50 protein-coding genes and 1 tRNA gene (2 of these 51 cut by a window edge) are annotated in these 57,671 nt (G+C 68.9%); 14 read left to right on the top strand and 37 right to left on the bottom strand.

The window, feature by feature from the left end:
- Positions 1-662: the 5' portion of a glycosyltransferase gene (locus MAE01_RS00525; protein WP_147037602.1), read on the bottom strand. It extends 412 nt beyond the left edge of the window; only the first 662 of its 1,074 coding nucleotides appear in the window; its start codon is at positions 660-662; its stop codon lies beyond the left edge, outside the window.
- A gap of 64 nt (positions 663-726) precedes the next feature.
- On the opposite strand from MAE01_RS00525, the gene MAE01_RS00520 reads away from it, so the two are divergent.
- Both MAE01_RS00520 and MAE01_RS00515 read left to right on the top strand, forming a co-directional pair.
- Entirely contained in the window at positions 727-2,472 is a 1,746-nt protein-coding gene (locus tag MAE01_RS00520; RefSeq protein WP_147037601.1) for a DUF4012 domain-containing protein, read from the top strand.
- Between the two features lie 148 nt (positions 2,473-2,620).
- On the top strand, positions 2,621-3,133 hold the full coding sequence (locus MAE01_RS00515) for a hypothetical protein (protein ID WP_147037600.1): 513 nt from the start codon (positions 2,621-2,623) through the stop codon (positions 3,131-3,133).
- Between the two features lie 26 nt (positions 3,134-3,159).
- On the opposite strand, the gene MAE01_RS00510 is transcribed toward MAE01_RS00515, so the two are convergent.
- From MAE01_RS00510 to MAE01_RS00485, 6 genes are all read right to left on the bottom strand, one after another.
- Positions 3,160-4,620, bottom strand: coding sequence for an LCP family protein (locus tag MAE01_RS00510; RefSeq protein ID WP_229718293.1), 1,461 nt, complete (start codon positions 4,618-4,620; stop codon positions 3,160-3,162).
- Positions 4,617-5,084 (bottom strand): 5-(carboxyamino)imidazole ribonucleotide mutase, encoded by a 468-nt coding sequence (purE, locus tag MAE01_RS00505; protein ID WP_147037896.1) that lies wholly within the window; start codon positions 5,082-5,084, stop codon positions 4,617-4,619. The genes MAE01_RS00510 and purE overlap by 4 nt, the downstream gene beginning before the upstream one ends.
- A 124-nt stretch (positions 5,085-5,208) precedes the next feature.
- A complete protein-coding gene (locus MAE01_RS00500; RefSeq protein ID WP_147037599.1) occupies positions 5,209-6,333 on the bottom strand; it encodes a 5-(carboxyamino)imidazole ribonucleotide synthase in 1,125 nt (374 codons plus the stop codon).
- 79 nt (positions 6,334-6,412) lie between these two features.
- Positions 6,413-6,967, bottom strand: a complete 555-nt coding sequence (locus tag MAE01_RS00495) for a PH domain-containing protein (protein ID WP_147037598.1) — start codon at positions 6,965-6,967, stop codon at positions 6,413-6,415.
- 67 nt (positions 6,968-7,034) lie between these two features.
- On the bottom strand, positions 7,035-7,799 hold the full coding sequence (locus MAE01_RS00490; protein ID WP_147037597.1) for a biotin--[acetyl-CoA-carboxylase] ligase: 765 nt from the start codon (positions 7,797-7,799) through the stop codon (positions 7,035-7,037).
- A gap of 46 nt (positions 7,800-7,845) precedes the next feature.
- Entirely contained in the window at positions 7,846-9,129 is a 1,284-nt protein-coding gene (locus MAE01_RS00485) for a CDP-glycerol glycerophosphotransferase family protein (RefSeq protein WP_147037596.1), read from the bottom strand.
- A 49-nt stretch (positions 9,130-9,178) separates the two neighbouring features.
- Here MAE01_RS00485 and MAE01_RS00480 point away from each other — a divergent pair, with 49 nt between their 5' ends.
- Positions 9,179-10,252 (top strand): glycosyltransferase family 2 protein, encoded by a 1,074-nt coding sequence (locus tag MAE01_RS00480; protein WP_503826053.1) that lies wholly within the window; start codon positions 9,179-9,181, stop codon positions 10,250-10,252.
- 66 nt (positions 10,253-10,318) lie between these two features.
- On the opposite strand, the gene MAE01_RS00475 is transcribed toward MAE01_RS00480, so the two are convergent.
- From MAE01_RS00475 to MAE01_RS00465, 3 genes are read right to left on the bottom strand one after another with little or no spacing between them, the layout of a single operon-like run.
- The gene (locus tag MAE01_RS00475) at positions 10,319-11,761 is read right to left on the bottom strand and encodes a CDP-glycerol glycerophosphotransferase family protein (RefSeq protein ID WP_147037594.1); all 1,443 of its coding nucleotides are present in this window, start codon (positions 11,759-11,761) and stop codon (positions 10,319-10,321) included.
- Complete coding sequence (locus MAE01_RS00470) at positions 11,758-13,011, bottom strand: CDP-glycerol glycerophosphotransferase family protein (protein WP_147037593.1); 1,254 nt, start codon at positions 13,009-13,011, stop codon at positions 11,758-11,760. The genes MAE01_RS00475 and MAE01_RS00470 overlap by 4 nt, the downstream gene beginning before the upstream one ends.
- Before the next feature lie 48 nt (positions 13,012-13,059).
- Positions 13,060-14,577: a S1C family serine protease gene (locus MAE01_RS00465; protein WP_147037592.1), complete on the bottom strand. Its 1,518-nt coding sequence runs from the start codon at positions 14,575-14,577 to the stop codon at positions 13,060-13,062.
- A gap of 97 nt (positions 14,578-14,674) precedes the next feature.
- Here MAE01_RS00465 and MAE01_RS00460 point away from each other — a divergent pair, with 97 nt between their 5' ends.
- Positions 14,675-15,877 (top strand): aminotransferase class I/II-fold pyridoxal phosphate-dependent enzyme, encoded by a 1,203-nt coding sequence (locus tag MAE01_RS00460; RefSeq protein ID WP_147037591.1) that lies wholly within the window; start codon positions 14,675-14,677, stop codon positions 15,875-15,877.
- Between the two features lie 153 nt (positions 15,878-16,030).
- Here the strand turns inward: MAE01_RS00460 and MAE01_RS00455 are convergent, their stop codons facing one another.
- Positions 16,031-16,831: a carbon-nitrogen hydrolase family protein gene (locus tag MAE01_RS00455; RefSeq protein WP_371861750.1), complete on the bottom strand. Its 801-nt coding sequence runs from the start codon at positions 16,829-16,831 to the stop codon at positions 16,031-16,033.
- A gap of 62 nt (positions 16,832-16,893) precedes the next feature.
- Between MAE01_RS00455 and MAE01_RS00450 the strand changes: the two genes are divergently transcribed.
- Positions 16,894-16,967: transfer RNA gene (locus MAE01_RS00450), tRNA-Met, on the top strand.
- Positions 16,968-17,043: 76 nt separating this feature from the next.
- Here the strand turns inward: MAE01_RS00450 and MAE01_RS00445 are convergent.
- From MAE01_RS00445 to MAE01_RS00430, 4 genes are all read right to left on the bottom strand, one after another.
- A complete protein-coding gene (locus MAE01_RS00445; protein WP_147037589.1) occupies positions 17,044-18,708 on the bottom strand; it encodes an alpha-amylase family protein in 1,665 nt (554 codons plus the stop codon).
- Complete coding sequence (locus MAE01_RS00440; protein ID WP_147037588.1) at positions 18,705-19,670, bottom strand: TIGR03885 family FMN-dependent LLM class oxidoreductase; 966 nt, start codon at positions 19,668-19,670, stop codon at positions 18,705-18,707. Before MAE01_RS00440 ends, MAE01_RS00445 begins: the two co-directional genes overlap by 4 nt.
- A 163-nt stretch (positions 19,671-19,833) precedes the next feature.
- Complete coding sequence (locus MAE01_RS00435; RefSeq protein ID WP_147037587.1) at positions 19,834-22,764, bottom strand: UPF0182 family membrane protein; 2,931 nt, start codon at positions 22,762-22,764, stop codon at positions 19,834-19,836.
- 56 nt (positions 22,765-22,820) lie between these two features.
- Positions 22,821-23,906 (bottom strand): YlbL family protein, encoded by a 1,086-nt coding sequence (locus MAE01_RS00430; protein WP_229718292.1) that lies wholly within the window; start codon positions 23,904-23,906, stop codon positions 22,821-22,823.
- 115 nt (positions 23,907-24,021) lie between these two features.
- Here MAE01_RS00430 and MAE01_RS00425 point away from each other — a divergent pair, with 115 nt between their 5' ends.
- On the top strand, positions 24,022-25,449 hold the full coding sequence (locus MAE01_RS00425) for a zinc-dependent metalloprotease (protein WP_147037585.1): 1,428 nt from the start codon (positions 24,022-24,024) through the stop codon (positions 25,447-25,449).
- An 858-nt stretch (positions 25,450-26,307) separates the two neighbouring features.
- Here MAE01_RS00425 and MAE01_RS00420 read toward each other — a convergent pair.
- Positions 26,308-28,047, bottom strand: a complete 1,740-nt coding sequence (locus MAE01_RS00420; protein WP_147037584.1) for an ATP-dependent helicase — start codon at positions 28,045-28,047, stop codon at positions 26,308-26,310.
- On the bottom strand, positions 28,026-28,910 hold the full coding sequence (gene nudC / locus MAE01_RS00415; RefSeq protein ID WP_147037583.1) for an NAD(+) diphosphatase: 885 nt from the start codon (positions 28,908-28,910) through the stop codon (positions 28,026-28,028). Before nudC ends, MAE01_RS00420 begins: the two co-directional genes overlap by 22 nt.
- Positions 28,911-28,975: 65 nt before the next feature.
- Here nudC and MAE01_RS00410 point away from each other — a divergent pair, with 65 nt between their 5' ends.
- Positions 28,976-30,274, top strand: a complete 1,299-nt coding sequence (locus tag MAE01_RS00410) for a phosphotransferase (RefSeq protein ID WP_147037582.1) — start codon at positions 28,976-28,978, stop codon at positions 30,272-30,274.
- Here the strand turns inward: MAE01_RS00410 and MAE01_RS00405 are convergent.
- On the bottom strand, positions 30,220-33,669 hold the full coding sequence (locus tag MAE01_RS00405; RefSeq protein WP_186806073.1) for an ATP-dependent helicase: 3,450 nt from the start codon (positions 33,667-33,669) through the stop codon (positions 30,220-30,222). The genes MAE01_RS00410 and MAE01_RS00405 overlap by 55 nt on opposite strands.
- Positions 33,666-36,908, bottom strand: coding sequence for an ATP-dependent helicase (locus MAE01_RS00400; protein ID WP_147037581.1), 3,243 nt, complete (start codon positions 36,906-36,908; stop codon positions 33,666-33,668). The genes MAE01_RS00405 and MAE01_RS00400 overlap by 4 nt, the downstream gene beginning before the upstream one ends.
- Before the next feature lie 154 nt (positions 36,909-37,062).
- On the opposite strand from MAE01_RS00400, the gene MAE01_RS00395 reads away from it, so the two are divergent.
- Positions 37,063-37,287 carry a DUF3107 domain-containing protein gene (locus tag MAE01_RS00395; RefSeq protein ID WP_147037580.1) on the top strand — a complete coding sequence of 75 codons (225 nt, stop codon included), beginning with the start codon at positions 37,063-37,065 and terminating at the stop codon, positions 37,285-37,287.
- Positions 37,288-37,291: 4 nt separating this feature from the next.
- Positions 37,292-37,579 carry a hypothetical protein gene (locus MAE01_RS00390; RefSeq protein WP_147037579.1) on the top strand — a complete coding sequence of 96 codons (288 nt, stop codon included), beginning with the start codon at positions 37,292-37,294 and terminating at the stop codon, positions 37,577-37,579.
- 7 nt (positions 37,580-37,586) lie between these two features.
- Here MAE01_RS00390 and MAE01_RS00385 read toward each other — a convergent pair whose 3' ends face one another.
- Positions 37,587-38,297 carry a ferritin-like fold-containing protein gene (locus MAE01_RS00385; protein ID WP_147037578.1) on the bottom strand — a complete coding sequence of 237 codons (711 nt, stop codon included), beginning with the start codon at positions 38,295-38,297 and terminating at the stop codon, positions 37,587-37,589.
- Between the two features lie 170 nt (positions 38,298-38,467).
- On the opposite strand from MAE01_RS00385, the gene MAE01_RS00380 reads away from it, so the two are divergent.
- A complete protein-coding gene (locus MAE01_RS00380) occupies positions 38,468-39,988 on the top strand; it encodes a DEAD/DEAH box helicase (RefSeq protein WP_147037577.1) in 1,521 nt (506 codons plus the stop codon).
- A gap of 19 nt (positions 39,989-40,007) precedes the next feature.
- Here the strand turns inward: MAE01_RS00380 and MAE01_RS00375 are convergent, their stop codons facing one another.
- Positions 40,008-40,877, bottom strand: a complete 870-nt coding sequence (locus MAE01_RS00375) for a PHP domain-containing protein (protein WP_147037576.1) — start codon at positions 40,875-40,877, stop codon at positions 40,008-40,010.
- A gap of 85 nt (positions 40,878-40,962) precedes the next feature.
- Between MAE01_RS00375 and MAE01_RS00370 the strand changes: the two genes are divergently transcribed.
- A complete protein-coding gene (locus MAE01_RS00370) occupies positions 40,963-41,979 on the top strand; it encodes an endonuclease/exonuclease/phosphatase family protein (RefSeq protein WP_147037575.1) in 1,017 nt (338 codons plus the stop codon).
- 6 nt (positions 41,980-41,985) lie between these two features.
- On the opposite strand, the gene pheT is transcribed toward MAE01_RS00370, so the two are convergent.
- The 7 genes from pheT to MAE01_RS00335 all read right to left on the bottom strand — a co-directional run bounded on the left by pheT (position 41,986) and on the right by MAE01_RS00335 (position 49,768).
- A complete protein-coding gene (gene pheT / locus MAE01_RS00365; protein WP_147037574.1) occupies positions 41,986-44,490 on the bottom strand; it encodes a phenylalanine--tRNA ligase subunit beta in 2,505 nt (834 codons plus the stop codon).
- Positions 44,490-45,530 (bottom strand): phenylalanine--tRNA ligase subunit alpha, encoded by a 1,041-nt coding sequence (pheS, locus tag MAE01_RS00360; protein WP_147037573.1) that lies wholly within the window; start codon positions 45,528-45,530, stop codon positions 44,490-44,492. The genes pheT and pheS overlap by 1 nt, the downstream gene beginning before the upstream one ends.
- A gap of 42 nt (positions 45,531-45,572) precedes the next feature.
- Positions 45,573-46,466, bottom strand: coding sequence for an amino acid ABC transporter permease (locus MAE01_RS00355; RefSeq protein WP_147037572.1), 894 nt, complete (start codon positions 46,464-46,466; stop codon positions 45,573-45,575).
- Positions 46,463-47,119 (bottom strand): amino acid ABC transporter permease, encoded by a 657-nt coding sequence (locus MAE01_RS00350; protein WP_147037571.1) that lies wholly within the window; start codon positions 47,117-47,119, stop codon positions 46,463-46,465. Before MAE01_RS00350 ends, MAE01_RS00355 begins: the two co-directional genes overlap by 4 nt.
- Before the next feature lie 66 nt (positions 47,120-47,185).
- Complete coding sequence (locus MAE01_RS00345) at positions 47,186-48,088, bottom strand: glutamate ABC transporter substrate-binding protein (protein ID WP_147037570.1); 903 nt, start codon at positions 48,086-48,088, stop codon at positions 47,186-47,188.
- A 36-nt stretch (positions 48,089-48,124) separates the two neighbouring features.
- The gene (locus MAE01_RS00340; protein WP_147037569.1) at positions 48,125-48,874 is read right to left on the bottom strand and encodes an amino acid ABC transporter ATP-binding protein; all 750 of its coding nucleotides are present in this window, start codon (positions 48,872-48,874) and stop codon (positions 48,125-48,127) included.
- Between the two features lie 81 nt (positions 48,875-48,955).
- Positions 48,956-49,768: a TrmH family RNA methyltransferase gene (locus MAE01_RS00335; protein WP_147037568.1), complete on the bottom strand. Its 813-nt coding sequence runs from the start codon at positions 49,766-49,768 to the stop codon at positions 48,956-48,958.
- A gap of 107 nt (positions 49,769-49,875) precedes the next feature.
- Between MAE01_RS00335 and MAE01_RS00330 the strand changes: the two genes are divergently transcribed.
- A complete protein-coding gene (locus tag MAE01_RS00330; RefSeq protein ID WP_229718312.1) occupies positions 49,876-50,286 on the top strand; it encodes a ribosomal maturation YjgA family protein in 411 nt (136 codons plus the stop codon).
- A gap of 54 nt (positions 50,287-50,340) precedes the next feature.
- Here MAE01_RS00330 and rplT read toward each other — a convergent pair whose 3' ends face one another.
- From rplT to infC, 3 genes are all read right to left on the bottom strand, one after another.
- The gene (rplT, locus tag MAE01_RS00325) at positions 50,341-50,727 is read right to left on the bottom strand and encodes a 50S ribosomal protein L20 (RefSeq protein WP_147037566.1); all 387 of its coding nucleotides are present in this window, start codon (positions 50,725-50,727) and stop codon (positions 50,341-50,343) included.
- Between the two features lie 32 nt (positions 50,728-50,759).
- Positions 50,760-50,957 carry a 50S ribosomal protein L35 gene (gene rpmI / locus MAE01_RS00320; RefSeq protein WP_147037565.1) on the bottom strand — a complete coding sequence of 66 codons (198 nt, stop codon included), beginning with the start codon at positions 50,955-50,957 and terminating at the stop codon, positions 50,760-50,762.
- 71 nt (positions 50,958-51,028) lie between these two features.
- The gene (gene infC, locus MAE01_RS00315) at positions 51,029-51,688 is read right to left on the bottom strand and encodes a translation initiation factor IF-3 (RefSeq protein ID WP_229718289.1); all 660 of its coding nucleotides are present in this window, start codon (positions 51,686-51,688) and stop codon (positions 51,029-51,031) included.
- Positions 51,689-51,906: 218 nt separating this feature from the next.
- On the opposite strand from infC, the gene MAE01_RS00310 reads away from it, so the two are divergent.
- A complete protein-coding gene (locus tag MAE01_RS00310; RefSeq protein ID WP_371861755.1) occupies positions 51,907-52,293 on the top strand; it encodes a DUF1844 domain-containing protein in 387 nt (128 codons plus the stop codon).
- Between the two features lie 167 nt (positions 52,294-52,460).
- Here the strand turns inward: MAE01_RS00310 and MAE01_RS00305 are convergent, their stop codons facing one another.
- From MAE01_RS00305 to MAE01_RS00280, 6 genes are all read right to left on the bottom strand, one after another.
- Positions 52,461-53,276, bottom strand: coding sequence for an SseB family protein (locus tag MAE01_RS00305; protein WP_147037563.1), 816 nt, complete (start codon positions 53,274-53,276; stop codon positions 52,461-52,463).
- The gene (gene priA, locus MAE01_RS00300) at positions 53,260-54,006 is read right to left on the bottom strand and encodes a bifunctional 1-(5-phosphoribosyl)-5-((5-phosphoribosylamino)methylideneamino)imidazole-4-carboxamide isomerase/phosphoribosylanthranilate isomerase PriA (RefSeq protein WP_147037562.1); all 747 of its coding nucleotides are present in this window, start codon (positions 54,004-54,006) and stop codon (positions 53,260-53,262) included. Before priA ends, MAE01_RS00305 begins: the two co-directional genes overlap by 17 nt.
- A gap of 89 nt (positions 54,007-54,095) precedes the next feature.
- On the bottom strand, positions 54,096-54,725 hold the full coding sequence (gene hisH, locus MAE01_RS00295) for an imidazole glycerol phosphate synthase subunit HisH (protein ID WP_147037561.1): 630 nt from the start codon (positions 54,723-54,725) through the stop codon (positions 54,096-54,098).
- Entirely contained in the window at positions 54,722-55,327 is a 606-nt protein-coding gene (gene hisB / locus MAE01_RS00290) for an imidazoleglycerol-phosphate dehydratase HisB (RefSeq protein WP_147037560.1), read from the bottom strand. The genes hisH and hisB overlap by 4 nt, the downstream gene beginning before the upstream one ends.
- The gene (locus MAE01_RS00285) at positions 55,324-56,418 is read right to left on the bottom strand and encodes a histidinol-phosphate transaminase (protein WP_186806072.1); all 1,095 of its coding nucleotides are present in this window, start codon (positions 56,416-56,418) and stop codon (positions 55,324-55,326) included. The genes hisB and MAE01_RS00285 overlap by 4 nt, the downstream gene beginning before the upstream one ends.
- Positions 56,419-56,431: 13 nt before the next feature.
- Positions 56,432-56,791, bottom strand: coding sequence for a LysM peptidoglycan-binding domain-containing protein (locus MAE01_RS00280; protein WP_147037558.1), 360 nt, complete (start codon positions 56,789-56,791; stop codon positions 56,432-56,434).
- 265 nt (positions 56,792-57,056) lie between these two features.
- Between MAE01_RS00280 and lexA the strand changes: the two genes are divergently transcribed.
- On the top strand, positions 57,057-57,671 hold the 5' portion of the coding sequence (lexA, locus tag MAE01_RS00275) for a transcriptional repressor LexA (protein ID WP_147037557.1). The gene runs 72 nt beyond the window's last position; only the first 615 of its 687 coding nucleotides appear in the window; the start codon lies at positions 57,057-57,059; its stop codon lies off the right edge, out of view.

The raw sequence follows: 57,671 nt of genomic DNA, 5'->3' as shown, positions 1-57,671 counted from the left end.
ACCGCATCGACGTCGGCGGCTGAGGCCGCCCGGAATCCGTGCTCGAGCCGCTCCTGCGACCCGGACAGCACGATATAGCGGTCCGGCAGTGAAAGCGTGCGGCGGCGCCCCACGCCGTCGACTGGAGCGACGAAACCGCTGGGAGGCGCCCCGGCGATCACCCGCACCCGGTCACCGAGCTTGGCGAACTCGGCGATCCGCTCGGCCATCGCGTGAGTGGGCACGATCACGGCATCCGCATGCTTCGCCGCACGGCGCAGCATGCCTCGCTGCCATGCCACTGTCGACTTCGGCAGAGTCTGCGGAGCCTCCCAGGCGTTCAGATCCCACACAGTGACGGCGATCTGGTGATTGTCGTGGAGCCTGTCGTGCTTGACGAGCGGCGCCATCAGCGACGGCGCGTGAATTAGCCCCGCACCGACTCCAGGCGCGAGCCCGATCTGCCACGATGCCGCAAGCTCCCGGCGCCCGAGAGGCAGCTTGCGCACCTCGTCGATGCCCTCGATGTCGACGTCAGCGCCTGACGGCACGATCGCGTCCACAGTGCAGTCCCTCGGAGCCGTCGCGATCAGCCCCGCCGTCAGGTCGCGTGCAGCTCTGGCCTGATCCGCGTCGACGACCGTCGAGGCCTGGTCGAGGACGACGCGCAGCTGGGCTCCCATATCGAAAGGATAACCTCGCACATCGGGAAACCCGTGATAGCCCCACCCGTGCTTGAATGCAGCTGTGAGCGACGGACGCCTGCCGGTTCGACGACGCTGGATCGGGTGGACGATCGCAGCGGTGACGACGCTGCTCCTGTTCGCGGTCGGATGGGTCGTGGTCCGCGGCGTCGCCGCCGCATCCGAGCTTCAGAACGTCAAGTCCTCGTCGTCGCAGCTGCGCTCGGCGATCGCCGACGGCGACATCGAGCGCGCCGAGCGCATCGCACCGCGAATCGCCGGCCATACCGGTCAGGCGCGTGACCTCACCTCCGATGTCGTCTGGCGCGGCTTCGAGTTCATCCCCTGGCTGGGCGCCAACTTCACGGCGATGCGCGAGATCGCCGAGATCGCCGACGATGTCGCGTCGGATGCCGTCATCCCGGTGCTGGACGTGGCACGCAGCATCGATCTCGGCGGTCTCGGCCTGAGCGGCTCCCGCATCGACCTCACCCCGTTCGCGGCGGTGCAGGTTCCGCTCGCCGATGCGGACGAGGTCCTCAGCGCCGCCGATACCCGGGCACTGCAGATCGACGCCGACGCCGCCCTCCCCCCGCTCGCGGATGCCGTCCGCGAGATGCGCGACGTCGTCACCGAGGCGGCGACCATCGTCGGCGCCCTGCACGGCGCATCCGTCCTGCTCCCGCCCATGCTCGGCGCAGACGGGCCACGCACCTACGTCGTCGCCATGCAGAACAACGCCGAGCTGCGCTCCGAGGGCGGCATCATCGGCTCCCTCGCCCTTATCCGGGCTGACGGAGGACACATCAGCGTGGTGCGTCAGGCGTCGACTGCCGATCTCCCGCGCCTCGACGAACCGCTCGCCGTCACCGATTCGAGCGCGGCGCTCTTCGGCGAGGGCCCCGGCCGCCACATCCAGAACGTCACCAGCATCCCCGATTTCACCGAGGCCGCTCCCCTGATCGCCCAGCGCTGGGAGCAGCAGTTCAGCCAGCCGGTCGACGGTGTCGTCGCCGTCGACACAGTCGTGGCGGCCCACCTGCTCGGCCCGGCCGGGGCCGTCACGTTCGGGCCGTTCACCGCGGATGCCGACACGATCGTCCCGATCCTGCTGTCGGAGGTCTACGCCACGGTCTCGGATCCCATCGAGCAGGATGCCGTGTTCGCCCAGGCCGCCAACGCACTCTTCTCGGTCGCTCTGTCCGGCAACGACCCGAAGCAGCTGATTTCCTCACTGGCGGCGGCGGCCGGTGAGAACCGCATCCGCATCTGGAGCGCTCATGAGGACGAGCAAGGGCGGCTCGCGGCATCCACGCTCGGCGGAGCCCTTCCCACTGACGGCGCCCGCGGCCCCCACGTCGGCGTGCTCCTGAACGACATCACCGGCGGCAAGATGGACTTCTACGCCGACGCCGACATCAACACCGCCGTGGGCGTGTGCCACGGCACCCCGACCACGCAGGTACGAGTGACGTGGAAGAGCGACGCCCCGCTCGACGCCGAGCAGACACTCTCGACACACGTGACAGGCGGCAGCGGCGGAGACATCCGCACACTGATCGCCATCTACGGGCCGGAGGGCGCCACCATCGAGTCGGTCGACGGAGGCACGAGCGACGAGGGCGTGCAGACCGCGCTGCTCGGCACCAGGAGCGTCGTCCAGCACGAGTTGCTGCTCTCCCCCGGCGACTCCGCCAGCATCGCTGTGACGTTCGTCGGCGAGGGCGCAGGCGACCATCGCACGCACCTGCAGCACACCCCCATGATCGAGGCGCCTGACACGACACGCACCGAGCTCACCTGCGATTAGTGGCGGATCCCGGCGCGGGAGGGTAACCTCAGCTCACTGGGGAATATCGGGCTCTGCCATCCTGCTTTGGGGGCAGGAGGAGTCCGCGCAGTCGAGCGCAGGGGTGTGCTCGAGTGCGATTCCGCGTGCATCTCTCTGGGGGAGAATCATGCTGAAGAAATTGGTCTCATTGACCCTTGCCACCGGCGTGCTCGTGCTCGCCGCGCCCGTCGCCGCGTCGGCCTCACCGCCGAGCGCCGTCGACTCCTACGCGAAGCCGCCCGAAGTCACGATCGACCAGCCGGTGATCGAGACCTGCGAGACATCGACGATCGCATTCCGCACCGGCTACTTCCTGCCGGACGAGGACGTGGCGGTCGAGGTCGCTGGAGCGAACGCCGCACGCGCGACGTACTCCGGCGAGGTCGCCGACGGAGCGGGCGCTCTCGCGCTGTCGTTCCGGCCGCCGGCCGACGGCGAGGGTCGCTACTCGGTCGCGCTCTCCGGCTCACGGTCGTACACGGCTCTGATCACTGTGAAGAAGGCCGACGCGACGACGACCTGCGGCCTCGCGCGCACCGGTGGCGGAGTCGAACCGTGGATGCTCGGCACGGGTGTGCTGACGCTGGCAGCCGGCGGTGTGCTCGTCGCGGCCTCGGTACGTCGTCGCCGGACTCACTGAGACCGGCGAGCGCGCCGGTCGCCGGGCTACGGCGTCGGTGCCGGCGTGGCCGTCGGCGGGTGCAGTGTCTTCTGCGCGAGATCGCGGACGAAGGCGTAGTCGGGCTCGTGCTCGTCGACGCCGTTCTCGGGCACCAGCTCGATCGAGGTGACCGGGAGCTCCTTCGCCTTCAGCATCAGGTCGAAGAATTCCGGCAGCTTGTCCCGCGGCAGGTCCGTGTCGACGAGCACATTGCCGGCGCTTGCGATGTCGTTGAACCTGGTCAGGATGTTCTGCGGCGTGAACTGGTCGAGGATCGCGACCTGCAGTTGGCGCTGGCGCTCCATACGGTCCCAGTCGCTCGTGGTGTACCGCGAGCGGGCGTACCACTGCGCGGTGTCGCCGTTCATGTGCTGCTGTCCCGGCTCGATCCAGCCGATCGCCCACTCGTTGACGTCCGTGCCGCTCCAGCCCTCCGGCGGGCCACCCTTGGGCAGGCGCTCCGTGACGTTGATGTCGACCCCGCCGAGCGCGTCGATCATCGCGGCGAAGCCGTTCATGTCGATGAAGATGTAGTACGGGATCTGGATTCCGAGAATGCCCTCCGCGGCATCCTTGGTCGCCTCGATGCCCGGCGCCGAGCCGTTCGCCGCGGCGTCGGGGTAGAGCTCGGTCCCGTCGTCGTCACGACACACCTCAGCGGCGTAGCGGACATGATTCATCCACCGGTTCCAGCCGCAGGTGGACGATTGATGCCCCTCGAAACCGTCCGGATACAGCGCCTGCATCGGGCTGCCGTCGCTGAACGGGGCATGCGGCAACTCACGCGGGATGCCGAAGATCGTCACCGCCCCCGTCTCCGCGTTCACCGAGACCACCGAGATGCTGTCGAATCGCATCGAGTCGCGTCCGTCACCGCTGTCGGCACCGAGAAGCAGGATGTTGTAGTAGCCGTCGCTCGGTTCGACGCTCGGGCCGCTCTGCCCGAAGATGTCGCCGAGGGCGCCGCGGCCAGACGCAGCCATCGTGGAAGCCTGCACCGCTCCACCGCCGACCAGTGCGAGCACGAGAAGCGATGCGATCGGAATCGCCCACCGCGAGATCGGCGGCACCTTCACGAGCCGGACCAACCGCAGCGTGTCGATGGTCAGCACCAGCCACAGCACCGGATACGCGATCAGAAGGATCTGGACGAGGGTGAGCACTCCCCACGACAGCGGACCGCTGATGAGCCACACCAGCGCCTGCCGTGCGAAAAGAGCGAGAGCGCCGGCCGCGATGAGCAGCAGCCATCCGACCAGCGTCGCACCGAGACCGAATCGCCCCAGCTTCCGGTTGCGTCCGGCGAGGATCTGCGCAGAACCGGGAACCAGCACGTTCATCGCGACCAGCCACCATCCTCGCCTGCCCATGAAAGCGGGATCGGTGGCGTCCGGGTTGCGCAGCGGCCGCGGCTCGATCAGCCGGCGGCCCGCGCCTGCCGTCGCGCGAGGTGCGGCAATGGTCACAGGGAGTCCTTCAGCCGCTCGTTCTTCTCGGCGACCTGAGCCTCAAGCGTCTTCGCGTAGTCCTCGACGCGGTCCGCGATCGCGTCGTCGCCCGTTCCGAGGATGCGCGCCGCGAGGATGCCTGCATTGCGCGCGCCGCCGATCGACACGGTGGCGACCGGGATGCCGGCGGGCATCTGCACGATCGACAGCAGCGAGTCCATGCCGTCGAGGTACGCGAGGGGCACCGGAACACCGATGACGGGGAGCGGCGTCATCGATGCCAGCATCCCTGGCAGGTGCGCTGCGCCGCCGGCGCCGGCGATGATGACCCGGATGCCGCGTGCACGCGCTTCGCGCGCATAGGACATGAGCTTGTCCGGCGTGCGGTGGGCGGAGACCACCTCCACCTCGTGCGGGATGCCGAAGTCGGCGAGCGCCTGGGAGGCGTCGCTCATCACACGCCAGTCGGAGTCGGATCCCATCACGACGCCGACGACGGGCACGCTCGAAGAGTGCAGTGGCTCAGTCACCAACCCAGGGTACGGTCTGGTTCCCGGAGTTCCGCTGAACGGCGCGCTCTGTTCGGGTCTTGAACTGGTCGAACTGTCACGCGAAATGCGCTGCGGCGGCACGCGCCGTGTAGACGACGTCATCGAGGTCATCGCCCGCGGCGTTCACATGCCCGACCTTGCGCCCGGGGCGCGCGTCCTTGCCGTAGGTGTGGATCTTGGCATCCGGATGTTCGGACATGGCCGCCTCGAACCGATCCTCGAACGCGCCATCTGCGGGACCGCCGAGGATGTTCACCATCGCCGCCCAGCGAGCACGCGGCGTCGGATCACCCAGCGGCAGATCGGAGACCGCCCGCAGGTGCTGCTCGAACTGGCCCGTCACGGCACCGTCCTGGCTCCAATGGCCGCTGTTGTGCGGGCGCATCGCCAGTTCGTTGACGAGCACGCGCTCGTCGTCCGTCTCGAAGAGCTCGACGGCCAGCATCCCGGTGACGCCGAGGCCTTCGGCGATCTGACGGCCGATGCCTTCTGCCACCCGCATGAGCCGCTCGGCCGCGCCCGGCGCCGGGGCGAACACCTCGGCGCACACGCCGTCGCGCTGCACGGTCTCCACGACCGGGTAGGCCGTGATCTGTCCGCTCGGCCGGCGCGCGACCTGCTGGGCGAGCTCGCGCCGGAACGACACCAGCTCCTCGACGAGCAGCGACTCGTCCTCCGCCGTCTGCGCGAACCAGTCGGCCGCATCCTCGGCTGCGCGCACGACGCGCACGCCCTTGCCGTCATAACCGCCGCGCGGCGTCTTCACGACGGCCCGCCCGCCGTGGTCGTCGAGGAACGCCTGGAGCTCATCGGCGTTCGCGATCGGTGCCCAATCCGGCTGAGGTACGCCGAGCTCGGCCAGGCGGGCGCGCATGACCAGCTTGTCCTGCGCGTACTGCAGGGCGTCGGGGCCCGGGTGCACCGCGACTCCGTCGGCCACGAGGGCTCGCAGGACGTCCTGCGGCACATGCTCGTGGTCGAACGTGACGACGTCGACGTCCTTCGCGAAGGCGCGGACGGTGTCGAGATCGCGGTAGTCGCCCACCGCCGTCGCAGCCAGCTGGGCCGACATGCCCTCCGATTCGGCAAGTACGCGGATGTCGAGCCCGAGCTCGACCGCCGGAGCGATCATCATCCGAGCCAGCTGTCCGCCGCCGATCACGCCAACGCGCAACGCCATGAGAATCTCCGTTCGTCGCGTCCATTCTTCCGCATCGGTGGGGACGCTTCGACCGGGCGCTGCTCGCCCGTCCTGCAGGTCAGTCGACAGGGTCGGTGTCGCCCATCGTCTGGGCGTCGCGGTGCGCCAGGATCTGGTTGACCTCGATCTGGTCGGCGAGCGCCTCGTTCACGAGCGCGACGTTCGGGATGTTGACCAGCTGCAGAGGCGAATCCATGCCGTTGGAGAGCGTGATCGTCCCCGCGCCCCACATGCGCTGCAGGATGCCGCGGCGCACGCCGATCGTATAGCCGCGCACGTGCGACATCTCGCGCCGCTGACGAGCTCCGAGACCACGGTGAACGATCACGCGGCGCGTGGTCACCGTGTAGGTGCGAGACGCCCAGATGAGGTACGGAACGACCACACCGAGCACCAACAGCACGGCAGCGGCGGCGATCAGCATCCAGTTCTCGTACCCGCCGGGCAGGTTGTCGTAGAAGTACGCCGTCGCCCCGAAGATCGCGATCATCAGCAACGCCGACCAGAACAGCCCGCGCGCGTGGCCGTGGAAGCGCGCGATGAGCAGCTCTTCGGCTGGCGCTCCCGGCGGCGGCATCATGGGCCGGCCGCCGAGCGTCGTGGGCTGAGTCATGCCTCCATTGTGCCCGGCACCGCCGACATCTCCGGTCGTGTGACGGCGTGTCCAGCGGCCGCGAGCGTCAGCTCAGCCGCGCGTGCACCACGTCGCCGGCTGCGACGAGACGCTCCTCGCCGTCGCTGCGCACGCACAGACGCCCGTCGGGCTCGAGGCGAACGGCCTCGCCACGGAGGATGTCGCCGTCCGGGAGCGCGACCTCGACGGTCTTTCCGAGGGTCGTGCACCGTGCGGACACCGCGGCGTGCACGCCGCTGCGATCCGTGTCTCCCCATGACCGCAGAGCGGAGAGCAGGCCGTCGAGCCGGCGGAGGTAGTCGGCGACGAGCCGGTCCGCATCGCACGTCCTCCCCAGCAGCGCGAACGAAGTGGCCGTCGGCACCGGGAGCTGCGCCGCGGTCATCGCGGTGTTCACGCCGGAGCCGAGCACGATCGCAGAGCCGGTGGATTCGGCGAGGATGCCGCAGATCTTGCGGCCGTCGACGAGCACGTCGTTGGGCCATTTCACACCGATCTCATGCCCCGGGAGCTGCACGGTCACGGCATCCGCCATGGCCAGGCCCGCCACGAGCGGGATCCAGCCGATCGCCTCCGGCTGCGATGGCAGCTCGCGCAACAGCACCGAGATCGCCAGGGCCGAGCCGGCCGGCGTCTCCCAGGACCGGTCCAGCCGGCCACGACCGGCGGTCTGGTTCTCGGTCAGCAGCACGGACAGATGCGGCCAGGCGTCGGCGTCGGCCGACAGCAGCCGCATGGCGGCGTTCGTCGACGCCGATTCGGCGAGCACCTCGAACCGGGATGCGACGGCCTCGGCCTGGGGGAAGTCCATGTCGCCAGTCTACGAACCCGTCGCGGCCGGCGTCAGGGCCACCGGATCAGAGCTCGTCGTCCTTGGCCTCTTCATCGTCGTCATCCTCATCGTGTGAGACGGCACCGATCTCACGCTGACGCCACTCGTCCCACTCCCCCATGAGCCGCTCGACGGCCGCGTGGAACTTCGCCGTCGCCACGCCCGGCGTGGTGTCGCCGAAGTAGTGCTGCACCCACATCCGCAGCTTCGCGATGGCCTGCTCGTCGGCGCGCACTCGGTCGACCTCGGAGACGATGTCGGCCGCGGCATCCGCCGTCAACCACTCGCAGTCGGAGAGGTACCCGCCGGTGTCGATCGAGGCGCGCTCATCCATCGGGCGCGTGATCATCAGCGGCTTGCCCGATGCGAGACGGTCGTAGACCATCGCCGAGATGTCGACGATCGCGACATCCGCTGCCGAGAGCTGCCAGCCCAGCTCGGGGCCGTCATCGAAGATGTGCCGCGCGGCGGCATCGGCCTGGTTCGCCTCGGCGATCGCCGCGACGATCCGCCGGTGCGCGGCGCCGTACTCGTCGTCGATGACCCCGCTGCGCGGGTGCGGCCGGTAGATCACCCGGTGCCGCCCGGTCGCCAGCAGCGCCCCTACGAGAGTCTCGCCGTGCGTCGCGATCGATCCGTAGTACGCGCTGGGACGGTCGCCCTCCCAGGTGGGCGCGTACAGCACGACGGTGCGCTCGTCGGGCGTGTACGGCAGGATGCCGGAGTAGTGATCCGCCTGCGGGCGGCCGATCTCGATCGTGCTGTTGTCCACGTCGTAGTCCCACAGCGTCCGGTTCAGCCGGTCACGCGCCGCCTGACCCGCCACGAACGCGTAGTCGTACGCCTTGTACTGGTTCGTGGTCATGTACATCTTGTCGGACTCGCCGTGGTTGATGAACACATGCCAGCGGCGGCCGTAGCGGAACATCTGGAAGTTGCGCGTGTTCTGATTCACGTACAGGACGACGCGGATGTCCTGCCGGGAGATGAAGCGCTCGAGGTCGCGCACTGTGGGCACGAACGCCACCGGCGGAGAGTCCTCTTCGAGCAGCTTCTCGGCACCTCCGGCGTTGCGCGCGAGCACCACGACGGGCCACAGCTTCTGCAACTCGGCGAGCGGCCGGTACCACTGGCGCATCTGGTACATGTTGACGGCCCCGTCGGCGAAGTACACCGCGACCTTGTAGTGGTCTTCCGGGTGCGGAGCCAGCGTCGCGAGGTGTCGACGGACACGCTGCACGGCCTTCCGCGAGCGCAGGGCCTTCCGCAGCAGCCGATAGGCCTTCTTCAGATCGCTGACACCACTCACCTCTCAAGAGTACGCATGGTCGCTCAGCGCACCATGACATGATCGACGGGTGGAAGAGCACGATTCGACAACACCTCGGTCAGGGGTGTCGTTCATCATGCCCGTACTCAACGAGCGCGCTTATCTCGAGCACGCCGTCGCCTCGGTACTGGCGCAGGAGCTGCAGGGTCCGAGCGAGCTCGTGCTCGCCCTGGGCCCGTCGACCGACGGCACGACCGACCTCGCCCAGCGCCTTGCAGCCGAGGACGACCGGATCCGTCTCGTCGCGAACCCGGCAGCGCACATCCCGGTGGGGCTGAATGCCGCGATCCGCGCCAGTCGCTATCCCACGATCGTCCGCGTCGACGCGCATTCCGAGCTCGCCCCAGGGTACGCGCAGCGGGCGCTGGCGACGCTGGAGCGCACCGGCGCCGCGAACGTCGGCGGCGTCATGCGCGCTGACGGCCGCACACCGTTCCAGCGGGCGGTGGCGCGAGCGTACAACTCCCCCATCGGTCTCGGCGGCGGGGCGTACCACGGCACCACGCATGAGGGTGAAGCGGAGTCCGCCTATCTCGGCGTGATGCGGCGGACAGTGCTCGAAGAGGTCGGGCTGTTCGACGAGACGATCAGGCGCGGCGAGGACTGGGAACTCAATCTGCGCATCCGGCAGGCCGGCCACAAGGTGTGGCTCGATCCGCAGCTGTCCGTCACCTACTGGCCGCGCGAGAGCTGGTGGCGGCTGGCGCGGCAGTTCCGGGCGACGGGCGCGTGGCGCGGCGAGCTCGTCCGGCGCTACGGGCGCAGCAACGGCCTGCGGTTCTTCGCACCGCCGGCGCTGGTGCTGAACGTCATCCTCGCCGTGATCGTCGGCGTTCTGCAGGTAGCGCGCGTGCTGGGCGGGCTGGCATCGCTCGTGGCTTCCATCGTCTACCTGCCGCTGATCGCGTACGCGATGCTCGTCGCGGCCATGGCGCTGCGGCCGGGCGACGGACGCACGCCGCGCGAGCGCCTGTGGACGCTCGCGGTGCTGCCGACCATGCACCTGGCCTGGGGATACGGGTTCATCGGCGGGGTGCTGCGAGGCGCGCGCGACACCGTGGACGCCTCGCGTCTCGGGACGCGCAACACACCGCTGCCGTAGGGAATCGTTTCGACTCGCTGACGCTCGCTCAACGCGTTTCGTCTCCGGCGGCTCCGCCGCCTCCGCTCAACGACCCGCAGAAATGTATCCGAGGTCGAGGATGCGGGAGACCACGCGCTCGGCGGCGTGACCGTCGTCGTGGCCGTTGAACTGCCGCTGCCACGCCGCATACCGCTCGGCGAACCGGCCGGGCACCGAGTCGTCGAGCACGGCGGCCACGAGCTCGTCCTGCGAACCCACCAGCGGTCCGGGCGCGCGCTCGGCGAGATCGAAGTAGAACCCGCGCAGCTGCCCCCGGTAGTGCTCGAGGTCGGGGACGAGGAAGAACATCGGCTTGCCGGTGACGCTGAAGTCGAACATCACCGAGGAGTAGTCCGTGATCAGCGCGTCCGCTGCGAGCAGTAGCTGGGTGGTGTCGGGGAATCCCGTGACATCGATCACCCGCGCACCGGTGTGATCCTTGCCCGGCCGAAGGGTGCGCGAGTGCCCGCGCACCAGCACGACGGCATCCGCCTGCTCGGCGAGAAGCTGGGGGTCGACGAAATCGACGATCTCGCTGCGGTCATCGCGCCAGGTCGGTGCATACAGCAGCACGCTCTCCTCCGGGCCGATGCCGAGCGCCTTCCGGGTCGCCGCGCCGTCGCCGGTGAGCAACGCGTCGTTGCGCGGATAGCCGTCGGTCCAGATCGGCTTGCCGAAGAAGGCGTACGCCTTCTTGAGGATGCGCTCGGCGTAGAGGTTCTGGGCGAGCAGCACATCCCACCGGCGGGATTCCTTGACCACGGCCGCCATTCGTCTCGGATCGAATCCGGGGCGATGCAGCGCGAGGCGCTTGAGCGGCGTGCCGTGCCAGGTCTGCACCACCCGCTGGCCCGCCTTGCGCGCGAATCTGCGCCGCAGCCAGTCGTTCACGATCAGCAGACGTGCCGCTCCCCTGGCCCGCCACCACTCCGGGCTGCCCTCGACGACGGCGATCGCTCCGTCCGGAACCGGCACCGACAGGTCGACGACGCTCCAGTACCGCGTGACGCCCGGCGCGCGCGCGGCGAGCTCGCGATCGATCGCCCTGGGGTTGCACCCTGCGCTCTGGCCGTAGAAGCTCTCGAAGAACACGGCGTTCTCATCGCCGCCGGGCTGCGCGACGTAGCGCTCCTCGAGCGCCGACTGCCCCTCGCCGGTCTCGTGGATCGGATCCAGCGGAGGCGCGATATCGACGTGCGCGCCCTTCAGCGAGATCCGAAGTCCTGGCAGCAGCTGCGAGTCCGACGCGACGCCGCTGAGATCCGCGCCGTCGATGTCCAGCTCGTATGCACCGGACGGCAGCGGCAGCTCCGGGCCGCCCCAGCGCGCCAGCCGCAGCGGAAACGTCGCCTTCCAGGTCTTGCCGCCGCCGGTGATCCGCGCGGAGACGCGCGCGCGGGGCCCCGCGAGCGTCGCCTCTGAGGGCTTCGAACCCGTGCCGGCGATGACCAGGCTCTCGGTCTGCTCATCGATGCGGGCGGTCGTCATCCTGCTCCTCTCGGCGCGGGGATCCCCCGCGCGCGTATCTCCCGGTACACGCGCCGGGTGTTCTCCCCGTCACGGTGCGCGTGCATCCGTGCGCTGAGCGTACGGGATTCCGCCGCCCGCGCCGCGAGCGCGGCCTCATCCATCAGGAGGCCGTCCAGCCGATCCAGCAGCCCGCTCCAGTCACGCGCCGGATTCTCTCCGGCGACGTCCTCAAAGCGTCCGTAGAAGCCGCGCGTCCGGGCGTACTCATCGGCGTCCGGCGCGAGATACAGCACCGGCATCCCCAGAAGCCCGACGTCGTACGCCATCGAGGAGTAGTCCGTGATCAGCACGTCGATCCCCGGCAGCGCCGGCGTGACGTCGCCAACGATGTCGGAGCCCAGCATCCTGATGCGTGTGCTCGGCAACGGAGACCGGTACGCGCCTGCGCCGAGCGGATGCGAGCGCACGAACAGCACCGCATCCCGCTGCTCCAGAAGGGCGACGATGCGCACCCACTCCTGCGCGGTCGGCACGGCGGGGTCGTCGTCGCCATCGCGCCAGGTCGGTGCGTAAAGCACCCGGCGAGCGCCTTCCGGCAGCGCGCTGGTCGCCTCCTCCAGCAGAGCGGATGCCGCGGACCGGCGTTCCTCGGCGGTGCCCGCTGACAGCACGTCGACCCGCGGTTCGCCGGTCACGACGACCTTCCCGTCCCCGAGGGCGAAGGCGGATTCCAGCCGGCCGCGAGAGCGCTCGGATGCGGCGGGCATCAACCTGATGCGCTGCGCGGTGGCGCGATACAGCAGTTCGACAAGGCGGCGCAGCAGTCGCGCGCCCGGAACATTCGGCACCTGGGTCGTCGCCGGTGAATCGAGCCCGATGCGCTTGAGCGGGATGCCGTGCCACAGCTGCACGATGAACGCTCCGGAGGCGGCGTAGCGGTTCACGTCACCCTGCCCGTGCGTCACGACCAGTACTCCTGCACGTGCGGTGGCCCACCATCCGCGCAGCGACTGCTTGCGGATCGTGGGGATGCCGAGCGCGGCGGCATCCCCACGCTCACCATCGGAGGCCGCGAGCCAGACGGCGTCGTGTCCCTCGGCCGCGGCCACACGCCACAGCGCGAGTGCGCCGTCGCCGACGCCGGCGCCGCAGCCGAACACCCAGCGGGTGCCGCGCGGTACGAGGAGCGTTCCTATGCGTCCGGCGGCATACAACGGGATCCGCAGCAGTTTCGCCGCGTTGCCGGAGCCGAAGGAGAAGGACGCCACCCCGCGAGCCTATCGCGGGGTGGCGTCCTTCTCTGGGAGGGGTTCAGCTCAGAGATCGAGCTCGCCGAGGGTCACGGACGTCTCGAACGTCTCACCGCCGCGCACGTAGGTGACGGTCGCTTCGCTGCCGGCGGCCACGGCCCGCACCTGCGCCGTGAGGTCGGTCGCCCCGGTGATCGGCAGGCCGTTGAACTGCGTGACGATGTCGCCGCTCTTGAGGCCGCCTTCGGCTGCTGCGCCGCCGCCGGTCGTTTCGACGATCACCGCACCGGCCACCTCAGCGCTCTCGACCGATGTGGCATCCTGCACGGTCGCGCCCAGCAGGCCGTGAGTGGCCGAGCCGTTCTCGATGATCTCGTCCGACACCCGCTTGGCGATGTTCGACGGGATCGAGAAGCCGACGCCGATGGAGCCGGACTCCTCCGAGCTGCCGGCGGTCGCGATCGCGACGTTGATGCCGATGAGCCTGCCTTCGCTGTCGACGAGGGCGCCGCCGGAGTTGCCGGGGTTGATCGCGGCATCCGTCTGGATGACCGAGATCGAGATCGACTGGCTGGCGCTCTGCGGCTCGGTGCCGGGCAGATCGAACTGGAACGGGCTGCCGCCCTGGTCGCCCTGATCCTGCGGTGCGTCCTCGGCTGCCGAGTCCGGCAGCGCGGACGAGGCGATCTGGATGCTGCGGTTCAGCGCACTGACGATGCCAGTGGTGACCGAGTTCGACAGGCCGAGCGGGGCGCCGACGGCCACCGCGGTGGAGCCGACGTTGAGTTCTGACGAGTCGGCGAACTCGATCGGTGTCAGATCCGTCGCACCTTCGAGCTTGATGACGGCCAGGTCGTAGATCGGATCGGTGCCGACGATCTCCGCGTTGTAGATGTGGCCGTCTGAGGTCGTGACGCGGATCGTCGGGTCGCCCTCGGCGCCGCCGAGGGTGACGACGTGCGTGTTCGTGAGCACGTAGCCGTCATCGCTCAGGACGACGCCCGAGCCGCTGCCCGATTCGCTGGATCCGGCGGCCTGGATGGTGACCACGGACGGGAGCACCTCGGTCGCGATGGCCGTGGTCTCGTTGACCGATCCCGGGTTGTTGACGGTGATGGCCGACGGCCCCGTCGCGCTGCTGCCGACCGGCTGCGCCCAGAGGGTGCTGCCGAGGTAGCTGCCGCCGAGGCCGGCAGCGCCGCCGACGAGGGATGCCGCGACGATGAGCGCGGCGACCTTTCCGGCGCCGAACGACTTCTTGTCCTTGGTCTTCGTCGCGATAGGCGTGACGGGCGCGTTCTGCTCGTGGGAGCCCGTCGCGTAGGGGGTGACGGGAACCGTGTGCGCGTGCGGGTCGGCCGGCGTCGGGATGCCGAAGGCGGCCCCGTGCGTGGCGCTGCCGGTCGGTGCCGGGTGCTGCGGCTCGGTCCAGCCGGGCTGCTGCCCGGTCGAAGAGGACTGCTGCGGCGTCGCGGAGGGCGACGTGAACGCGGCGGGCATGTCGTGGCCGGAACCCGAGCCCGGGGCCTGCGGCGCAGGCTGCTCGGGAGACGAGGGCTGGTCGGGGGTGTTGTTGTGGTTCATGTCTGCTCCTTCATCAACGCCATTTCAGAGTGCCGCCTGTAGCTGTGCGTTCGATATGGGCAGGGTGAGTGCTGCCTATGCCCTTAGCCTGGTTTGCATGAGTGCTATTCCCGGCGCCTGGCGGCGCACTGCGGCAGGGGCGGGCCTGCTCTCCTCGGATGGCGTCGTCGCCCCCACCATCTTCGCAGAGATGTCCGCGGCGGCGGCGCGAACCGGCGCGATCAATCTGGGGCAGGGGTTCCCGGACGAGGACGGCCCCGTCGAGGTGCTGGAGGCGGCGCGTGATGCCATCGCGCAGGGTGTGAACCAGTACCCGCCCGGTCGAGGATTCCCGGATCTGCTCGCGGCGATCAGCGAGCATCAGCGCCGGTTCTACGGTCTCGAGGTCGACCCCGAGACCTCGGTCATCGCCACGGCCGGCGCCACCGAGACGCTGACGGCGACGCTGCTGGCGCTGATCGACTCGCCGGACGACGAGGTCGTCGTCTTCGAGCCGTACTACGACTCGTATGCCGCCGCTGTGGCGCTCGCCGGTGCGCGGTTGCGCACCGTCCCGTTGCGTCTGCCGGATTTTCAGCCGGATCTCGAGGTGCTCGCGGCATCCGTCACCGACCGCACCCGCATCATCCTCGTCAACGATCCGCACAACCCGACCGGCGTCGTCTTCGCGCCGGAGGTGCAGGCGGAGATCGTGCGGCTCGCCGACCGGCACGACGCCATCATCGTCACCGACGAGGTGTACGAGCACCTGACGTTCACCGGTCCGCATGTGCCTCTGGCGACGCTGCCGGGTGCCGCTGAGCGGACGCTGACGATCTCATCGGGCGGAAAGACGTTCTCGACGACCGGGTGGAAGATCGGGTGGATCCACGGACCGGCCGATCTGATCACGGCGGTCCTGACGGTGAAGCAGTACCTCACGTACGTGAACGGTTCGGCCTTCCAGCCCGCGATCGCCGTGGGACTGCGGATGCCGGATTCGTTCTTCGCGAATGCCGCCGCCGTCATGGAGCACAAGCACGAGATCCTCGGTGCGGGGCTGCGCTCCGCCGGGTTGGACGTCATCGCCCCGCAGGGCGGATACTTCACCGTCGCCGATGCCACGCCGCTGGGAGGCGCGGATGCCGCCGCCTTCTGCCGTGCGATGCCGGAAAAGGCCGGGGTCGTCGCGATCCCACTGACCGCGTTCGTCAGCCCCGCGAATCGGGGCGACTATGCCGGACTCGTGCGCTTCGCAGCCTGCAAGCGCGTCGAGGTGCTCGAGGAGGCCGCCGCGCGGCTGGCTGCCGCGAGCTTCTGACGCGCATGGCCGGTAGGTGGCCCGTGTTGCCGCTCGCCGGCACTGGAAGCGGCAGAAGGCGACACCTCCCGCGCAACTGGGGGCGTTCCCGGCCAGGGAGGTGGCCCGAGTTGCCGCTCGCGGGCACTGGAAGCGGCAGAAGGCGACACCTCGTCAGCGGGGCGCGACCGCGTAGCGGCGCAGCCGCAGCACGGGGTTGACCTCGCGCACCCTGGCGACGGCATCCGCGCTGAGCTCCGCGACTGCGATGTCCTCCCCTGTCCCGACGCCCGCGATGACCACACCCTGCGGGTCGATGATCTGCGAATGGCCGACGCCGATCGGCGTCGGGTGGTCGGCGGCCACGACGTACACCGTGTTCTCGATCGCACGCGCGGCGAGCAGCGTCGTCCAGTGGTGCTCCTTCAGCGGTCCGCGCACCCACTCGGCAGGCACGACGATGACGTCGGCTCCGGCATCGACGAGCGTGCGGGCGACCTCGGGGAAACGCAGGTCGTAGCAGGTCATCATCGCGACGCGCAGTCCGTCGATGTCGACGGTCTGCGGCTCGTCGAGCGCACCCGCCTCGATCCAGTCGGACTCTGTCTGCCCGAACGCGTCGTACAGGTGCTGCTTCCGGTACACGGCGCGCAGGCCCGTGGCATCGACCGCGGCGAGCGTGTTGCGTACGCGCTCCCCCGCCGTCTCCACGAGGCCCGCGATGATCGTCACGTCGTGAGCGGATGCCGCGTCCTGCAGCGCCTGGACGAACTGGCCATCGAGCGTCTCGGCGTTCTCGGCGAGCGAGGCGTCCATCGGATCGACGAAGTAGCTGGAGTACTCGGGGAAGACCACCAGTCGCGCACCGCGCGCCGCCGCATCAGCGGTGAACTCGGCGATCCGTGCGCGATTGTCCGGGCGCGAGGCCGTGGGACGGAACTGGCAGATGGCGACAGTCGAGGACATGTCCCCCATCCTCCCGCATCCCCGCCCGTGGCGCCCGGCACTCAGAACGCGTGCTAAGCTTTAAGACGTGCCGCGGGGTGGAGCAGTTCGGTAGCTCGCCGGGCTCATAACCCGGAGGTCGTAGGTTCAAATCCTGCCCCCGCAACGAGAATGCGACACAGTGAAGGACCCGAGATCATCATGATCTCGGGTCCTTCACCATTTACGCCGGCCCGCGCCGCTCACATCACGCGACCATCACCGGGCCGCGACACCCGGAGCCAGCGATGGCCATAGGCGAGGACCTCCAGTTCGACCCTGCCGCCGGGACCCAGCGCCATGTGCGACGGCTCGAAGAGATCCACGAGGGTCGTCCCGTCCGGCTCGTCGCCCACCTGAAAAACGGTGGTCACCGGCACCTCGGCGAAATTATGGAGAGCGATGACGCGGCCGACGTCAGCGGAGACCGAGTGCGCGAGAAGTGAATCGGCGGGCTGATCGATCACCTCGAGACTGCCCCAGCCCAGCTCCGGAGAGATCCGGTAACGCGACGTGAGAGCGCGGATGAAGTAGAGCAGCGATTCCTGGTCCTCGAGCTGTGCGGCGACGTTGATGTGAGCAGGTGCATACCCGTCCGACGGTGGCCGGGACACGAGTCTGCTCGGCGAGGCGTCCGAGAATCCACCGTTGCGGTCTGCGGACCACTGCATCGGGGTCCGTACGGCTTCGCGCCCGGAGACATCGCTGTTCTCTCCCATGCCGATCTCCTCACCGTAGAACAGCACGGGAGTCCCTGGCAGAGTGAAGAGCAGGCTGTAGGCCATGCGGATCCGGCGCGGATCGCCGTCGAGCATCGGCGGGAGCCGACGTGTGATCCCTCGCCCGAACACGCGTTGCCGCTCGTCCGGTGCGAACGCGTCGAACACCTCTTGCCGCTCCCTGTCGTCGAGCTTGTCGAGGGTCAGTTCGTCGTGGTTGCGCAGGAAGTTCGCCCACTGCACTTCCGTTCCGAGCGAGGGGCGTGCGCGCAGTGCCGCGATGAGAGGGGCGGGATCCTTGCGGACGAACGAGAGATACAGCGCCTGCATCCCGACGAAGTCGAACTGCATCGTGAGTTCATCACCGCCGACGCCTCCGAAGTACTGCACCTGTTCGTCGTACGGCAGGTTCACTTCGCCGAGCAGGATCGCCTCGCTCGAACGACGCTGCAGGAACCGGCGAATGTCGCGCAGCAGATCGTGCGGTTCAGGGATGCCGGCTCCCTCGGGGATCTCCAGGAGGAACGGCACCGCGTCGACGCGGAAGCCGGAGATGCCCAGCTGCAGCCAGAACCCGATGACCTTTGCAATCTCGTCACGCACGCGGGGGTTGGCGATGTTCAGATCGGGCTGGTGCTCGTAGAAGCTGTGCTGGTACCACTGCCCTGATTTCTCGTCTTTGCCCCAGATGCCATCGGCCTGACCGGGGAAGACCGCGTTCTTCTGGCCCTTCGGAGGCGGATCATCGCGCCAGACGTAGTAGTCCCGGTACGGAGAGTTGACGCTGCGTTTGGCTGCGAGGAACCACGGGTGCCGGTCGGACGTGTGATTGATGACGAGATCGACGATCACCCTCATGCCGCGATCGCGAGCCGTGCGAATCACCTCGACGAGGTCGCCGTGACTGCCCAGACGGGGATCGATGCCGTAGAAGTCGCTGACGTCGTAGCCGTCGTCGCGATCCGGGGTCGGATAGAACGGCATCAGCCACAGACACGTCACGCCCAGTTGCGAGAGGTAGTCGATCCGCTGAGCCAGGCCCTGCAGGTCTCCGACACCGTCGCCGTTCGAATCGAGGAAGGTCTCGACATCGAGGCAGTAGACCACTGCGGTCTTCCACCAGAGGTCGCTGGTGTCGGTGATCTTCACAGTCGCTCCTTCAGCGCGGGAATCAGCTCGGTTGCCGAGGCGTCCAGGAAACGGGATTGGTCGGTGCCCACGTGGTGCAGATACACCCGATCGAACCCGATCTCCACCAGCTCAGCGATGCGGGCAGCCAGTGAGGCGGCGTCGTGGTCGACCAGGACGGCGCCTCGCAGGTTCTCGTCATCGAGTCCGGCCACTGCCGCCTCGAAGTCCTCGGGTTGCTCGAGGTCCCAGGTGACCGGCGGCGAGAGCAGACCGTTGACCCATTGCTCCCGGGCGATGGAGAACGCCGTTTCGTCGTTCTCCGCCAAGCTGATGTGCACCTGAAGAATGCAGGGTCCCGTGCCTCCTGCGGCACGATAGCCGTCGACGACCAGGCGCAATGCTTCTGGCTCCTGAGCGACCGTCGCAAGACCATCTGCCCACGCCGCTGCCCACGCCGCAGTCTCAGCGCTCACCGCGGTTGCGAACAGCGGAGGCGGCTTCGCCGGCAGGGTCCATACGCGGGCGCGGTGCACCCGCACCAGACCGTCTTGGTCGACCTCTTCACCGTTCATCAGGCGGCGGATGACGTCGACGCTCTCCCGCAGTCGCTCGTTTCGGAAGTGTTTTGCGGGCCAGCCGTCGCCCGTCACGTGCTCGTTGATCGCCTCACCACTCCCCATCGCAGCCCAGAAACGCCCGGGGAACATCTCCTCCAACGTGGAGAACGCTTGAGCGATGATCGCGGGGTGATAGCGCTGCCCTGGTGCATTGACCATCCCGATCGAGAATCGGGTGCGCGCGAGAGCAGCGGCGATCCAACTCAACGCGAAGCCCGAATGGCCTTGCGCCCGGGTCCAAGGCGCGAGGTGATCTGAGCACATCGCTCCGTCGAACCCAGCGCGCTCGGCTCCGATGACGGCATCGAGGAGCACGCTCGGTGCGATCTGCTCGTGCGAGGCATGAAAACCGATGAACACCATGCGCCGAGTCTTCCAAGGAACGACGCTCTCCGGGAGAGGTGGACACCGCATCACGGGTCTGGAAAAATGCACCGCCTCGCGCAGCGCCGTGTCACAGAAATGGCGGGCCGCGCGAACGCGAACCCGCCACTTCTGTGACATCTGCCGGCCTGGCCGGCGCCGCTCACTCCCCGGCGGCTGCGGCCTCCAGCTCGAGCAGTTCGGTGACGGCCGCCGTCAGCCGGTCGTCGGCCTCGGCGAACGCGGTGAGGTCGCCGGCCTTCAGAGCTGTCTCGCGGTCAGTCAGCGCCTGCTGCGCTGCAGCCAGCGCCGCCTGGTAAGCGTCGGTCTCAGTGCCGGTACCGGGCTCCTCGGTGCCGGGATCGGTGCCGCCCTCCTCGGGCGGGGTACCGTCGCCCGGGTCGGTGGGCTCCACTTCCTCGTCGCCGCCGCTCGCACCCGAGTCGCCGCCGAAGATCGAGTCGAGCGCCTCGGTGAGAGTGTCCTCGAACGCGACGCTGTCGCCGAAGGTGACGAGCACCTTCTGCAGCAACGGAAGCTGGGTGCCCTCGGACGACTGCACGTACACGGGCTGCACGTAGAGCAGACCCCCACCGACCGGAAGGGTGAGCAGGTTGCCGTACTTCACCTGAGACTCACCCTGCTGGAGCAGGTTGAGCTCTCGCACGACCGCCGGGTCGGAGTTGAACGTGTTCTGCACCTGGCCCGGGCCGGGCACCGTCGTGTCGGCATCGATCTCGAGCAGCCTCAGTTGGCCGTAGCCCTCAGCCTTCTCACCTGCGGTGGCACCGGCATCCGAGTCCACGGCGAGATAGCCCATGAGCACGTTCCGGCTGGTCGTGCCCTGCGCAGACGCCGGAATGAACGTCGAGAACATCGAGAACCGCGGCGAATCCTGACCGGGCATCTGCATCGACAGGTAGTACGGCGGCTGCAGCTGGTTCTCGTTGCGCGGATCGTTGGGCGTCTGCCAACGGTTGTCCTGCTGCGCGAAGGAAGAGGCAGTGTCGACGTGGTACACGCCGAGGATCTCGCGCTGCACCTTGAACAGGTCGGTCGGGTAGCGCACGTGGCTCATCAGATCCGCGGACATGTCGCTGATCGGCTTCAGCGTCGACGGGAAGACGTTCTGCCAGGCCTTGAGGATCGGGTCCTGCTCGTCCCAGGCGTACAGCGTCACCGAGCCGTCGTAGGCGTCGACCGTGGCCTTGACCGAGTTGCGGATGTAGTTGATGTCGTCGATCGCGAAGTTCGGCGAGGCCGTGTTGGAGTCGGCGATCGCGTCGGACAGGCTCACGCTCGTCGAGTACGGGTACGTGGAGCTGGTCGTGTAGCCGTCGACGACCCAGACCATCCGGCCGTCCACGACGGTCGGGTACGGGTCGCTGTCGAGCTCGAGGTACGGCGCAGCCTTCTGCACGCGCTCCTTCGGGTCGCGGTCGTAGAGGATCTGCGAGTCGGAGTTGACCAGATCGGAGAACAGGATCTCCGCCTCCTGGAACTTCAGCGCGTACAGCAGCTTGTTGAAGGTGTTGCCGATGCGCGGTCCGCCGTCGCCGGAGAACGTGGTCTTCGTCTCGCTGGCGCCGTCCTCACCGCGCGGGTAGTCGATCTCGACCGGGTCGGTGCCCTCCGGAGCCCCGACGATCGAGTACAGCGGGGAGCCTTCGCCGAAGTACACGCGGGGCTGGAAGTCCTCGGACTCGCTGAGGAAGCCCGCGGTGGGGATGCCGCGCTCGAGGAACACCGGCTCGCCCTCGCTGGTGCGCTGGTTGCCGGCAGCGACCACGAGCCCGTAGCCGTGCGTGTACACCGCGGTGCGGTTGTTCCAGTTGTTGCTGTCGCCCAGGCGGTTGACGTCGAGTTCACGAACCGCGACGACCGTGTCCTGCGTCGAGCCGTCGATCTCGTAGCGGTCGACGTCGAGCGTGTCCTGGAACTGGTAGTAACCGCGGAACTGTTCGAGCTGCTGCACGGTCGGGCTGATGATGCTCGGGTCGAGGATGCGGATGGATGCCGTGGTCTCGGCGTCGTCGCGGAGCTGGCCGGCGGCCGCGTCGGTCTCCGCCTTGAACGGCGTGACCTCGAGATCGGCGATGTTGTACGCCTCTTTGGTTCCGTCGATGTTGCGCTGATAGAACTCGGCCTGGAAGCTGTTCTGGTTCGGCCGCACCTGGAAGGTGTCGACCACCCACGGGTAGCCGACGCCGACGACGAGGGACGCCACGATCAGCAGCGCGGTCGCCGCCAGAGGGAAGCGCCAGCGGCCGATCACCGCCGTGACGAAGAACAGGATGGCGACCAGTGCCGCGAGGATCGCGAGGATCGCCATGCCGGGGATCGTGGCGTTCACGCCGGTGTAGGCGGCGCCGGTGATGCGATCCTCCTCGGCGACGAGCGTCTTGTAGCGGTCGAGCCAGAGACTCACGGCCTGCACGAGCAGGTAGAGGCCGGCGAGGACGGCGAGCTGGATGCGGGCGGCCTTCGAGATACGCAGCTCGCCCTGACCGATGCGCACCGAGCCGTACAGGTACGACACCAGTGCGGTGACGATGAGGCAGAGCAGGAGGACAGCCGAGACGAACGCGAGCAGGATCGAGTAGAACGGCATCGCGAACAGGTAGAAGCCGGTGTCCATGCCGAACTCCGGGTCGGCGACGCCGGTGGATCCGCCATTGAACCAGAGCCACACGGTCTCCCAGTTCCCCGCGGACGCGAAGCCCGCGAAGATGCCGAAGAAGATCGGCATGCCCCACATCGCCAGGCGGCGCAGCGGCTCGATGACCTCCTGGTACCTGTCGAGCTGAGAGCTCAGCCGCACATAGACCGGACGCAGCCGGTAGGCCAGTTGGATCACGATGAACAGCGGCACAGCCATGCCGAGGAATCCGACGACGAACATCGCCGACGCGGCGAGCCACTGCGTCGTGAGGACGCCGGCGAACCCGAGCTGGTCGAACCAGAGGAAGTCGGTGTACAGCGAGGCGAAGACGAAGAACGCCGCTACGAGCGCGGCGATGATCACCAACGAGATCGTCAGAATTCGTCGAGAGGTGCGAGGCGTGGCCGGGTTCGGCGCCGAGGTCGTGGTCACCTGACCATCCTATGCACGCTCCCTATGTGCGGGCCGCGTGCATGGTGACGCTCAGGTCACGATGCCGCGCATGCGGGCAGCTGCTCGACGTCGCCGCCGTTCGCGATCACCTCGAGGGCATCGAGCGACTCCTCGAGCGTCGCGGTGCTGATCACCTGCAGTCCATCCGGGATGTGGCCGACGACCTCGGCGCAGTTGGAGGACGGCGCGAGGAAGTAATCCGCACCGGCATCGCGAGCGCCGTAGAGCTTCTGGCGGATGCCGCCGATCGGGCCGACCGCCCCGGTGGCGTCGATCGTCCCGGTTCCGGCGATGTCGTTGCCGCCGGTGAGCTCCCCCGGCGTCAGCTCGTCGACGATGCCGAGGGCGAACATCATGCCGGCGCTCGGTCCGCCGACATTGTCGAGCTGGATCGTGACGTCGATCGGGAAGTCGTACTCGGTCGTGAGCGTGATGCCGATCAGCCAGGTGTCGACGCCGCTCACCTCCTCGCGCTCCGGCGTGATCTCGACCTGCTGTTCCTCGCCGTCGCGCAGGACGGTGAGGTCGACGGCGTCCCCCTCTGCATCCTGGATGGCGGCGCGCAGCTCGCTGGCGCTGGTCAGCTCGACGCCGTCGATGGCCTCGACGACATCGCCCTCCTCGAGGAGCCCATCGGCGGGCGACCCCTCCACAGCGGAGACGACCTGAACTTCCGCCCCGGTGTCGAAACCGAGTTCGTGAAGTGCGGCGGCCGTCGCCTCGTGCTGAGAGTCGACCATCAGCATGGCGTTGCGCTCGTCGCGCTCCTCGGTGCTCACTCCCTCGGGGAACACGGAATCGAGCGGGACGACGGCACGCGAGGAATCCATCCAGGCGAGCGCGAGCTCGAACCACGACGGGGTGCGCTCGCGATTGCCGACGACCTGAACCGTGGTCAGGTTGAGGCTCCCGCTGGTCTCGAAGGTCTCCGCGCCGTCGATCTCGATGAGCGGCACCTGCTCGCCGTCGCCGCTCGCGGCGGTGCCGAGCGTGTCATAGACCGGCCCTGGGCGCTGGATCACGTACGGGGTCGGAAGGAAGGTCAGCACCACCAGCGCGACGAGCGCGACGACCAGCGCCCACACTCCGAGCCCGATCCTCACAGGGCGGGATTGAGACACGTTTCCTCCGTCGTTCGCGACCGGCGTACAGCGATCTGCTCGCGTCGGGGGTGCGCGCAGAAACCTGCAACTAGCGTAGATGGCACGGCTAGCGACCTGCTGAGAGGCGACCGACATGGCAGACAACGATCCGAACCCGGAAGACTTCCAGGAGTTCCTGCGACGGATGATGTCCGGCGCGGGTGCCGGCGACTTCGACCTCGATGCGCTGCAGAACGCGCTCGGCGGGGCAGACGGCATCCAGCTCGACCCCGCGATGATGGCCGCGCTCTCCCAACAGCTGCAGAACGTGTTCGGCGGCGACCCTTGGGAGAACACGCTGCGGCAGGCGCTGCACATCGCCAACCGCGAGGGCCAGGGCATCACCGACGGGTCGCGGCACTCGCTCGTCGACGCCTTCGCGCTGGCGAACCTCTGGCTGGGCGAGGCGACCACGATCTCGGAGCTCTCCGACAGTCCGCAGGCGATGACCCGCGGCGAATGGGTCGAGAAGACCCTGCCGGTGTGGAAGGACATCGCCGGCCCCGTCTCGACGAGCATCGCCGACGCGCTCACGAGCGCCCTCGACACCCAGGTGCCAGAGGACATGCGCGATGCGATCCAGGGTGCGGGCAAGCTCATGCGGGGCCTGGGCGCCTCGGTGTTCGCCGCGCAGTTCGGACAGGTGCTCGGCAACCTGTCGCTCGAGGTCGTCTCCGGTGGCGACGTCGGCATCCCCGTGCTCCCGGCAGGAACAGCCGCGGTGATCCCGCAGAACATCACCGCGTTCGGCGAGGGCCTGGAGATCCCCGAGGATCAGATCACCCTCTACCTGGCGACCCGCGAACTCGCTTACGCACGCCTGTACCGGCACGCGAAGTGGCTGCACCTGCAGGTGATGTCGCAGATCACCGACTTCGCCCGCGGCGTGACCGTCGATGTGGACGCGCTCGAGGACGTCGCCAGCCGGCTCGACCCCTCGAACCCCGAAGAGCTGCGCGCGGCGATCGAGGGCGGCGCTCTGCTTCCGGCGCAGACCGACGCCCAGCGCGAATCGCTCGGCCGCCTGGAGAACATCGTCGCCATGATCGACGGCTGGGTGGATGTCGTGACCAGTGAGGCCACCTCGCGACTGCCCGATGGCGTGCGACTGGCCGAGGCAGCCCGCCGTCGCCGTGCCGTCGGCGGACCGGCGGAGGACGCGCTCGGCGCGCTCGTCGGCCTGAAGCTGCGGCCCCGGCGGATGCGCGAGGCCGCCGAGATGTGGCGCAAGGTGACGGATGCCGTCGGCGTGGCCGCCCGTGACTCGCTGTGGGACTATCCCGACCTGCTGCCCACGGCAGCCGACATCGACGACCCGAGCGCTCTCATCGACCGCCTGCAGGCCCGCTCCCGCGGCGAGGAGCCCGTTGCCGACGAGTTCGACGAGGCGCTGGCGCGTCTCCTCGACGGCGACGACTTCGCAGTCGGGAAGGGCGACGAGCCGGGTGACGACGGCGCGAGCCGGGAAGACGGCGAAGAGGACGGCGGCAGCGCTTCCGGCGAGGGCGAGAAGCCGGTCTGAGCCACCCGGGACGACTCGTCCTGCACTTCGGCGAACCCTCCGGAGTTGTCCACTGATCAGCCTTCCGCGTCCCCTGACCCGCGGCGACTGAGCAGAATCGGGGCATGCCTCCGATCACCCCGACCACGCTGACCCGCATCGACCCGGCGTTCCCCATGTTGTGGCGCGACGTCGACACCGTGCAGTTCGGATTGGACGGGCAATTCGGCCTGGACGGCCAGCACCGCCAGGACAGGCCGGATGGAGTCCTGCGGGTGTCGCTGTCGGAACCGTGGGTCGAACCTCTCCTCCAGGCCATGCGCGACGGCTTCCGCCGCAGCGCGTTCGACGTGGTCGCGCACGGCGTCGGCGCCCCGCGCGAAGCCGCCCGCGACCTGCTGCAGCTCCTGGACCCCGTGCTGCGCACGGACCTGCCCCCGCTCCCCGCGATCTGGATCGAGAGCGTCAACATCGCCGACTCGCGCGTAGAGGCGCGCATGGAGCTCGCCCTGCGAGACGAGGGGTTCACGGTCGCGGGAAGGGCGGCTCGCGGCACCGTCGGCGTGGTGCTCGTTCACGGCGCGGCATCCGCTCATCAGCTGGCCCGCTACCTGCACGACGATCTCGCCCACGTGCCGGTCGCCTTCGAGCCCGGTGCCACCACCGTCGGTCCGTTGATCGTGCCGGGGCTCACCCCGTGCCTGTCATGCCGCGACGAGCACGAGAGGCGACGGGATCCGGCGTGGCCGAGCATGCACGCACAGCTGATTGGCGCAGACGGCGGGCGCATCACCGCCGCCCGCACGGCCGAGGCGGCCGGGCTGATCGCACGCCTGCTCGGCGAGGACGACGGCGCGAAGCACGCGAAGTCGGTGCGGGTCAGCCTCGACGGCCGCCGCGCGTGGCGCGAGGTGACGTTTCACGAAGAATGCCGGTGCCGCGAGCAGTCGTTCCGATCTCTTCCAGGAACCGGGACGGCCGGCGCTCCCCTCGCCCCGCAGACCGAGACCACGACAGCTCCAGCGTTCTTGCGGCGCGCGTGATGCCGACATAGGCGAGCCGGCGCTCCTCGTCGATCGCGTCTAAGCCGGTGGCGTAGGAGATCGGCAGAGCACCCTCCGCACATCCGGTCAGCAGCACGTGCGGCCACTCCAGCCCCTTGGCCGCGTGCAGAGTCGACAGGGTGACCGTCTGCATGGTCGGCTCGTGCTGGTCCTTCGCTCGGGCCATCAGCATGTCGCTGAACGTCCGCAGAGTGATGTCGTCCGGCGCCTCCTCCGCAAGCCGCAGGATCGCGCGCCGCGCCTCCCAGCCGTCCCGCTGCGCGCCACCCGCCGCCGGCGGTTCGTCGGTGAGACCCATCTCGCGCAGCACGCGCCGCACGTTCGGAAGGAAGCCGCGCTCGGTCGGTGCGACGGAGGCGCCGCGGAGCGCCAGCACCGCCTGACGCACCTCCGGCATGTCGAAGAAGCGCTTGCCGCCCAGCACGCTCGCCGCGACGCCGGCTTCGGCGAGCGCCTGCTGGATCGTCGCGGACTGCGCGTGCGCGCGGTAGAGGACGGCGATCTCCGACGGCACGGCTCCGGTCTTGATGCGCGCCGTGATCGACGCGGCGATGCCCGCCGCCTCCTCCGTCTCGCTGTCGTACACCGTGAGTGTCGGCCCCTCGGCGGTCGGGGCCTCCCGCACCGGGACGAGCTCGAGAGCCCCCGGCCGTCCCTTCATGAGGGCGTTGGCTGCGGCGAGGATCGGCGGCTGCGAGCGGTAGTTCGTCTCCAGCTTCACGACTGTGGCGTCCGGATACCGGCGTCCGAACTCCAGCAGGTAGCGCTGGTCGGCACCCGCGAACGAGTAGATCGTCTGGCTCGCGTCGCCGACGACGCAGATGTCGCGCCGGTCGCCGAGCCATAGCTCCAGAAGACGGTTCTGCAGCGGGGAGACGTCCTGGAACTCGTCGACCGTGAAATGGCGGTACTGCTCGTGCACGGATGCCGCGACACGGGGTTCGGCCTCCAGCATCCCCGCGCACGCCAGCAGCACATCCTCGAAGTCGAGCTGGCGCCGGTCATCCTTGAGCACCTCGTACCCGCGCTGCAGATCGGCGAGCTGCTCGGCGCTCACACGGCCGACGGCCTTGCCGAGCGCCGCGTGCTGTTCGATGGACAGCATCGAGACCTTGCGCCACTCGATCTCGCTCGCGACGTCGCGCAGGGTCGCGGTGTCCAGCCGCAGGCGCAGCTGTTCTGCCGCCTGTCCGAGCACGCGCACCTTGTTGTCGATGATCGAGGGCGCGGGAGAACCGGCCAGCGTCGGCCAGAAGAAGTTCAGCTGCGCCAGAGCGGCGGCGTGGAAGGTGCGGGCGGCGACCCCTTCGATCCCGAGCATGCGCAGTCGGCCTCGGAGCTCCCCGGCCGCCTTCGAGGTGAAGGTGACCGCCATCACCCTGCTCGGGGAGTACGCACCGGTGTCGACGCCGTGTGCGATGCGGTGCGTGATCACACGGGTCTTGCCTGTGCCGGCGCCGGCCAGAACCGCGACAGGGCCGCGCAGCACGGATGCCGCCTCCCGCTGCCGTTCATCGAGCGCGTCGAGCGCGCTCACTCGCGCTCCTCGCACCATGCCTGGATGAGCGTCCTGGCGATGGATGCCGGACCGGGCAGGCCGACCGGCCCGTCGCCGTTCAGGGCGCTGCGGATCTCGTCGCGGGTGAACCAGCGCACGTCGATGATCTCCTCGCCGTCCGGGCGCGCTGGGCGCTCGTCGGATGCTGTCGCCCTGAACCCGATCATCAGCGAGCGCGGATACGGCCACGGCTGCGATGAGACGTAGCGGACGTCGTCGAGGAGGACGCCGGCCTCCTCCTCGATTTCACGGTGCACCGTGGTCTCCAGCGACTCCCCCGCTTCGACGAATCCGGCGAAACACGAGTACATCCGCCCGCGCCAGTTCGCGTTGGCCCCCAGCAGCAGTCGTTCGCCGTCGGCGCTCTCCACCGCGACGATGACGGCGGGGTCCGTGCGGGGAAAGATGTCTTGCGCGCAGGTCTCGCACCGGCGGGACCAGCCGCCCTGCCGCAGCGTGGTCTCCGCGCCGCACGCCTGGCAGAACCGTGCATCGCGGAGCCAGGAGGCGAGGGTCACGGCGGCGACGAGGAGTTCGGTGCTCTCGCCATCCAGCATGCCGCCGGTGTCGCGCACCCCGAGCCAGGTCTCGGCGGGGGCCGCATCGATCGAATCGGGCTCGGCCCCGACCGCGGCCAGCAGCAGCCGGCCGCCGTCGCTGTGCCGTCCGAGCAGACCCCAGTCGGCATCTTCGTCGACCTCGGCAGGCGTGACGGTCACGAGTGCGCCGTCCTGGATCCGCGCACGTCCGTCGCGCACGACGATGACACGGGCATCTGCCGAGGAGCGCAGCCCGTCGAGGACGTCCTGCTCATCGCGGAGGTGTCCCGTCCGGTCGAACAGAGCGCGCTGAACGGTCATCGACTCCCTCTCTCGCAGGCGTGGCGTAGGCGGAACCGCGCCCGAACAGACCTACCCTTGGGGTCATGGCACGGTCTCCCTTTACTCTAGCGGCGGCGGTCACAGCCGCACTGCCCGGGGCGGAGGTCGTGGGAGCGCGACCCCTCACCGCAGACGGCGACGGACGCTTCGACTCCGCCGTCGTCACTCTCGCCGACGGCCGCGAGCTCGCGATCCGCGTCGGCGACGACGACGAGACTTCCAGAGAACTCGCTGCGGAGGCGCTCGCCCTGCGCGCACTCACGGCCGGCGCGCGCGCGATGCTGCCGTTCCGGGCGCCGGAGTACGTCGGTGAGACCCGCCTCGCCGATGGACGCGCGCTGGTGACGGAGCTGCTGCCCGGCTTCCAGATCGAGGCGGCGCACGTGCCTCGCGGTCGCGGGGCCGCGTCATCGGTGGGTGCATCGATCGCCGCAGTGCATTCGCTGCCGGCATCCGTGGTCCGCGGTGCGGGTCTGACCGCCAGAAGCGCGGAAGAGGTGCGGGCCGAGATCCGCCGACTGGTCGACCGCGCTGCGGCGACCGGGCGTGTTCCCGCGCGACTCACCGTCCGCTGGCGCGAGGCCGTCGAGGACGACGATCTGTGGCGGTTCGAATCGGCGGTGACGCTCGGCGGAGCTAAGGCGACGTCGTTCGTGTTCGAGGACGATCCGGAGCGGGGCCCGGAGGTGGTGGGCGTGGTCGACTGGCACGCGCTCTCGATCGGCGATCCCGCCGTCGACCTGGCGTGGCTCTCATCCGCACCGGATGCCGCAGGCGACGTGCACGCCTCGTACGCCGAGAGCTCGGACCGGGCACCGGATGCCGCGCTGGCCGTGCGGGCGCGGATGCTGGCAGAGCTGGAGTTCGCCCGCTGGCTGGTGCACGGCGAGGTGCTGCGCCGCACGGACATCGTCGACGACGCCGCAGCGCTGCTCGAGGCTCTCGCCGACGGCCTGCGCGAGAACGATCTGTCGGTGATCGCCGCACGCGGCGAAGGCGTCGATTCGGCGCTGGACGCCCTGGACCGCGTGCCGGAGACAGCCGCCGCCGGCATCGACACCTCGATGCACACCGACGCGTACAACCCGAGCGATCTGCTGCCGGAGGAGATCGCGGACGCCCCGGCCGGCGATGCGACCGAGGATCTGAGCGACGTCGCAGCGGCATGGGGCGAGGACTCGGGCCCTTCGACCGGCTCAGGGACCGAGTCCTCCGAGTCTTCGTTCGCTGAGCCTGTCGAAGCGGCGAAGACGGAACCCTCCGACGATTCGGATCCGGCAGACGAGGCTCAGCGCGCTGCGCGGGCCGCGCTCCACCGCTGGACCAACTCCTCCTCCGAGTAGACCCGGTCGCCCCGGATGATGAGATCGTCCGCGACGTAGTACAGCGCGACGTCGATCTCATCGAGCGGGACCCCGAATCGACGGTGGTAGGCGAGGCGGTACAGCGCCAGCTGCAGCATCCGCTCGTCCTGCTCTGCCGCGCTGCGCGGCGCGCGCCCGGTCTTCCAGTCGACGATCTCGATCCGGCCGCCGCGATCCTCACGTCGGTACACGGCGTCGAGCTTGCAGATCATGATGTGCCCGTCACCGGATTCAGCGCCCGAACCGGATTCAGCGCCCGCGCCGAGGGCGAAGTCGATCTCGATCTCGACGGCGATGGGCCGGAGCCCCGCCCATTCGCTGGCTTCGAAGATCTCGCGAAGCTTCTGGAGGTCGGCGTCATCAGCGGCCGAGACGCCCGACTGCTCCGGCTGCTCGTCGTCGCTGTCCCACAGCGCGGCGTCGGCGCTCGGGCCGGCGCCGACGAGCCCCGAACGATGTTCGACCCAGGCGTGGAACAGCGTGCCCAGCCGGGTCTGCCGGTACGGGCGCTCCGGCATCGGCCGAGCGAGCGCGCGCACCGTGCCGTCGAAGTCGGTGACGTAGTCCTTGAACTTCGAAGCCGGAACCCGGGTCGGGGGCGCCACGACCGCGCCGCGCTGACGTTCGGCGCGCTCGGCGAGCAGCCGCTCGAGCTGCGGCGAGGCGGTCTGCTCGGTCGCGAGCGCCGACTGCACGGCGGCAGCGGCGGCCTCGACCTTGCCGCGGCGCGTCCCGAGAGGATCGAGCGGCCACACCGTGGTCTTGCCCTCGCCCTCGTACGGGTTCTCATCGGGGTCCACCTCGCCGATCGCCTCCGCACCGAGGATCTCGATGGCCTCGAGCAGGAACGGGCCGGCTTTGCGGGGCTTCTTCTGACCTGCCCAGTGCGCACCGGTCAGGAGCAGGTCGGTGCGGGCGCGGGTCACGGCGACGTAGGCGAGGCGACGCTCCTCCTGCTGCTGATACTCGCGGTAGGCGTCCTTGAACACCGTTATCGCGCCAGGGGCGGTCTTGCTCTTGCTGGTGAGCGAAGCCACACCGGCTTTGAGGCGCTTGGCGGGATCGGGTTCATCGTCGATCGGCGGGGACCAGGAGAATCTCGGCAGTGCGCCACTGTCGCCGCGCAGCGCGAACGGCAGCACACCGAATCCGAACCAGCCGGAGGTGTCGCTCGGCCGGGAGGGAAGCTCGTCGTCGACCATGCGCGCCACGGCCACGGCATCCCACTCGAGCCCCTTGGAGCCGTGGATCGTCAGCAGCTGCACGACGCCGGGCTCCGGCGGCTCAGGGCGCGGCATGAGCTCGTCGGTGCTCTCGGCCTTCTCGAGCCAGGCGAGCAGGCTCCCGATGCTGCCGCGTTCGTCGGCGGCGAGGAACGTGCGGACCTCGTCGGTGAACGCGCGCAGCTGGGTTGCCGCGACGCGCGCCGGCCCACGCGTCTCGTTCGCGGCGAGTTCGATGTCGAGTCTCAGTTCGGTCTCGATGAGCCGGATGAGCTCGGGGATCGGCTGCGCGGCCGCACGCCTCAGCCTTTCGAGCATCTCGCCCGCCGCGCGGATGCGGGCGCGGCCGTCCGGGGTGATCTGCTCGAGGAGGCGGTAGTCGTCGCGCAGCCCGCGGACGACGTCGACGGCATCCACGATCGAGACCGCCTCATCCGCTCCGCGTGAGGCGCGGATGCGGGCGCGGAGGTCTTCGGGCAGAGGGAGCAGCCCGCTGTCCCGCTTGGCGAGCTCGCCGGCGAGACCGTACAGGGCCCCCAGGTCGGCCACACCGACGCCGAAACGGGGTCCTGAGAGCAGCCGGATGAGTGCGGAGCCGGCGCCGGGGTCGTGGATCACTCGCAGCGCAGCGACGACGTCGACGACCTCCGGCGTCGCGAGCAGACCCCCGAGTCCCAGGATGCGATGCGGCACGCCGCGGGCGGCGAGCGCCTCGGCGAAGGTCTGCATGTGACGCTTCGAGCGGAACAGGATCGCCCCGGTATGAGGTTTGCCCGTGTCACGGTGAGCGCCACGGCGCTCGACGAACCAGTCGGCGACCTCGGCCGCCTCGTCGTGCACGGTCATCGGGTAGCGAACTTCGACGTTACCTGCCCCCGCGCCCGGCCGCGGCTCGAGCGGCGGAACATCGAGTCCCGGTCGCTGCAGCGGCTGGAGCACGCGGTTGGCGACGCCGAGGATCGCGCTGTCGTTGCGCCAGCTCGTCATCAGGCTGTAGGTGTGCGACGGCTGCTGATCGGCGAACGTCCGCGCGAAGGCATACAGGTTGTCCGCGCTCGCGCCGCGCCAGCCGTAGATCGACTGGTGCGGGTCGCCGACGGCCATGACGGCGGAGTCCCGGAAGACCGCAGAGAGGAACTGCGTCTGGATGACAGAGGTGTCCTGGTACTCGTCGAGCAGCACGACGCGGTGCTGCTCGACGAGAGCGGCACGCACGTCGGGCGAGGACTCGATGATGTCGAACGCGCCGCTGACCTGATCGGCGAAGTCGAGTACCCCGCGGCGCTGCTTCTCGGAGATGTATTCGCGCACGAGCGCTGCGAGGGTCGGGAGGGCGCGCAGATTGTCTGCGACCTTGGCGACGTCGGCGTTGCTGCGGTAGGGCTCGAAGGAGGTCGCGTGCTCGAGGGCGATCCGCTCCGCTCGTGCGAGGTCGGCGCGATGGTCGAGCGCTTCGCCGGCAAGGCGCTGCACGGCGTCGACCACGGTGGCGACGGAGAGATCGATGTCCTCCAGCTGCGGCAGGTCGGCGCGGAGCACGACCTCGCGTGCCAGCATCCACGACGCCGCCTGGCTCAGCATCGCGACGTCAGGGTCGCGTCCGATCCGGGAGGCGTGCTCGCGCACGATCGAGTCGGCGAAGGCGTTGTAGGTGGACACCCGTGGCCGGATGAGCATCTCCTCCGCCGTGCGCGGGGCGGCGGCATCCCAGCCGGTGTCGTGGTGCGCGGCCAGTTCGTCGAGCACGTGCGCCCGCACGATGTGCCGGTGTGCGGCATCCGCTGCGTCGATCGGAGCCAGCGCGCCGGAGCGGACTATCGCCGGGATGTGCGGGAGCAGCCCGCGGCGGCCGAATTCATCGATCACGGCGAGACGCGCGCCGATCCGCTCGGCCAGCTCACCGGCGGCTTTGCGCGTGAATGTGAGGCCGAGGATCTCGTCGCGGCGCACGTGGCCGTTCGCGACCAGCCACACCACGCGCCCTGACATCGTCTCGGTCTTGCCGCTGCCGGCACCGGCGACCACCAGGGCCGGGGTCGGGGGCGCCTCGATCACGCGCTGCTGAGCTGACGTGGGCGCGGGCTGCCCGAGGGCGGCGGCGACGTCGAGAGCTGACAGTCCCGGCCCTGCGTCGCTCCACGCGGCGGTCACGCGCTCACCGCCGGCACGGTGTGGATGCGACAGGGCTGCACGCGCCACTGCACGTCGGCGCAGTGCGCCTCGACGTGGGCGGTGAAGCTGCCGGCGGACATGCCTCGCGCCGCGCCGGCGAGCCGGTTCAGGAAGCGCGTGCGCCCCTCGCCCTCGAGCGTGTGCTGATGCGCGACCCGGTACTGGCTGCCCGACAGCGTCTTCGAGACGATGAGAAGTCGCGCACCGGTCAGAGCTGCGGGATCGGCGCCCTCGATGAGGCCCTGTTCCACGGCGATCTGGTAGGCCGCGAGCTGTGCGTGCTCCTCGACCTTCCCGTCGGACTCCGGTTCGTACTTGCCGGTCTTCAGGTCCACGACCACGACGCACTCCCCCTCGGCTCCCTGTCCCATCTGCGCCGCTCCCCTGCCCCGCGCGACCGCGTGCTCGCCCGCGCCGCTCGGGTACGCCTCGACGCGGTCGATGAATCCGCGCACGACGGCCCGCCCGGGCCCGCTCGCCTCCTCGCCGATGAACACGGCCGGCATCGCGGCGGGGTCTGTGGCCGCATCCTGATCGGCCACCTCCACGGCGAAGCGGAACTCGACCTCGCTGGCGAGCACGCGGCCGCCGTCACGGGCGACCTCGCCGAGGTAGGCATGCAGCCGTTCGACGTACATGTCGGCCCTGCGGCGTTCCTTCCGACTGATCCACTCGGTCTCGAAATCGAGCTCTCCCCAGTGCTCGGCGACGATCGCCCGCATCTCGTCGAGATCGCCCCCTGGAACCTTCTCCATGGCCTCGTGGATGATCGTCCCGATCCCCGCCGAAGGCGGAAGCACAGTGTCACCGCCCAGCGCCGAGATCGCCCAGTGCAGCTCGCACTCCTCGAAGGACTCCATCCGGGAAGGCGACACCCGGGCGGCCTCGAGGGCGAGATCGTGCAGCGGCGCGTCGGTGGAGGGGGCGATCGTGCCGTACCACTCGCTCGGGTCGGCACCGGGGACTCCCTCTCGTGCGAGGACGGCGAGCTGGCCGGCCGCTTCGGCGTGCGAGCCCGGGTCCGGCGCGCTCGTCAGCGTCCGGCGGTGGCGTGCGACGAGCCCGCGCAGCGTCAGCGGATGCTCGGCGGCCGGGTGATCGGCAGCCGGCGGCGGCTCGGGGAGGAACGTGAAGAACGGGCTGGGGCTCGAGTCGTCATCGTCGACGGCAGACACCAGGATGCGCGACCGCGCACGTGAGACCGCGCGCACGAACAGCCTCAGTTCGTCGTGCAGCGCGTCTCGTCGCCGGTCGAGCACCCCCGGGTTCGTGACGGGGACGCCGGTGCGCGCTGCGGTGACAGCATCGGCCAGCCGCCAGGTCTCGAGCAGTCCGCCGCGCAGGCGCGTGTTCGGCCAGACGCCGTCCTGCACGCCGGCGACGATGACAGCTTCGAACTGCGTTCCCAGCGCTGTGGCGGGAGTGAGCAGGGTGACGAGCCCGGGACGATCCGGCGTCGACAGCGAGTCCTCCGGCACCTCGCTGTCGAGGATGTCGCGGACGAAGGTCTCGGGATCCTCGTTCGGTGTGCGCTCGACGAACCGCTTGGCGGCGTCGAACAGCGCGACCAGCGCGTCGAGGTTCCGCGCGATCTCGCCACCGCCGGGGTTGCCCGCGATCTCCTGCCAGTGCCGGGCGAGCTTCCCGCCGTCGAGCGCGCGGGCGGCGTCCCAGATCCGCCAGAGGAGTTCGTGGATCGTCTCGTGCGCGGCCGCGGCGGCCGTTCCGGCGAGCGTGGCGGCGAAACGTGCCGCGATGCGGGCCTCCGGGGCATCGATGAAGGCGAACTGCGCGGGGAACTCCAGCGCCTGACGCAGCAGCTCGGACGCCGGAGTCGCTCCCCCGTCGGCGAGCTCGACATGCCGCAGCCGGGCGCGCAGGCGCCTGAGCCCGACGGCATCCAGGCCTCCGAACGGTGACCGGAGCGCGTCGACGAGATCCTCCGGCGTGCGCTCGGCGGCGGGTTGCAGAGCGAGCCGCACGATGCCGACGATGTCGCGCACGATGCGCTCGCTGCCCAGCGGCCGCTGCACCCCGGCGGCGCGGGTGGGCACCTCACGCGCCGCGAGCTCGGTCTCGAGCGTGGCGACCTGGCGCGTGTCGTGCGCGATGACCGCCATGTCGCTCCACGGGATGCCGTGGCTGAGGTGCCAGTCGCGGAGGGTGCCGGCGATGCGGTCGATCTCTTCGTACGGCGAGGATGCCAGGAACGCCTGCACCGCCGGATCGGGTGTCTCCGGGTCGGGTCCAGGCGCGCGGCGATGCTCGACGCGGCCGGCGACGCCGATCGCCTGGGTAACGGTGCGGGTCAGGCTCGTGAGCGCGGGAGACTGCCGATGCGCGGTGTCGAGCACGAACACCTCGCCCAGAAGGTTCGAGAGCTCGTGGAACAGCTGCGGGCTCGCTCCGCGGAACGCGCCGGACGAGATGTCGGGATCGCCGAACGCGATCACGGCGATGCCTCGGTCGCGCAGAGCGCGCACCAGCGTGATGCCGCCCCTGGTGATCTCCTGCGCGTCGTCGATCAGCACTACCCGGAGCGCTGCGAGCGGCCCGAGCGGCGCGGCATCCGCATCTCGCATGATCGCCGCGGCCTCGCTGAGGAGATCTGCGGCGTCGCGGTACGCCGTGCGCATGCCGGCCAGCACTGCGCGGTACTCGTCGATGAAGGAGCCCGCGGCGGCCCAGACCGGGCGCTCCGACCGCTGCAGTTCGGCGGGCAGCACGCCCAGCTCGGTGCACTCGGCGAGGAAGGCTCGCAGCTCGGAGCGGAAATCCTTCGACGCGCGCACGCTGGTCGACAGGGTCGCCGGCCAGCGGCTGAGCATGCCGGCTGCCTCGTCATCGGCGTCACCGGCCAGCAGATCGGCGATGATGCGGTCCTGATCGGCGCCGGTGAGCAGCGCCGGCGGCTCCTCTCCGGCGTGCACCATCGCACCGCGGACGATCTGGAAGGCGAACGAGCCGATCGATCGGGCGAGCGGTCCAGGTGTCGCCTGCCCGATGCGCACGCCGATCCGGTCGCGCAGGGCAGTCGCCGCCTGCCTGTTCGGGGTGAGCACCAGCAGCTCTTCCGGCGCCAGCGCATGATCGCTCAGAAGGGACACGACGCGGTCGATCAGTGTGCGGGTCTTGCCCGTGCCCGGAGCACCGATGACGACGCCGGATGCCGCGGCTGGGGCGTCGACGACGGCTCTCTGCGCAGCATCCTGTGTCATGTCATCCACGCTATCCGCCACCGGCGACACGACCGGCCAGCGCCGACCCATCGCCGGCCTTGTGCGCCCATGGCGAAACGCAGCCCGCGGCCCGATCCGCCGTCGTGCCCGCGAGGTAGAGTCGTGTCAGTCCCCGAATCTTCAAGGAGCACGCGTGGAAATCCGCATCGGCATCATCAACACCGGCCGCGAGCTGAACTTCGAGACCGCCACAGGGGCGGAAGAGGTCCGCACCCAGGTCGCCTCGGCGCTCGAGCAGAACGCGGCGCACGTGAGCTTCACCGATGTGAAGGGCAACTCCTACATCGTCCCGACCGCGAACCTCGCCTACGTCGAGCTGGGCACAGAGGAGTCGCGTCGCGTCGGCTTCGTCGCCTGACCCGATGTACATCCTTCTCGCGCTGATCGCAGCGTGCGCTCTTGGCATCGGCGTGCACTATCTGCTGCCGCACCGCGACCTGCGCGGCGTCGTCGTCGTCCCGGCGACGGCGACCGCGGCTTCGGCGATCATCTACACGGTGATGCAGTGGGCGGGCGTCGGCGAGGGCAGCGGCTGGCTGTGGCTGGCGGCGATCGTCGGCGCGCTGCTGCTGGCCGCCATCGCGGGCTTCGCGCTCACGGCATCCCGTCGCCGTTCGGATGCCGCGAAGCGCGCGGCGCTCGGCATCTGAACCGCGCTTACGCGGCCAATCCCATCGCGTCCATGCGGCGCGCGTGCGCGCCCATGAGCTCGGTGTAGACCGGTTCGACGCGGTCGCCGTCTTCGGCGAGGCGCTCGGTGCGCAGCGCCTGGCGCGCGACGAGCAGCGTGTCGCCGACGAGTCGGCGTGCCCACATCGACAGCAGTGAGCGCCATTCGCCGTCGCTCTCGATCGTGTGCCTCAGGATCGTCACGATCTGACCGGTGTCGTCGTCCTCGCTGAGGATGTCGGCGACGCGTGCGCCGGTCTCGCCGTAGCTCGACGCCAGCGCGAGATAGAAGTCGTCCAGCATCCCCGCCGTGATGTACACCGCGAGGAGCGTCTCGCGCGGGCGCAGCCCGATCGTCTTGCGGCGGAACGCATCGAGATGCTCCTGGAACGGGAGCATGATCTCCGTCGGGTCCTCGCCCTGCTCACGGATGATCTCGAGGATGCCGCGGTGCTTGCTGAGCGCCGCGCCCGCCGCCCGCGCCAGCGCTTCCTTCTCGTCGAGCTCCGGCGTCGCGCGGATCAGCCGGGTGAGCGTCTCGAAATAGCCGAGCTGCAGGTACGCGGCCTGACCGAGGAACCGGTTCAGCTCGGGTGCCAGCTCGGCGAAGTCGACGCGCATCGCGTCGCCCAGTTCTCCGCGACTGCGCAGAGAAAGGGTGCGCCGGGGCTTGTCTCGCTGCCAGAACCACTTCACCACGGGATCAGACTACCCGCGCGCATCGAATCCTCGCCCGGAACCTCTCCTCGGGTAGGCTGGGTTCGTCCTGCCGTTGGAGCAGGACGCCGCGCCTGTGGCACATGAGACGGCGTGGATCCATGACGTGGTGGCCTCGTCTTCAGACGGCCGCCGGACAGGCAACGGAACAAGTGACTTCTTTCGCTGATCTCGGTATCGATCAGGACATCGTCGACGCACTCGCCGCAAAGGGCATCGTCGACGCGTTCCCCATCCAGGAGCAGACCATTCCCCTCGGCCTTCCCGGCCAGGACATCATCGGCCAGGCCAAGACCGGCACGGGCAAGACCTTCGGCTTCGGCATCCCCGTCGTCCAGCGTCTCGGCAAGGACCCTGAGCCCGGGGTCAAGGCGCTCATCGTCGTACCGACCCGTGAGCTCGCGGTGCAGGTGTACGAGGACATCGACCTGCTCACCAGCAACCGCTCCACCAGCGTCGTCGCCATCTACGGCGGCAAGGCGTACGAGGGCCAGATCGATCAGCTCAAGGCCGGCGCGCAGATCGTCGTCGGCACCCCCGGCCGCCTGATCGACCTCGCCGGCCAGCGCCTCCTCGACCTGTCGAACGCGACCGAGGTCGTCCTCGACGAGGCCGACAAGATGCTCGACCTCGGGTTCCTCGCCGACATCGAGAAGATCTTCCAGAAGGTGCCGGCCGTGCGCCACACCCAGCTGTTCTCCGCGACCATGCCCGGCCCGATCGTCGCGCTCGCGCGCCGGTTCATGTCGAACCCCATCCACATCCGCGCCAACGACCCCGATGAGGGCCTGACGCAGGCGAACATCAAGCACCTCGTCTACCGCGCGCACTCGCTCGACAAGGACGAGGTGATCGCCCGCATCCTGCAGGCCGAGGGCCGCGGCAAGACCGTCATCTTCACGCGCACCAAGCGTGCGGCGCAGAAGCTCGTCGACGAGCTCGGCGACCGCGGCTTCAACGTCGGCGGCGTGCACGGCGACATGGGCCAGGAGCAGCGCGAGCGCTCGATGGCCGCGTTCAAGGCCGGCAAGAGGGACGTTCTGGTCGCCACCGACGTCGCGGCCCGCGGGATCGACGTCGATGACGTCACGCACGTGATCAACCACACGATCCCGGACGAGGAGAAGACGTACCTGCACCGCGCCGGCCGCACCGGCCGCGCCGGCAAGACCGGCATCGCCGTCACGTTCGTCGACTGGGAGGACCTGCACAAGTGGGCCCTCATCAACCGCGCACTCGAGTTCGGTCAGCCCGAACCCGTCGAGACGTACTCGTCCAGCCCGCACCTGTACACCGACCTCGACATCCCCGAGGGCACCAAGGGCCGTCTCACCACGGCGCCGAAGGCCGAGAAGCCGGCATCCGAGCGTCGTCAGCGTCAACCGCAGAAGGCCGCGGAGGCCGCAGCGGAGGGTACCGACGAGGGCACCACGCGTCGTCGCCGCCGCCGCCGTCGCGGCTCGAGCGGGGACAAGGTCGGATCCACGTTCGTCGAGGGAACCGACGCGCCCGCATCGGGTGGATCGGATGCCGCTCCCGCTGTCGACCGTGACGCCGAAGGCGCTGGAACCCACGACGGGGATGCCACCAGCGAGCACCGCGACGGCAAGCCCGCCCCGCAGCGCCGTCGCCGTCGTCGCCGCTCCGGTGGCGCAGCGCCCGCCGGCGCCTGAGCCGCAGCGCGAGCGTTCGTCACGGGTAGCGGGGCGCCGTCCCCGACGCCTGCGAGATGATCCGCGCGACCATCTCCTCCGACGTCGTGTTCTCGCCGGGCAGGTTGGGCTTGCCCGCACCGTGGTAGTCGCTCGAGCCGGTCACGATGAGGTCGTGTTGCGCGGCGAGCTGCCGCAGCGTGCGCTTGCCGGACTCGGTGTTCTCGCGATGATCGATCTCGAGGCCGCCGAGGCCGGCGGCGATGAGCTCCTCGATGTAGGCGAGCGGCATCATCCGGTCACGCCCAGAGGTGACGGGATGGGCGATCACCGCCACTCCCCCTGCCTGGGTGATGAGCCGCACGGCGGTGAGCGGGTCCGGTGCATAGTGCGGCTCGTAATAGCCCTCGCGCGGGTGCAGGATGCCGTCGAACGCCTCGGACCGGTCGCGGACGATGCCACGGGCGACCAGCGCGTCGGCGATGTGCGGCCTTCCGACCGTGGCATCCGTCGTGGTCTGCTCCAGCACATCCGCCCAGCTGAGCGCATAGTCGCGACCGATGTTGCGCACGATCCGCTCGGCACGGCCGACCCGGTCGTCGCGGATGCGGCCGGTCTCTGCGCGCAGCGCCGCGTCCTCGGGATCGAACAGATATCCGAGCACGTGGACGCTGCGCCACTGGTGCTTGGCGGACAGCTCCATGCCCGGGATGAACGTCATGCCGAGGGCCGCCGCCGCGTGTCCCGCCTCGTCCCAGCCGGTCGTGCGATCGTGGTCGGTGAGTGCGACCGTACGGATGCCGTGGGCGTGCGCCTGGCGCACCACCTGACCCGGATTCTCGGTGCCGTCGGAGTGGTTGGAGTGCAGGTGCAGGTCGGCGGGCCCGGCGAAGGTCTGCACATCGGTCATGCCTCGACACTACTGCCGCCAGAACACAGCGGCACGGAAGCGTCGCGGCAGGCGATTCACAGCGTGCGCATCTAGGCTCGAAGGGATGTTTCGTCTGCTGGGAGTCCTCGTCACCGTGCTGTTCGCGATCGCGTCAGCGGTCGTGGTGTGGCCGCAGTTCTTCCAGCTCGAGCAGACCTACCCCTTCGCGCAGCTCGTCGCCGTGCGCGGCCTCGTCCTCGCCGCTTTCCTGGCGATCGCGCTCCTCTCGCTGCTGCTGCTGTTGGCACGGCCGCTGCGCGGGTTCGCGGCATCCATCCTCATCGTCGCGCTGCTCGCGGCCGCAGCGACCGGTGCGATCGGCGCGATGCGCGGATTCGGCACCGGAACACTGCCGGAGAAGACCGATGCGAGCGTGCGCGTGCTGACCTGGAACACCGCGGGAGAGGCAGTCGCGGCCGAAACGGTCGCCGATGCCGTCCTCGCCCAGCAGGCCGATGTCGTGACGCTGCCCGAGACCGCCGAGTCGGTCGGCGAGCGCATCGCCGTCATGCTGCGCGAGCAGGGTCAGCCGATGTGGGTCCACCACGTGCGGTTCGGCGATGTCGAGAACGGGCCGCAGGCGTGGGAGACCACGATCCTCATCTCGCCCGAACTCGGCGACTACTCGGTGATCGCGTCATCGGAGGACGGCAGCAGCAACACCAGCTCGGTGCCCAGCGCCGTCGTGATGCCGCTCAGCGGTACGGGCCCCACGATCGTCGCGGTGCACGCGGTCGCACCGCGCATCGAGGCGATGGAGCACTGGCAGTCGGATCTGAAGTGGATCGCGGACCAGTGCCCGGAGGGCGATTTCATCCTGGCCGGTGACTTCAACGCGACCCTCGACCACATGGCGGGACTCGGCACCGGCGGCGGCGACATGGGCTACTGCCGCGATGCGGCCTCGCGCACCGGAACAGGGGTCACCGGCACCTGGCCGGCGTCGTACCCCGAGATCCTCGGCGCGCCGATCGACCATGTGATGGCGAGTCAGAACTGGGAGCCGACCGGCTCGCTCGTCCTGGACGCCTCAGGCTCCGACCATCGCGCGCTAGTCGTGCAGCTCGACCCCACCGGCTGACCGGCTTCAGTCACGGATGCTCGCCCCGAACCGTTCGGTCGCGACGGCGACGCCCGCGAGCTTCGCCTCGGTCGCCTCTGCCGCTGTGAGCGTACGATCGGATGCCCGGAAGCGCAGCGCGAACGTCAGGCTCTTGGACCCCTCGTCGATGCCCGCTCCGCGGTAGTCGTCGACCAGGCGCACGGACTCCAGCAGGTCTCCGGCGCCCTCTGTGAGGGCCGCCTGCAACTCCGCTGCGGTCACCGCAGCAGGGACCACGAGCGAGACGTCCTGCGTGGCCGCGGTGTTGCGCGACAGCGACGCCGCCACGACCCTGTCGCCGGCCGCGGACAGCACGGCATCCAGATCGAGCTCGAGCACGACCGCACGACCCGGCAGGTCGGCCTCAGCTGACACACTCGGGTGCAGCTCGCCGACGTAGCCGACCTCGCGACCGTCGACGGAGAGCACACCCGCGCGTCCGGGGTGCAGTGCTGCCCGCTGCGTCTGGGCCACGTCGATCGTGACGCCCGCGGCGGCACCGATCACGCGCACGGCGTCGAGCGCTTCGCTGAGGCCGTAGGCTTCGGCGTTGCGTCCCGGCTGACGCGGCGTCACGTTGCCGGTGAAGAGTGCTGCGAGGAACCGCGGCTGCGGCGGGATCGACGCGTTCAGCTCGGCGAGCTTCTCATCCGAGGGGCGCTCGCCCAGCGGCGGCACGTCGACAGTGCCGTAGGACACTCGCGGCTCGGGCAGGAACACGGCGCCGATCTCGAAGATCGCCAGGTCCGTCAGACCGCGCGCGATGTTGCGGTGCGCGGTCGGCAGCAGAGTGGGGATCAACGAGCGTCGCAAGAACGGCGACTGGCCGTCGAGTGGGTTGGCGAGCTTGATGCTCGGCAGCTGCTCCCCCGTCGCCGAACCGTGCAGGTCATTGAGTGCATCCGTCGTGAACGGGAACGTCGGGGTCTCGACGAGACCCGCGGACGCCAGCGCGTTCGCGACCCGGCGACGACCCAGCTGCAGCGGGGTGAGGCCGCGTCCTGCCGGCGGCACCGGCAGGATCGACGGGATGCGGTCGAGGCCGTGGATGCGCGCGACCTCTTCGGCCAGCGTCCACTTGTCGGTGAGGTCGGGGCGCCAGCTCGGCGGGATGACCTGCCAGCCTCCGGCGGTCTCGGTGACCTCGGCGCCGATCGTCTCGAGTGCGCCGACGATCTCCTCGTCGGTGTAGTCCACACCGATCAGGTTCGGCACGAACTCTGCGGGCAGGTCGATCCCGGCGATCTCGACGTCGGAGTACAGTGCGCCGCCGAGCTCGGTGTCGAGCGTGCCGCCGGCGAGCTCAACCATCAGGTCGGCCACGCGACGAGCCGCCACGAACGGGATCAGCGGGTCGACGCCGCGCTCGAAGCGCTTGGACGCCTCGCTGGGCAGCTTGTGCCGGCGCGCGGTGCGCGCGATCGAGATCGGGTCGAAGTTCGCCGCCTCGATCAGTACGTTGCGGGTGGCATCCGTCATCTCGGTGGTGCCGCCGCCCATGACCCCGGCGAGGCCGATCGGGCCGGATTCGTCGGTGATCAGCAGGTCCTCGTCGTGGAGCGTGCGCTCCTGGCCGTCGAGCGTCGTGAGCTTCTCGCCCTTCGCCGCGCGGCGCACCGTGATGCCGCCGGAAAGCGCGTCGAGGTCGTAGCCGTGGATCGGGTTTCCGAGCTCGAGCATCACATAGTTGGTGATGTCGATGAGGATGCCGAGCGAGCGGATGCCGGCCAGCGACAGCCGCGCCACCATCCACGGCGGGGTCGGACGCGACGGGTCGACATCGCGCACGACGCGCACGACGAACTCCTGCACTGCCTTGTTGTCGCGGATCGGCTCGGCGTCGACGGCGAGCGGGAAGCCGCTGCCCGGTTGGACGTCGGACCACTCGTGCTCGGCAGGGTCGCGGAAGTCCGCACCGGTGGCGTGCGCGTATTCGCGGGCGACGCCGCGGATCGAGAAGGCGTAGCCGCGGTCGGGTGTGACGTTGATCTCGACGGCCTGGTCGTCGAGGCCGAGCAGCGCGATGGCATCCGTGCCGACGGGGGCGTCGACGCCGATCGTGGAGAGGATCAGGATACCGTCGTGCTCATCGCCCAACCCCAGCTCGCGCGCCGAGGCGATCATGCCGTCGGAGACGTGGCCGTAGGTCTTGCGCGCCGCGATCGGGAAGGGCCCCGGCAGCACCGAACCGGGAAGTGTTGCGACGATCTTGTCGCCGACGGCGAAGTTCGATGCGCCGCAGACGATGCCGCGGACGCCGCCGTGCTCCTCGCCCACGTCGACCTGGCACCAGCGGATGGTCTTGCCGTTCTTCTGCGGCTCCTCATCGAAGGAGAGCACCTGACCGACGACGACGGGGCCGGAGAGCTCGAAGCCGTGCAGCTCCTCCTCTTCGAAGCCGACGGACACGAGTGACGCGAAGACGTCCTCTGCCGTGGCATCCGCTGCCATGTCGACGTACTCACGCAACCACGAAAGCGGGACGCGCATCACACCACCATCCCGAACTGCTCGCTGAATCGGATATCGCCCTCGGCCATGTCGCGCATGTCCTGAACGTCGCTGCGGAACATGAGCCCGCGCTCGACGCCGATGCCGAAGGCGAAGCCGCTGTACTCCTCCGGGTCGATGCCCGCCGCGCGCAGCACGTTCGGGTTGACCACTCCGCAGCCGCCCCACTCGATCCAGCGCGCGCCGCCCTTGAAGGTCGGATGCCACAGGTCGAACTCGGCGGACGGCTCGGTGAAGGGGAAGAAGTTGGTGCGCAGGCGCGTCTTCGCCTCGGCGCCGAAGAGCTGGCGGGCGAGGTGATCGAGCGTGCCCTTGAGGTGCGCCATGGTGATGCCCTTGTCGACGACGAGACCCTCGACCTGGGTGAACACCGGCAGGTGGGTGGCGTCGTACTCATCGGTGCGGAACACGCGGCCGGGCGAGACGATGTAGATCGGCACGTCGCGGTCGAGCATGGTGCGCATCTGCACGGGGCTCGTCTGCGTGCGCATCACCAGGTGACGGCTGGTCGGGTCGACGTAGAACGTGTCCTGCATCTGACGCGCAGGGTGGTCGGGGTCGAGGTTGAGGGCGTCGAAGTTGTACCACTCGTGCTCGAGCTCGGGGCCTTCGGCCACCTCCCAGCCCATGCTGACGAAGATGTCCGAGATCTCCTCCTGCAGCAGGGGAAGCGGATGCCGGGCGCCCACGCGCGTGCGGGTCGAGACGGCCGTGATGTCGACGCGCTCGGCCTCGAGGCGCGCGGCGGTCTCGGCCTCCGCGAGCTCGGCCTCCTTGGCGTCGAGCGCCTTGGTGACCTGGCCGCGGCCCTGGCCGATGAGCTTGCCGAAGGTCGCCTTGTGTTCGGGCGCCACCTGGCGCATCGAGGCGTTGAGGACGGCCAGCGGCGATCCTTCCGCGACGTGCGCGGCGCGAGCGGCCTTCAGCTCGGCTGTGGTCGCGGCGGCACCGATCGCTTCGAGAGCTGCGGCGACGGCGGATTCCACCGCCTCGGGCGTGATTTCTGGGGCGTCAGACACAAGACATGAGTCTACCGGCGCGCGATGCGCCGGCTGTTCGCATCAGTCCGCCTTGGGCGGCTTCTGCGCGGCGATGAGCTCGGTGTTCGTGCCGTCGTGCATGACCGCGGCGTTGTCGGCCTCCAGCGCCTTCACCTTCGGCGAGCGGCGCGTCTTGATCTCCGCCCACTTGGCGATGCCGGAGAGGATCAGACACATGATGATGTAGATGCCTCCGATGACGAGCGCCGACTGCAGGATCGGGCGTCCGGGCTGGGAGCTGAGCAGCTTGGCGTAGTACAGCAGCTCCTGATAGGTGATGATGAACCCGAGCGCGGTGTCCTTCATCACGACGACGAGCTGTGCGACGATGACCGGAAGCATGGCGCGCACGGCCTGCGGAAGCAGGATCAGCCTCATGACACCGCTCTTGCGCAGACCGATGGCGTAGCCCGCTTCTCCCTGACCGCGGGGCAGCGATTCGATGCCGGCGCGCAGCGCCTCGGCGAGGACGGATCCGTTGTAGGCCATCAGGGCGAGAACCACGGCCCAGTAGGGGTCGACCTTCATTCCGAGAGTCGGCAGACCGTAGTACAGGATCATCATGAGCACGAGCACAGGGATGGCTCGGAAGACCTCGGTGATCACGGTCACCGGCACTCGCACCCAGGCGTGGTCGGACATGCGTCCGATGGCGAGCACGAACCCGAGTGCGAGGCTCAGCACGGCCGCCAGCGCGAAGGCGCGCAGGGTGTTCAGCAGCATCTGCCCGATCGAGGACCACACCGCGGTGTAGGTGAAGACGTTCCACTTCGAGGCGCTGAACTGGTTCGTGATCGAGAGCCGCCAGACGAGGAACGCGATCACCGCGATGACGACGACGACCGTCGCGATCGCGAGGATCATATTGCGACGACGGGCCCGGGGGCCGGGGACGTCGAAGAGCACAGACGTCATCGTGCGATCCTCCATCGGTTCTCAAGAGTTCGCTGCAGCCAAGTCAGCAGCATGACGAGGGCGACGAAGATGACCGCGACCCAGAGCAGGACCTCCATGGGGCTCCCCTGACGAGTGTGCGAGTTGGAGATCGTCGACTGCAGCTGCGGAAGCACCGCGATGGAGAACCCGGCAGCGACCGTGGTGTTCTTCAGCAGCGCGATGAACACGCTCATCATCGGCGGCACCACCGATCGGAACGCCTGGGGCAGCACGACCTGCGTCATCACCTGTCCGAAGGGGAGTCCGATGGCTCTGGCTGCTTCGGCCTGGCCGACCGGCACGGTGTTGATGCCTGCGCGCAGGGTTTCGGCGACGTACGTCGCGGTGTACACCCCGATCGCCAGGATGCCGAGCACGGTGTTCGACAGGGTCGGCAGCGCGAGCGCGCTGTATCCGAATACGAAGAAGAAGAACACGAGCGTGAGCGGAGTATTGCGCACGAGGGTGACGTACGCGGTTCCGACCGCGCGCGCGACCGGAACCGGCGACACCCGCATCGCTCCCACGATGGTGCCGAGCACCAGCGCGATGATGCCTCCGAAGAAGAACACCAGCAGGGTGTAGGTGATGCCCTCGCCCCAGAGGTCGAGGTTGCCGAAGATGGCGTCCACGCGCCCTCCCCTTCTCAGATATCAGGTGAGGGACGGCCACTGGGGCCGCCCCTCATCATCCGATCGTCAGTCGACGGCCGGCTGCTCGACCTCGATGCCGGACTGGCCGAGCGTCGCGTCGAAGATCGCCTGCCAGGTGTCGCCGCCATCGGTGAACAGGGTGTTGATGTGATCCAGCAGGGCGGTGTCGCCCTTCGGGATGCCGACGCCGTAGCGCTCCTCGGTGAACAGACCGTCGAGAACCTTGAGCTCGTCGGGGTTCTGCGCCGCGTAACCGATCAGGATCGCAGCGTCCGTCGTGACCGCGTCCACCTTGCCGCTGATCAGGTCCTCGACGCACTGCGAGTAGATGTCGTACTCCGCGGTCTTGATCTCGGGGAAGTTGTCCTTGATGTTCTGGATCGGCGTCGACCCGGTGGCCGAGCAGACGGTCATCCCGTTGAAGTCCGAGACGTCGTTCACCTCGGTCATCTCGCTGTCCGCGCCGACCAGGAAGCCCTGCCCCGTGACGAAGTAGGGGCCTGCGAAGTCGATCTGCTCCTTGCGGGAGTCGGTGATCGAGTACGTTCCGACGTAGTAGTCGATGTCGCCGTTCACGAGCGCCTGCTCGCGGTTCGCGGATGCGATCGGCTCGTAGGTGATGTCGCCCTCTTCGAAGCCGAGGGATGCGGCGATCCAGCGCGCGATCTCGATGTCGAAGCCGCTGCGCTCCCCCGTGGTGACGTCGAGGTAACCGAGGTTGGGCTGGTCCTCCTTGACACCGATGATCGGCCCGCCGCGCTCGACCATGGCGTCGAAAGTCGGGCTGCCCTCGAGCTGGAAGTCCGTCGCCACCTCGTATGCGGGCGCGTCGCCCTCTTCGCCGCCGTCGCCGCCGGGCGTCGTCGGGCTGCCGCTGTTGCAGGCGGTGAGGGCGAGCAGCGCGGTCGCCGCGATCCCGATTCCCGCCAGTGTCCGTGTGCGTCGCATGAGCGTCTCCTTCTTGTGCTGTGTGTGAGAGAAAGGTCAGTGGGTGAGGAGCTTCGAGAGGAAGTCCTTGGCGCGGTCGCTCTTCGGATTGGTGAAGAACTCCTCGGGTGTCGCCTCTTCGACGATCCTGCCGTCGGCCATGAAGACGACGCGGTTCGCAGCCTTGCGGGCGAAGCCCATCTCGTGGGTGACGACGATCATCGTCATGCCCTCCTTGGCGAGCTGCACCATGACGTCGAGGACCTCGTTGATCATCTCGGGGTCGAGCGCGCTGGTCGGCTCGTCGAAGAGCATGACCTTGGGCTGCATCGCGAGCGCGCGGGCGATAGCGACGCGCTGCTGCTGGCCGCCGGAGAGCTGCGCAGGCAGCTTCGACGCCTGTTGTGCGACGCCGACGCGTTCGAGCAGCGTCATCGCCTCCTTGTCGGCATCCGCCTTCTTCATGCCTCGGACCTTGATGGGTCCGAGCGTCACGTTCTCGAGGATCGTGAGGTGGGCGAACAGGTTGAACGACTGGAAGACCATTCCGACGTCGGCGCGCAGGTGGGCGAGTTCCTTGCCCTCGGCCGGGAGTTCCTTGCCGTCGATCTTGATCGTGCCGCTGGTGATCGTCTCGAGCCGGTTGATGGTGCGGCAGAGCGTCGACTTGCCCGAGCCAGACGGCCCGATCACGACGACCACCTCGCCCCTGTTCACCGTGAGGTCGATGTCGGTCAGGGCCTGGAACTCGCCGTAGTGCTTCTGAACGTTCTCCACCACGACAAGGGGTGCGCCAGTCTCGGTCATGTCCCAACATTAGAAGGACAGCAGCCCCGGAGCCAGCACATCCTGTCGCGGGTTACACAGTTGTAACCGAGGGAGGCGATGTCACCGGCCGTCGACGGCGCGCTGGGTGAAGGCGCTCTCGTACAGGCAGACGCTCGCGGCGGTGGCGAGGTTGAGGGATTCCGCGCGGCCGAAGATCGGCAGCTTCAGCACGTGGTCCGCGAGATCCAGGGAGCTCTGCTCGAGCCCGTGCGCCTCGTTGCCGAACAGCCAGGCGGTGGGCCCCGAGAGCACGCCTTCGGCGCGTGCCTGCAGAAGGTCATCGCCCTTGACGTCTGCGGCGAGCACGGTGATCTCCGCCTCGTGCGCGCGTCGCACGACGTCTTCCAGGTCACCTCCGACGGAGACCGGCAGGTGGAACAGCGAACCCGTCGTCGAGCGGACCACCTTGGGGTTGTACGGGTCGACTGTGCGGCCGGTGAGGACGACGGCATCCGCGCCCGCGGCGTCCGCGGCTCTGATGATCGTTCCGAGGTTGCCGGGGTCGCGCACCTCCTCGCAGATTGCGATGAGACGCGGGGATGCCGCGAAGATGTCCCGCACGGAGGTCGGGATCTGGCGCGCGACGGCTATGACGCCCTGCGGGGTGACCGTGTCGGCCATGGCGCCCAGCACGTACTCCGTGACGAACTCGACCTCCACGTCGTGCTCGGCGGCGGCAGTACGCAGATCGGGATGCTTCTCCCAGCCTGCGGGGGTCGCGAACAGTTCGACGACGGCGTCCGGGCGGTACGACAGTGCCTCGCGTACGGCCTGCGGCCCCTCGAGGAGGAACAGCCCGGTGTCCGTCCGCGCACTGCGCTTGGTCAGCTTCGCGACGGCTCTGACACGCGGCGACCGCGGATTCTCCAGCACGGCTTCAGTCTAGAGGGATACCCGCGCGGATCCTGGAGCGCGTTCACCCGCTCTTCATCATTCGGCGATCACGCAGTCTGCCGCAATAGAGTCCCGGTGTGCCGTCCATGTCGCATCGATCAGCAGCCAGGCGACGGATCGTTCTCGCCGTCCTCGCCGCGGTCACCGTCGCAGGAGGACTCTGCGTGCATCGGTTCGGTTCCGGCGATCTCGGCGACATGGCCGGCGACGCGCTCTACGCGGCCCTCGTCTACCTGGTGTTCGCCTTCCTGCTTCCACGGCGTGCGCGCTCGCTGTGTGCGGCGCTTGCGATCATCGTGTGCACGGTGATCGAGTTCCTGCAGCTCACCGACGTGCCGGCGACGCTCGCCGAGCTCTTCCCGCCCGCAGCGCTCGTGCTGGGAGCGCACTTCGACCGGCGCGATCTTCTCGTCTATGCGTTCGCGGTCGTCTGCGCGATGCTGCTGGACGTGGTGGTCTCTCGGGCTCTGCGTCGCCGCGCTGCGCAACAGCCGTGAGAATACAGGAACGGGCGCTCCCCCGAGGGAGAGCGCCCGTTCCGTGAAGGATGCTTACGCAGCCGACTTCGGTGCGTTGACGTCCGAAGGCAGCGCCTTCTTGGCCGTCTCGACCAGCGACGTGAAGGTCGCCGGCTCGTTCACCGCGAGCTCGGCGAGCATGCGGCGGTCGACCTGCACGCCTGCAAGGCCCAGGCCCTGGATGAAGCGGTTGTACGTGATGCCGTTCTGGCGGGCAGCGGCGTTGATGCGCTGGATCCAGAGGCGGCGGAAGTCGCCCTTGCGCTTGCGACGGTCACGGTACGAGTAGACCAGCGAGTGGATGACCTGCTCTTTGGCCTTGCGGTAGAGGCGCGAACGCTGACCGCGGTAACCGGAGGCGCGCTCAAGGATGACGCGACGCTTCTTGTGGGCGTTTACCGCCCGCTTGACTCTTGCCATTTTCCTGTGTTCCTATTCGTGCGTTCGGGCGCTCAGCCGCGGCCGAGGAGCTTGTTGGCGACCTTGGAGTCGGCCTTCGACAGCACCTGGTCCTGGTTGAGGCGACGGGTGCGGCGGCTCGACTTGTGCTCGAGGTTGTGGCGCATCCCGGCCTGCTGCTTCTTCAGCTTGCCGCTTCCAGTGAGCTTGAAGCGCTTCTTAGCACCCGAGTGGGTCTTCTGCTTCGGCATCTTCTCTTCCTTCGTATGGCGCCTTCTCAGGCGACGTTGTCAACCCGCATCGCGGGAGTGTGTGGGGCGGATCACTCCGCGTCGGCAGCCTCCGGCTCGTCACTCTTCGAGTCACGAGCGGCCTGCTTGTTGGCGGCGCGCACAGCGTTCTGCTCTGCCTTCGCCTCGGACTTGTTCTTCAGGGGTGCGACGACCATGACCATGTTGCGACCGTCGATGGTCGGGTTCGACTCGACGACGCCGAGCTCTGCGACATCTTCGGCGAACTTGCGCAGCAGACGCACGCCCTGCTCGGGACGCGACTGCTCACGACCACGGAACAGGATCATGGCCTTGACCTTGTCGCCGGCCTTGAGGAAGCCCTCGGCGCGCTTCAGCTTGGTCGTGTAGTCGTGTGCTTCGATCTTCAGTCGGAAGCGGACTTCCTTGAGAATCGTGTTCGCCTGGTTGCGGCGAGCTTCCTTCGCCTTCTGGGCAGCCTCGTACTTGAACTTGCCGTAGTCCATGATCTTGACCACGGGGGGCTTCGAGTTGGGGGCAACCTCGACGAGGTCGAGGTCGGCTTCCTGCGCGAGGCGGAGCGCGACCTGAATGGCGACGACGCCGATCTGCTCACCCGCGGGGCCGACGAGGCGGACCTCGGGGACGCGGATGCGCTCATTGGTACGGGGATCGCTGATGCGGAACTCCTTAGACGATGGGATTCGGCCACTGCAACGCTTTTGCGTCACACCGTGAAATCGGAGTCGCCATCCCACCCGCCGACATTCAGACATCGGCTTCGCACCCTGATCATCGGACATCGTCCGATCTACCGGCGTGAACCGGCGGAGTGCAAGACCCGGTAGCCTGGAACGGCAAGCGCGGGTGGGAAGTGAATCCTCTTTCGATCCGGGGCATTACGCTCCGGAGCCCGCCAAAGTCTAACAGAAGGCAAGGCGAAGTGACGATTCCTGGTCCCGATCATGTCCACGACGAGCGCAACGAGCGCTGGCAGCAGCAGGAGGAGGCCGCGTCGTCGGCCACCCGAGACATCGCGGACGTTCCGGCCGTCGAGGTGATCACCACAACCGCCGTGCATCTGATGAGCGCGGCGGCCGTGAAGCTCGGCCTCGCCGACGATCCCGATTCGCAGCTGGACCTCGACGAGGCGCGCAAGCTCATCAACTCCCTCGCCGGTCTCATCACCGCCGGCGCTCCCGAGATCAGCGACATGCACGCGCGCTCGCTGCGCGACGGACTGCGTTCCCTGCAGCTGGCTTTCCGCGAAGCATCTGCCATCCCCGACCCGATCGGCAAGGGGCCGGGCGAGAAGTGGACCGGGCCGGTCAACTAGTCTCCGCGTTTCCGGGCTCGCGCCTGCGCGCTCCGCGACGCCGACTCTCTCGCAGAGCAGGGGACCCGCCCGCTACGCGGGCACCCTGATGCTCGTTCGCCCGGCGTCGCTGCGCGCTCCGGCGCGTGCCCTCTGCCGCCGGGCCGTTGACCGCGGCGAGAGCGGAGCTAGGAGGCGCGGCGGAGTTTGACCGTCAAGGAGTCGGCGAGCACCGCGATGCGGTCGTCGGCGGCCCAGCGCTGAGCGAGGCGTTGGAGCACGGCGTCGAGCACGTCGCGCTCGAGACCGTCCACGAGCTCCAGGATGACGATCAGTTCCGGTCCGCGCAGGCGCGCATCCGGGTCGCCTGCTGCGACCGCGATGTCGATCACCGACAGTTCGTGGGCGATGCTCACCTGCAGGGCGGTGAACACCTCGGGCGAGAGGAAGCTCGGCTCCCAGCGCTCGCCCTGCGCGATCGCCCAGACGGCGGGGCGCCGGATGACGAACTCGGTGTCACTCGTCGGATCCAGCACGATCAGGTCGGTCTGCTCAGACGTGGCGGACAGGGCCACACGCACCGACTCGACCGGGATCGGGCGAGCCTTCGGGTCCCACTTCTGCATCGCCTCGACCGACGAGAACACCGGCTGCACCGTGCGTCCGTCAGGAGCGGCGACCGTGACGATCGACAGCTCCTGCGTCTTGTCGACTGCGAGTCCGGTCGGTCCCACGCCCTCGTCGCCCTTCTCGGCGATGAGCGGGATCAGCACACGGGCGGAGCGGAAGGCATCCACGACCTCGGTCTGACTGCCCTCCCCCGCGCGGAAGCGCAGCAGGGCGGCGAGCAGCCCGGGGTCCGCAGAGCCGTCGTCGGCGGAGTGCGGGTTCGACCCGAAGCTGCGTCCCTCCCACGGGACTCCAGCCGAATCGCCGGCTCCGCCTGCAGGGCCGGAGCCTCCGTGGTCGCCGTGGTCGCAGGCGTCGTCAGTCGCCGGCGACATCCAGCGCCTCAGCCAGCGTGAACGCGCCGGCGTAGAGTGCCTTGCCGACGATCGCGCCCTCGACGCCGAGCGGCACGAGCTCGCGGAGCGCGATGATGTCGTCGAGGCTGGAGATGCCGCCGGAGGCGACCACCGGCTTGGGGGTGCGAGAGGTGATCTCGCGCAGCAGCTCGAGGTTCGGGCCGCGCAGGGTGCCGTCCTTGGTCACGTCGGTGACGACGTAGCGGCTGCAGCCGGCATCCTCGAGCCGGGCGAGCACCTCCCAGAGGTCGCCGCCCTCCTTCGTCCAGCCGCGCGCGGCGAGCGTCGTACCGCGCACGTCGAGTCCCACGGCGACTGCCTCGCCGAAACGGCTGATCACGTCGGCGGCCCACTCCGGGTTCTCGAGGGCTGCGGTGCCGAGGTTGATCCTGGCCGCTCCGCTCTCCATCGCCGCCTCGAGGCTGGCGTCGTCACGGATGCCGCCGGAGAGTTCGATGTTGATGTCGCGGTGCTGCTTGATGACCTTGCGCAGGATCGCCGTGTTGCTGCCGCGTCCGAAGGCCGCGTCGAGGTCGACGAGGTGGATCCACTCCGCACCCTGGTCAGCCCACTCCCCTGCGGCCGCAAGCGGGTCGCCGTAGCTGGTCTCTGAACCCGCCTCGCCCTGGGTCAGGCGTACCGCCTTGCCGCCGGCGACATCGACCGCCGGGAGAAGGGTGAGCTTGGGGGTGGACGCGAAGTCGTTCATGTCATCCTCGGGTGGGTGGAGTGCGCCGAGAGCGGGCACGAGACCCGACACTAGTCCGCCTTGGGGCAGGGTTCAAAACGTCGTGGTCATCAAAGACTTTCGACCCAGTTCCGCAGCAGGCGGATGCCGGCATCACCCGACTTCTCGGGGTGGAACTGGGTGGCCGACAGCGGACCGTTCTCGACCGCCGAGAGGAACGGCTCGCCATAGGTGGTCCAGGTGAGCTTCGGCTCGGGGAAGGGCGGGATGACGTCGAGCTCCCAGCTCTGCGCCGCGAACGAGTGCACGAAGTAGAAGCGCTCTTCCTCGATGCCGCGGAACAGCACGCTGCCCTCGTCGGGCGTCACGGTGTTCCAGCCCATGTGCGGCAGCACGGGTGCGTTCAGCTCCATGACCGTGCCCGGCCATTCCGCGAGACCGTCGACGTTCTGTCCGCGCTCGACACCGTGCGAGAACAGCACCTGCATGCCGACGCACACGCCCAGCACCGGTCGCCCGCCGGCGAGACGCCGGTCGATGATCTCGTCGCCTCCCTTGGCGAGGAGCGCCTCGCGCACGGCGGCGAATGCGCCGACGCCAGGGACCAGCAGGCCGTCGGCCTCGAGCGCCTCGTCCCGGTCGCCGGAGAGCTTCGCGTCAGCACCGGCGGCGATCAGAGCCTTGACCGCGGAGTGGACGTTGCCCGATCCGTAGTCGTAGACGACGACCTTGCGGGTCACAGCGCCCCCTTGGTGGACGGGATGCCGTCGACGAGCGGATCGACGGCCTTCGCCTGGCGGAACGCCCGTGCGAACGCCTTGAACTCGGCCTCGGCGATGTGGTGCGGGTCGCGCCCGCCGAGCACGCGGACGTGCACGGTGAGCCCGGCGTTGAAGGCGATCGCCTCGAACGCGTGGCGCACCAGGGACCCGGTGAAGTGGCCGCCGATCAGGTGGTGCTCGAATCCTTCGGGCTCGCCGGTGTGCACGAGGTAGGGCCGGCCGCTGATGTCGACGACGGCCTGTGCGAGCGCCTCGTCGAGCGGAACCAGCGCATCCCCGTACCGCGAGATGCCGGACTTGTCGCCGAGCGCCTCGAGAATCGCCTGGCCGAGCACGATCGAGACGTCCTCGACCGTGTGGTGGGCGTCGATGTGCGTGTCGCCCGATGCCCGTACGGTCAGGTCGGTCAGCGAGTGCTTCGCGAACGCGGTCAGCATGTGATCGAAGAAGGGAACGGACGTGTCGCTCCGGCTCTGACCCGTGCCATCGAGGTTCAGCTCGAGCTCGACGGTCGACTCGGAGGTGCTGCGGGTGCGCGAGGCGGTGCGGGAAGCGCTCATGATGCCGATCCTATCGAGGCGAGTGCGTCCAGGAACGCCGTGGTCTCGGCTTCCGTTCCGGCTGTGACGCGCAGGTGGCCAGGGATGCCGACATCGCGCACCAGGATGCCGCGCTCGTACAGCGCTTCGAATGTCGCGTGAGGATCGGCCACTCCGCCGAACAGCACGAAGTTCGACCAGGACTCGTGCGGCTGATAGCCGAGAGCCTCGAGTGTCGCCGTGATGCGATCGCGCTGTTCGATGATCTCGTCGACCATGCCGAGCATGATGTCGGAGTTGCGCAGCGCCGCGATGGCGGCCGCCTGCGTCAGTGCGCTGAGGTGGTACGGCAGTCGCACCAGACGCAGCGCGTCGATGAAGGCCGGATCGGCCGCGAGGTAGCCGACGCGCGCGCCGGCGAAGGCGAAGGCCTTGCTCATCGTGCGCGAGACGGCCAGGCGCGGACGCCCGTCCAGCAGCGTGAGGGCGGATGCCGCATCCCTCGGTGCGAACTCCTGATAGGCCTCGTCGACGACGACGATGCCGCGAGCGGCTTCGTAGACGGCCTCGACGACGTCGAGACCGAGCGGCGTGCCGGTCGGGTTGTTCGGTGAGCAGAGCAGGACGATATCGGGATCGGCGCGTTCGACCTGTGCGGCGGCCTCCTCCGCGGTGATCGTGTAGTCGGGTTCGCGCTCACCGGCGATCCATCGCGCGCCCGTCCCCTGAGCGATCAGCGGGTACATCGAATACGTGGGTCCGAACCCGAACACTGTGCGGCCTGGCCCGCCGAATGCCTGCATGATGTGCTGCAGCACCTCGTTGGAGCCGTTGCCCGCCCAGATCTGCTCAGCCTCGAGCCCGTGGCCGAGATAGGAGGCGAAGCCCTCGCGCAGGGTGCTGAACTCACGGTCGGGGTAGCGGTTCACGCCGCGGAGCGCGACGGCGATGTCGTCGAGGATGTCGCTGGCGACCTCGTCGGGAACAGCATGCGTGTTCTCGTTGACGTTGAGCGCAACCGGGAGGGGTGCCTGCGGTGCGCCGTAAGGTGTGAGCCCGCGAAGATCGTCGCGGAGGGGTAAGTCGCCGAGGGAAGCAATCACCCTTCCCATGATAACGGCGGGATCAGTGTGCGTACTCGGCGGGGATCGCCAGCTGCTGCCCCACCTGGAGCGAGCCGGTTCCCAGAGCATTGAGACGCTCGATGTCGCCGATCACCGCGCGCGGGTCTGCCGTCGGAGCAAGCGACTCTGCGATCGACCACAGCGTGTCGCCGGGCAGGACGGTCACGGTCTCGAAGCTGGCCGTGGCGACCTCGTCGCCCGATGCCATCGCGTCGCCTCCGCTGATCGCGGCGAAGGCGATGCCGCCGGCAAGAGGCAGCGCGGCGAGAGCGACCAGCACGCGTCGGCCGCGGGAGGTCAGTCGAAGCCGGGTCGCGGGGCGAACGGGGCGGACTACCGGGGCGATGCTGATGGTGCTCATGGGGATTCTCCTCTGCCTCTTTGGCGTAGCGTTCGCATTCACCACTCGGCCGGGAGCGGCGAATGCGAAGCTACGTACCGAATGTATCTTCGAATTCGAACATCTGTCAAGACTTATTCGAAACAGAACCGAAGATTGCGCCCGACACGCTCGAACAGATCTTCCGAATCGGGGTGTTTCTCGGATACGGTTTCGATAACGCCACCCCACCACGGGCCACCGACATTCGAAGAGCAGCCCCGGAATCGCGCACGAAGGAGCACCAATGAGCGACAACTCCGCCACCGAGGTCGAGGCGCCTCGCACTCGTCGGCGCAAGAGCCTCAGCCCGAAGCAGCTGGCGATCCTCGAGGTCATCCAGACCTCGATCGCCAAGTACGGCTATCCGCCGAGCATGCGCGAGATCGGCGACGCGGTCGGGCTGAAGTCGCTCTCCAGCGTCACTCACCAGCTCGGCCAGCTCGAGCTCAGCGGCTACCTGCGACGCGACCCGGGCAAGACCCGTGCCATGGAGGTCCTCATCGACCTGCCGGGCGCGAGCGGCGAGAACCCTGCCGACTCCGCCACTCCGGTCGGCGACGCGGCGATGGTGCCGCTGGTCGGTCAGATCGCCGCTGGTGTCCCGATCACGGCGGACCAGCAGGTCGAGGAGATCTTCCCGCTCCCGCGTCAGCTCGTCGGCAAGGGCGAGCTGTTCATGCTCAAGGTGTCCGGAGAATCGATGATCGACGCCGCGATCTGCGACGGCGACTGGGTTGTGGTCCGCACGCAGAACACCGCAGAGAACGGCGAGATCGTCGCGGCCATGCTCGACGGGGAAGCCACAGTGAAGACGTTCCGCCAGCGCGACGGCCACACCTGGCTGCTCCCCCGCAACACC

This window comes from Microbacterium aerolatum (assembly GCF_007988825.1).
Taxonomy (GTDB): domain Bacteria; phylum Actinomycetota; class Actinomycetes; order Actinomycetales; family Microbacteriaceae; genus Microbacterium; species Microbacterium aerolatum.
Note: the sequence above shows the minus strand (reverse complement) of the source record. Positions and strands in the feature narration are given on the sequence as shown.

Bases quoted from the DNA above. Each gene is read 5' to 3' on its own strand.
- MAE01_RS00515 (WP_147037600.1), top strand. From the start codon at position 2,621: ATGCTGAAGAAATTGGTCTCATTGACCCTTGCCACCGGCGTGCTCGTG.
- purE (WP_147037896.1), bottom strand. From the start codon at position 5,084: ATGGGATCCGACTCCGACTGGCGTGTGATGAGCGACGCCTCCCAGGCG.
- MAE01_RS00500 (WP_147037599.1), bottom strand. From the start codon at position 6,333: ATGGCGTTGCGCGTTGGCGTGATCGGCGGCGGACAGCTGGCTCGGATG.
- MAE01_RS00495 (WP_147037598.1), bottom strand. From the start codon at position 6,967: ATGACTCAGCCCACGACGCTCGGCGGCCGGCCCATGATGCCGCCGCCG.
- MAE01_RS00490 (WP_147037597.1), bottom strand. From the start codon at position 7,799: ATGGACTTCCCCCAGGCCGAGGCCGTCGCATCCCGGTTCGAGGTGCTC.
- MAE01_RS00475 (WP_147037594.1), bottom strand. From the start codon at position 11,761: ATGACGACCGCCCGCATCGATGAGCAGACCGAGAGCCTGGTCATCGCC.
- MAE01_RS00465 (WP_147037592.1), bottom strand. From the start codon at position 14,577: ATGAACCACAACAACACCCCCGACCAGCCCTCGTCTCCCGAGCAGCCT.
- MAE01_RS00460 (WP_147037591.1), top strand. From the start codon at position 14,675: ATGAGTGCTATTCCCGGCGCCTGGCGGCGCACTGCGGCAGGGGCGGGC.
- MAE01_RS00455 (WP_371861750.1), bottom strand. From the start codon at position 16,831: ATGGGGGACATGTCCTCGACTGTCGCCATCTGCCAGTTCCGTCCCACG.
- MAE01_RS00440 (WP_147037588.1), bottom strand. From the start codon at position 19,670: ATGGTGTTCATCGGTTTTCATGCCTCGCACGAGCAGATCGCACCGAGC.
- MAE01_RS00425 (WP_147037585.1), top strand. From the start codon at position 24,022: ATGGCAGACAACGATCCGAACCCGGAAGACTTCCAGGAGTTCCTGCGA.
- MAE01_RS00420 (WP_147037584.1), bottom strand. From the start codon at position 28,047: ATGGTGCGAGGAGCGCGAGTGAGCGCGCTCGACGCGCTCGATGAACGG.
- nudC (WP_147037583.1), bottom strand. From the start codon at position 28,910: ATGACCGTTCAGCGCGCTCTGTTCGACCGGACGGGACACCTCCGCGAT.
- MAE01_RS00410 (WP_147037582.1), top strand. From the start codon at position 28,976: ATGGCACGGTCTCCCTTTACTCTAGCGGCGGCGGTCACAGCCGCACTG.
- MAE01_RS00400 (WP_147037581.1), bottom strand. From the start codon at position 36,908: ATGACACAGGATGCTGCGCAGAGAGCCGTCGTCGACGCCCCAGCCGCG.
- MAE01_RS00390 (WP_147037579.1), top strand. From the start codon at position 37,292: ATGTACATCCTTCTCGCGCTGATCGCAGCGTGCGCTCTTGGCATCGGC.
- MAE01_RS00375 (WP_147037576.1), bottom strand. From the start codon at position 40,877: ATGACCGATGTGCAGACCTTCGCCGGGCCCGCCGACCTGCACCTGCAC.
- MAE01_RS00370 (WP_147037575.1), top strand. From the start codon at position 40,963: ATGTTTCGTCTGCTGGGAGTCCTCGTCACCGTGCTGTTCGCGATCGCG.
- pheT (WP_147037574.1), bottom strand. From the start codon at position 44,490: ATGCGCGTCCCGCTTTCGTGGTTGCGTGAGTACGTCGACATGGCAGCG.
- MAE01_RS00355 (WP_147037572.1), bottom strand. From the start codon at position 46,466: ATGACGTCTGTGCTCTTCGACGTCCCCGGCCCCCGGGCCCGTCGTCGC.
- MAE01_RS00345 (WP_147037570.1), bottom strand. From the start codon at position 48,088: ATGCGACGCACACGGACACTGGCGGGAATCGGGATCGCGGCGACCGCG.
- MAE01_RS00340 (WP_147037569.1), bottom strand. From the start codon at position 48,874: ATGACCGAGACTGGCGCACCCCTTGTCGTGGTGGAGAACGTTCAGAAG.
- MAE01_RS00330 (WP_229718312.1), top strand. From the start codon at position 49,876: ATGTCGCATCGATCAGCAGCCAGGCGACGGATCGTTCTCGCCGTCCTC.
- rplT (WP_147037566.1), bottom strand. From the start codon at position 50,727: ATGGCAAGAGTCAAGCGGGCGGTAAACGCCCACAAGAAGCGTCGCGTC.
- rpmI (WP_147037565.1), bottom strand. From the start codon at position 50,957: ATGCCGAAGCAGAAGACCCACTCGGGTGCTAAGAAGCGCTTCAAGCTC.
- MAE01_RS00305 (WP_147037563.1), bottom strand. From the start codon at position 53,276: ATGTCGCCGGCGACTGACGACGCCTGCGACCACGGCGACCACGGAGGC.
- priA (WP_147037562.1), bottom strand. From the start codon at position 54,006: ATGAACGACTTCGCGTCCACCCCCAAGCTCACCCTTCTCCCGGCGGTC.
- hisB (WP_147037560.1), bottom strand. From the start codon at position 55,327: ATGAGCGCTTCCCGCACCGCCTCGCGCACCCGCAGCACCTCCGAGTCG.
- MAE01_RS00285 (WP_186806072.1), bottom strand. From the start codon at position 56,418: ATGGGAAGGGTGATTGCTTCCCTCGGCGACTTACCCCTCCGCGACGAT.
- MAE01_RS00280 (WP_147037558.1), bottom strand. From the start codon at position 56,791: ATGAGCACCATCAGCATCGCCCCGGTAGTCCGCCCCGTTCGCCCCGCG.